General features: G+C 68.8%; 34 protein-coding genes and 1 tRNA gene. 19 read left to right on the top strand and 16 right to left on the bottom strand.

Annotated features, from left to right (window positions below):
- Positions 1 to 109 precede the first annotated feature (109 nt).
- From CAP_RS35910 to mutT, 5 genes are all read right to left on the bottom strand, one after another.
- Entirely contained in the window at positions 110 to 1,042 is a 933-nt protein-coding gene (locus CAP_RS35910) for a hypothetical protein (protein ID WP_044249287.1), read from the bottom strand.
- Positions 1,039 to 2,130, bottom strand: a complete 1,092-nt coding sequence (locus CAP_RS35915; protein WP_156041455.1) for a PEGA domain-containing protein — start codon at positions 2,128 to 2,130, stop codon at positions 1,039 to 1,041. Before CAP_RS35915 ends, CAP_RS35910 begins: the two co-directional genes overlap by 4 nt.
- A 2-nt stretch (positions 2,131 to 2,132) precedes the next feature.
- Positions 2,133 to 3,872 (bottom strand): serine/threonine-protein kinase, encoded by a 1,740-nt coding sequence (locus CAP_RS35920; RefSeq protein WP_044249292.1) that lies wholly within the window; start codon positions 3,870 to 3,872, stop codon positions 2,133 to 2,135.
- 87 nt (positions 3,873 to 3,959) lie between these two features.
- Positions 3,960 to 5,810: a fatty acyl-AMP ligase gene (locus tag CAP_RS35925; protein ID WP_052376589.1), complete on the bottom strand. Its 1,851-nt coding sequence runs from the start codon at positions 5,808 to 5,810 to the stop codon at positions 3,960 to 3,962.
- 104 nt (positions 5,811 to 5,914) lie between these two features.
- Entirely contained in the window at positions 5,915 to 6,313 is a 399-nt protein-coding gene (gene mutT / locus CAP_RS35930; protein WP_044249293.1) for an 8-oxo-dGTP diphosphatase MutT, read from the bottom strand.
- 256 nt (positions 6,314 to 6,569) lie between these two features.
- On the opposite strand from mutT, the gene purM reads away from it, so the two are divergent.
- Complete coding sequence (gene purM / locus CAP_RS35935; protein WP_044249362.1) at positions 6,570 to 7,622, top strand: phosphoribosylformylglycinamidine cyclo-ligase; 1,053 nt, start codon at positions 6,570 to 6,572, stop codon at positions 7,620 to 7,622.
- Here the strand turns inward: purM and CAP_RS35940 are convergent, their stop codons facing one another.
- From CAP_RS35940 to CAP_RS35950, 3 genes are all read right to left on the bottom strand, one after another.
- The gene (locus tag CAP_RS35940) at positions 7,623 to 8,549 is read right to left on the bottom strand and encodes a PhzF family phenazine biosynthesis protein (protein WP_044249295.1); all 927 of its coding nucleotides are present in this window, start codon (positions 8,547 to 8,549) and stop codon (positions 7,623 to 7,625) included.
- Positions 8,550 to 8,740: 191 nt separating this feature from the next.
- Positions 8,741 to 9,583, bottom strand: coding sequence for a PAS domain-containing protein (locus tag CAP_RS35945; protein ID WP_044249296.1), 843 nt, complete (start codon positions 9,581 to 9,583; stop codon positions 8,741 to 8,743).
- Positions 9,584 to 9,772: 189 nt separating this feature from the next.
- The gene (locus CAP_RS35950; protein WP_052376593.1) at positions 9,773 to 10,360 is read right to left on the bottom strand and encodes a hypothetical protein; all 588 of its coding nucleotides are present in this window, start codon (positions 10,358 to 10,360) and stop codon (positions 9,773 to 9,775) included.
- A 936-nt stretch (positions 10,361 to 11,296) separates the two neighbouring features.
- Here CAP_RS35950 and CAP_RS46285 point away from each other — a divergent pair.
- The 3 genes from CAP_RS46285 to CAP_RS46295 all read left to right on the top strand — a co-directional run bounded on the left by CAP_RS46285 (position 11,297) and on the right by CAP_RS46295 (position 18,157).
- The gene (locus CAP_RS46285) at positions 11,297 to 14,011 is read left to right on the top strand and encodes an FG-GAP repeat protein (RefSeq protein ID WP_231511898.1); all 2,715 of its coding nucleotides are present in this window, start codon (positions 11,297 to 11,299) and stop codon (positions 14,009 to 14,011) included.
- A 96-nt stretch (positions 14,012 to 14,107) separates the two neighbouring features.
- Positions 14,108 to 16,045: an FG-GAP repeat protein gene (locus tag CAP_RS46290; RefSeq protein ID WP_081865610.1), complete on the top strand. Its 1,938-nt coding sequence runs from the start codon at positions 14,108 to 14,110 to the stop codon at positions 16,043 to 16,045.
- 87 nt (positions 16,046 to 16,132) lie between these two features.
- Positions 16,133 to 18,157, top strand: a complete 2,025-nt coding sequence (locus CAP_RS46295; RefSeq protein ID WP_052376598.1) for an FG-GAP repeat protein — start codon at positions 16,133 to 16,135, stop codon at positions 18,155 to 18,157.
- 42 nt (positions 18,158 to 18,199) lie between these two features.
- Here CAP_RS46295 and CAP_RS35975 read toward each other — a convergent pair whose 3' ends face one another.
- Positions 18,200 to 21,445, bottom strand: a complete 3,246-nt coding sequence (locus CAP_RS35975) for a hypothetical protein (RefSeq protein ID WP_044249299.1) — start codon at positions 21,443 to 21,445, stop codon at positions 18,200 to 18,202.
- Positions 21,446 to 21,632: 187 nt separating this feature from the next.
- Between CAP_RS35975 and CAP_RS35980 the strand changes: the two genes are divergently transcribed.
- Positions 21,633 to 21,803 (top strand): hypothetical protein, encoded by a 171-nt coding sequence (locus CAP_RS35980; RefSeq protein WP_156041457.1) that lies wholly within the window; start codon positions 21,633 to 21,635, stop codon positions 21,801 to 21,803.
- Between the two features lie 5 nt (positions 21,804 to 21,808).
- Here the strand turns inward: CAP_RS35980 and CAP_RS35985 are convergent, their stop codons facing one another.
- The gene (locus CAP_RS35985; protein WP_044249303.1) at positions 21,809 to 23,056 is read right to left on the bottom strand and encodes a hypothetical protein; all 1,248 of its coding nucleotides are present in this window, start codon (positions 23,054 to 23,056) and stop codon (positions 21,809 to 21,811) included.
- Between the two features lie 188 nt (positions 23,057 to 23,244).
- Between CAP_RS35985 and CAP_RS35990 the strand changes: the two genes are divergently transcribed.
- Entirely contained in the window at positions 23,245 to 25,020 is a 1,776-nt protein-coding gene (locus tag CAP_RS35990) for an AMP-dependent synthetase/ligase (RefSeq protein ID WP_052376599.1), read from the top strand.
- A gap of 7 nt (positions 25,021 to 25,027) precedes the next feature.
- The gene (locus CAP_RS49190) at positions 25,028 to 25,825 is read left to right on the top strand and encodes an HAD family hydrolase (protein ID WP_044249306.1); all 798 of its coding nucleotides are present in this window, start codon (positions 25,028 to 25,030) and stop codon (positions 25,823 to 25,825) included.
- A gap of 151 nt (positions 25,826 to 25,976) precedes the next feature.
- Here the strand turns inward: CAP_RS49190 and CAP_RS51370 are convergent, their stop codons facing one another.
- Positions 25,977 to 26,300, bottom strand: coding sequence for a hypothetical protein (locus CAP_RS51370; protein WP_156041458.1), 324 nt, complete (start codon positions 26,298 to 26,300; stop codon positions 25,977 to 25,979).
- Positions 26,301 to 26,493: 193 nt separating this feature from the next.
- Between CAP_RS51370 and CAP_RS36000 the strand changes: the two genes are divergently transcribed.
- From CAP_RS36000 to CAP_RS36010, 3 genes are all read left to right on the top strand, one after another.
- Positions 26,494 to 28,446 (top strand): serine/threonine protein kinase, encoded by a 1,953-nt coding sequence (locus CAP_RS36000; protein WP_044249308.1) that lies wholly within the window; start codon positions 26,494 to 26,496, stop codon positions 28,444 to 28,446.
- Between the two features lie 232 nt (positions 28,447 to 28,678).
- Positions 28,679 to 28,849: a hypothetical protein gene (locus CAP_RS36005; protein ID WP_231511899.1), complete on the top strand. Its 171-nt coding sequence runs from the start codon at positions 28,679 to 28,681 to the stop codon at positions 28,847 to 28,849.
- A 15-nt stretch (positions 28,850 to 28,864) separates the two neighbouring features.
- Positions 28,865 to 29,182, top strand: a complete 318-nt coding sequence (locus CAP_RS36010; protein ID WP_044249311.1) for a hypothetical protein — start codon at positions 28,865 to 28,867, stop codon at positions 29,180 to 29,182.
- Between the two features lie 291 nt (positions 29,183 to 29,473).
- Here CAP_RS36010 and CAP_RS36015 read toward each other — a convergent pair whose 3' ends face one another.
- From CAP_RS36015 to CAP_RS36025, 3 genes are all read right to left on the bottom strand, one after another.
- Complete coding sequence (locus CAP_RS36015; RefSeq protein WP_231511900.1) at positions 29,474 to 29,884, bottom strand: hypothetical protein; 411 nt, start codon at positions 29,882 to 29,884, stop codon at positions 29,474 to 29,476.
- A 236-nt stretch (positions 29,885 to 30,120) separates the two neighbouring features.
- Positions 30,121 to 30,423 carry a YtxH domain-containing protein gene (locus tag CAP_RS36020; RefSeq protein ID WP_052376601.1) on the bottom strand — a complete coding sequence of 101 codons (303 nt, stop codon included), beginning with the start codon at positions 30,421 to 30,423 and terminating at the stop codon, positions 30,121 to 30,123.
- Positions 30,424 to 30,666: 243 nt separating this feature from the next.
- Positions 30,667 to 31,914 (bottom strand): hypothetical protein, encoded by a 1,248-nt coding sequence (locus CAP_RS36025; RefSeq protein ID WP_231511903.1) that lies wholly within the window; start codon positions 31,912 to 31,914, stop codon positions 30,667 to 30,669.
- A gap of 346 nt (positions 31,915 to 32,260) precedes the next feature.
- Here CAP_RS36025 and CAP_RS46300 point away from each other — a divergent pair, with 346 nt between their 5' ends.
- The 7 genes from CAP_RS46300 (at position 32,261) to CAP_RS36105 (ending at position 48,215) form a co-directional block, all read left to right on the top strand.
- The gene (locus CAP_RS46300) at positions 32,261 to 34,261 is read left to right on the top strand and encodes a zinc-ribbon domain-containing protein (protein ID WP_052376602.1); all 2,001 of its coding nucleotides are present in this window, start codon (positions 32,261 to 32,263) and stop codon (positions 34,259 to 34,261) included.
- A 367-nt stretch (positions 34,262 to 34,628) separates the two neighbouring features.
- Positions 34,629 to 36,188 (top strand): S49 family peptidase, encoded by a 1,560-nt coding sequence (locus CAP_RS36040; protein WP_231511901.1) that lies wholly within the window; start codon positions 34,629 to 34,631, stop codon positions 36,186 to 36,188.
- Between the two features lie 618 nt (positions 36,189 to 36,806).
- A complete protein-coding gene (locus CAP_RS51375; protein WP_156041459.1) occupies positions 36,807 to 44,192 on the top strand; it encodes a hypothetical protein in 7,386 nt (2,461 codons plus the stop codon).
- A 350-nt stretch (positions 44,193 to 44,542) separates the two neighbouring features.
- Positions 44,543 to 45,043, top strand: a complete 501-nt coding sequence (locus CAP_RS36090; protein ID WP_044249336.1) for a hypothetical protein — start codon at positions 44,543 to 44,545, stop codon at positions 45,041 to 45,043.
- A gap of 134 nt (positions 45,044 to 45,177) precedes the next feature.
- A complete protein-coding gene (locus CAP_RS46305) occupies positions 45,178 to 46,809 on the top strand; it encodes a carboxypeptidase regulatory-like domain-containing protein (protein ID WP_156041460.1) in 1,632 nt (543 codons plus the stop codon).
- Positions 46,810 to 46,988: 179 nt separating this feature from the next.
- Positions 46,989 to 48,065, top strand: coding sequence for an ATP-binding response regulator (locus CAP_RS49195; RefSeq protein ID WP_197041504.1), 1,077 nt, complete (start codon positions 46,989 to 46,991; stop codon positions 48,063 to 48,065).
- A gap of 66 nt (positions 48,066 to 48,131) precedes the next feature.
- A tRNA-Leu gene (locus CAP_RS36105) sits at positions 48,132 to 48,215 on the top strand.
- On the opposite strand, the gene CAP_RS49200 is transcribed toward CAP_RS36105, so the two are convergent.
- Positions 48,197 to 49,705, bottom strand: coding sequence for a helix-turn-helix domain-containing protein (locus CAP_RS49200; RefSeq protein WP_081865616.1), 1,509 nt, complete (start codon positions 49,703 to 49,705; stop codon positions 48,197 to 48,199). The two genes, CAP_RS36105 and CAP_RS49200, sit on opposite strands and share 19 nt — an antisense overlap.
- Before the next feature lie 289 nt (positions 49,706 to 49,994).
- On the opposite strand from CAP_RS49200, the gene aceB reads away from it, so the two are divergent.
- Together aceB and aceA are read left to right on the top strand one after the other, a co-directional pair.
- The gene (aceB, locus tag CAP_RS36110; RefSeq protein WP_044249389.1) at positions 49,995 to 51,593 is read left to right on the top strand and encodes a malate synthase A; all 1,599 of its coding nucleotides are present in this window, start codon (positions 49,995 to 49,997) and stop codon (positions 51,591 to 51,593) included.
- A gap of 84 nt (positions 51,594 to 51,677) precedes the next feature.
- Complete coding sequence (gene aceA, locus CAP_RS36115) at positions 51,678 to 53,000, top strand: isocitrate lyase (protein ID WP_044249339.1); 1,323 nt, start codon at positions 51,678 to 51,680, stop codon at positions 52,998 to 53,000.
- Here the strand turns inward: aceA and CAP_RS36120 are convergent.
- Positions 52,969 to 57,171, bottom strand: a complete 4,203-nt coding sequence (locus tag CAP_RS36120) for a serine/threonine-protein kinase (protein WP_044249343.1) — start codon at positions 57,169 to 57,171, stop codon at positions 52,969 to 52,971. The two genes, aceA and CAP_RS36120, sit on opposite strands and share 32 nt — an antisense overlap.
- Positions 57,172 to 57,671: the final 500 nt, after the last annotated feature.

Consider the following 57,671-nt stretch of genomic DNA (forward strand, 5'->3'; position numbering starts at 1 on the left):
TTGCTTGCGGCTTAACTGGTCAGGTCTCTAGGTACTGGGTACCCACCGTGACGTCGCTCGAATGCCGAGCCGAGGGCTCGGGACGAACCGAGGGTACGCAGGACGAGCGCTACTGCCCGCCCGACGCCGACCAGGGCCCGCAGGTCGGGAGCCCGAGCGTCTTCTGCGGGCAGCCTTCCCGGACGGGCACCGTCACCACCCCATCCACGCGCCCCGTCACGCCATCGGCCTGGTACTTGTCACACGCACCCGGGGGCAGCGTCACCTGCCCCGCGCCCTTCTGGAATCCCGTCTCCACCCCGGCGTCGAGCGCCACCAGGCACCCCACGCCGTCCACGCACATCCCATCTCCCTTGGCCCCCACGGGCGCCGTCCGCAGCGCGACGTTCACCTCGCCTTCCACGGCCACCGTGCACGTCGCCACGTCGACCACGGCTTCCGTCGCCCCGACGAAGCACGCGGCCACGTCGAAGCACTCCCCGTCCGACGTCGTCCCGCTCCCCCCGCCGTAGACCTCGGCGGCCACGTAGTCCGTGAGCACCGACGCATCCACCGTGCTCGGCGCGCACCTGCCTGCCACGCACGTCAGCCCCGGCCCGCACATCGCGTCCGCCGCGCCCGTCCCGTCCGTCACCCCCGAGCCATCGCACAGGTACTGCAGCGGCAGGTGCAGGGTCACCACCCGCTCGGAGGGCACGGTCGTCACTGCCTCGCGCAGGATGCGCACCGACCCCGTAACGCCCCCGGAGCGCGCGTAGGCGCGGATCCGGATCGGCACATCCGCCTCGTCGGACACGAGCCCCAGGGTGATCGGCAAGAGCGCCTGCGGGTTCTCTCCCCCGAGCTCGGTGAACGACCCCAGGAACTTCGTCGCGTTGCTCGCGTCGTTGAAGACCTCGATGGCGATGGTGTCGACGTCCTCGGGCATCGACAGATCGGTGTGCACCGCGATCATCACCTCGTTCGGGCTCGCGCACGCGCACACGCACGCGCAGAGGAGGCCGAGCGACAGCGTGGCCAGCAGACCTTGCGAGCGGCTCATCGGCTCCCTCCAAACGAGAACGTGAAGCCCCGCGCACGGGCCACGTCCACCGTGCCTGGCGACACGTTCCCCTGGGTCGGCTCCTCGGGCTGGAACAGCAGCACCCCCGCGATGATCCCGCCGGCCAGCACCGCCACACCTCCGCCGATCCACAGCCACGTCGCCAGGTGACTCTTCGGCGCGGGCTTGAGCTCCACCTCCCGCGTGCGCACCTGATCGTCCTGGATGACCACCTCGGCCTGGTACGTCTCCATGCCCGGCGCGCTCACCCGCAGCGTGTGCCCACCGCTCTGCACGAAGCCCTCCCACCGGCCCTTGCCGACCACCTTCCCATCGAGCGCGATCACGTCCTCCGGGCCTGCCTTCACAAGCAGCCGCCCCCGGTGGACCTCCTGCACCAGCGACACCGACAGGGACACCTCGTCGCCCCCGGCGATCTCCCGCGTCTCGACGTGCTCCTTGAACCCCGGCTTGCTCACCCGGATCTTCCGCTTGCCCACGTCGACGAGCACCGGCGCCGTGATCGGTGACACCCCGACCTCCACCCCGTCCACCTCGACCTTCGCCCCTGGCTCGTTCACGGCGATCTTCATCCGGCTCACGTACACCTGGATGGTCGCGATGAGCTCCTCGGCGTCCTTGCGGTCCTGCTCGGAGAGCTGCGGGCCGGCGTCGCGCTGGAGCTTCTCCACGGTCGCGAGCATGCGGGTGTAACGCTTCAGGTTCTTCTGGCAGAGCGCGATGTTCCAGAGCAGCCGCGGCTCGCGCGACAGCTCGTAAGCGCGCTCGTACTTGATGATCGCGTTCGAGAAGTCTCCGTCTCGGAAGAGGATGCGCGCCGCCTCGTACTCCGCCTTCGCCATCCCGGTGAGCACCTCGCTCAGCGGCGGTGGCGGCGCGGGCGCTGCGGGCGCGGCCTGTGCCGCCGGGGCTGCCGGAGCTGCCGGAGCTGCCGGAGCTGCCGGGGCCGCCGGAGCCTTCTGGGCCCACGCGACGGACGACACGCAGAGGAGCGCCACTGTGCAGGTGAGCGCCGCGAGCGGACGGTGGCGCGCGGAGCTGCGCGCCCGGAGAAGACGGGAAGTCACGGCTAGTCCTGGCCAATCCTGTTGTTGAGCCGCTGGAAAGGATCCTGCGTCGTCGTCGCTGCTGGCGTCGCCGAGGGCGCGGGCGTCGCGGGCTTCGTGGCCGTGGAGGCCAGGGGTTGCTTGCTCGAGGGCACGGCGGGTGCCGTCGTGGCCTTTGCGCTCGGCGCATGCGGCGCCACCGCGCTGGGGCCCGTCGAGGGCGTGGGCACGAGTTCCGCGTTCGTGGCCGTGACGTCGGGCGCCGCCGAAGGCGCAGGCGTGGGCTCGGGCGTCGGCGTGGGCGCAGGCGCCGGGGGCAGCGGCGTCGCCATCTCTGCGGGCGTGTTCGCAACTGCCGCTGGGCCCGACGAGCTCCCCATCCTGGTCACCGCCACGAACGACCCCACGCCCACCAGCAGCACCGCGGCTGCCACGAGCGCCGCCTTCCCGATCCCCGCAGACCGCGGCGCGCCCGGTCCACCCGCGGCCGTCCACCCCGCGGCTGTGGCCGCGTTGGGCACCGGCTCTCCCGCCGCCCCCATCCCGGTCACCGCGACGAGCCCCTCCGAGGTCCGCGCCACCGCAGGCGGCGGCACCGACGGCATCGCGCCTGCTCCTTGCGCCGTCTGCGCCGTGGGTGCGGTCACCCCCTGCGCGTGGGCACCCGGCTGCGTCATCGCCGGCGGCCCCGAGGGCGTCGTCGCCGCGTACGGCCCGACCACCCCCGACTGCGCGTAGGCAGGCGGCGCCGTCGACGGCGTGGACACGCCGGACAGCGACGGGCTCAGCGTCCGGTACGCGCCCGAGGCCGTGCTCACCGACCGCGCCAGCGAGCCGGCCATCCCCAGCGTCCGCAGGATGCGCGGCAGCGACCGCCCCGTCTCCTCTTCCGGGGCGAAGGGCGCCAGCGCCAGCGCCAGCTCTCCCATGTTCGTGAAGCGCTCCTGCACGTTCCGGCGCAGGCACCCCAGGATGGCTGCCTCCAGGCCCTCGGGCAGATCGGGCCGGTAGGCGCGTGGGGGCGGCGGATCCTGGGTGTTGATCATCAGGATCAGCTCCGCCAGCGACGTCGTGTTGAAGGGCACGGTCCCGGTCACGAGCTGGTAGAGCAGCGCGCCCATCGACCAGATGTCGGCGCGGTGGTCCACGGTCTTCGCCGACCGCATCTGCTCGGGCGACATGTAGAGCGGCGACCCCAGCATCATCTCCGTCTGGGTGAGCGACATCGCCGGCTCCGCGCCCGGCGCCGTGTCCGCGCCTGGGGCCCCCGCCGTGGAGATCCCGAAGTCCAGCACCTTCACCGTCTGGCTGCCGTCGGCCCCGGTGGTGAGGAACAGGTTCGCCGGCTTGATGTCGCGGTGGATGATCCCGATCGCGTGCGCCTCCGCGATGGCCTCGCACGCGTGCAGCACGTACGTCACGGCCTCCTCGATCGGCAGCGCCCCTCGCTGGCGGACCAGGTGCGACAGGTCCGTGCCGTCGAGGTACTCCATGACCATGTACGGCGTGCCGCCTTCGAGCTCGCCGACGTCGCTCACCCGCGCGACGTGCTCGCTCTTCAGCCGCACCGCCGCGCGCGCCTCGCGCAGGAAGCGCGCCGTCGCGTCGTGGCTCGCGCCGGGCAGCAGGAACTTGATCGCCACGCGCTGCTGGAGCTGCTGGTGCACGGCGGCGACCACCACCCCCATCCCGCCCTGGCCGAGGATCTGCTCGACCCGGTACTTTCCAGCTAGAACCTGTCCCTCGGCAACCGGCGCGCCCACATCGACTCCTCAGCCTGCGCCCGATGGCAGACCGGATCGACCGTAAGACATTGCCCGGGCGGCGTCCAATTGACAGTGAGCCCGCCCTCACCGCTGCATTGCCACCTGCCTCGACCCCGAGCGCGAGTCGTCGGCGGACCCGCGGCGACCACGGCCCACCGTCGCCACCCGCAGCGTGGTCTCTGCCCGGTCCACCTCACCGGCCAGAAACGCCTGACGGCACACCTGGCGCCGCAGCTTCCCGCTCCGCGTCTTCGGCACCGCCCCGACCGCCCCGAGGACCACGGTGTCGCACCGGATCCCGTGCGCTTCCAGCACCTCTCGCCGCACCGCCCGCACGACTTCCGCCTGCATGTCCGCGCCGATCTTCCTGTCTCGCACCTCCACCACCACCACGAGCTGCTCGACCCCCGCGTCCTCCGGCAGCACCGAGAACGCCACCACGCCCCCCCGGCGGATCGCGGCGTGGCACTCCCGCACCGTCTCCTCGATGTGCTCCGGGTACACCCCCTTGCCCTTCAGCAGCATCGTGTCCCGGTGCCTGCCGGCGACGAACAGCTCCCCGGCGTGGAAGAACCCCAGGTCACCGGTGCGCAGGTACTCCGTCGTGTCGTCACTCCCCGCGATCTTCGCGTGGAACACCTTCCGCGTCAGCGCCGCCTGCGCGTGATAGCCGAGCGCCTTCGTCGCCGAGCTCACCCAGATCTCCCCGACCACGGCGGGCCCGCACGGCCGCCGCGTCAGCGGGTCGACGATCCGCACCCGCGCGTGCTCCTTCGTGATCGGCCCGCACCCCACACAGGTGATCGCTGGCCGCCCCGTCTCCTCCTCGACGGGCACCACCCGCCCTTGTCCCAGGCTCTCCCGGTCGAGCCGCAGCGCCACCTTCCCCCCGACCGCCACGGTCAGGGTGTGCTCCGCGAGGGCGTACGCCGGGTTGAACGCCTCGGGCCGGAGCCCGCACCCTGCGAACGCCTCCAGGAAGCTGCGCACGGTCTCGAGCCGCACCGGCTCGCCGGCCGACACCACATGCCGCAGGCTGCTCAGGTCCCAACGCTTGCGCATCTCCGGCGTGGTCTTCCGCACCGCCAGATCGAACGCGAAGTCGGGCGCCGCAGTGTGCGTCGCGCGCACCGACGACAGGGTCTCGAACCACAGCGCTGGCCGCTGCGCGAAGCCCTGCGGCGAGATCAGGTACGTGTTCGCCGAGCTGCCGAACAGCGTGCCCATGATGAAGCCGATGAGCCCCGCGCTCTGGTGGTGGGGCAGCCACGACACCGCCGTCGTCCCCCAGCCGAGCCGCAGGTCCTTCGTGCTCGCGGCGACCTCGTGGTACAGGTTCCCGTGCGTCACCTGCACCCCGCGCGGCGCCCCGGTCGCGCCCGCCGTGTACAGGAGGAGCGCGGGCTCGTTCTGGCTCGCCGGCGTGTACCAGGGGATGGGCTCGGGCCCCGGCGTGAACCGCTGGTCGGTCCGGTGCCACGGGATCGCCGGCCACGCCACGGCGTCCCTGCAGAACAGGCTCGCCACGAGGCCCCGCGACCTCGCCTTCTCGTAGGCCCCGTTGGTCAGCACCCCCCGTGCTCCGGCGTCCGCCGCGAGGGCCGAGAACGCGGGCATGTCCCGCGCGAGCCGCGACGGATCCGGCGGGCACACCGGCACCGGGATGACCCCCGCCATGATGCACCCCACGAACGCCCGCACGAAGTCGAGCCCCGGCGGGTAAACGAGCAGCGCTCGGTCTCCTTTCTTCAGCCCCCAGTCCGGCAAGGACCGCGCGATGCCGTCCGCGGTCTTCACGAGCTGGCGCACGTTCAGCGCGTCCTCGCGGTGCCCCTTGTCGTCGATGAACGTGAACAGCGCCTTGTCCGGCGTGCGATCGTACATCTCACGAAGAACGGAGAGCGCCGCGCGCGCCGGCTGGATTGCCTTGAACATGGTCCTCCCCCCACCGTCGTCCCCGACTCCCCCGCGCCCCGGGCGCGGGCGGGATCACGACGTCCAGCGCGCCTTGCCTCTCGCCTCGCGATGGCGGCGGCGCGCTACCCCGCTCGGTCCGCGACGAGCGCGCGAACCTTGCTCAGCACTACGATGTCCGCGGGTGGGAATTCATCTTCCCGGAGATCTTCGTGCGCTGCCCACCGCACGTCCGCCACGTCGAGGGCCGCGGGCTCCGGTGAGCCAGCGCGCCTCTCCACCCGATAGAACAGGAGCAGCACCGCCTTCGCTGGATACCGGTGGAACGTCACCTCCACGACATCGCCCACGGCGGCCTCGATCCCGACCTCCTCCCGCAGCTCGCGCACGAGCGCGTCCCGCGGATCCTCGGAGGGCTCCACCTTGCCTCCCGGGAACTCCCAGGCCCCTTCGAGGTGCGCGCCCTTCTTCCGCTGCGTGAGCAGCACCCTGCCGTGCTCGATGAGGATCCCGGCCGCGACCATGACAGTCCCCGGCGCCTCTGGCCCTGACGGAGCCGGAGTCTGCAGGGAGGCGGTCGGCGGGGACGACGAACGCGGCGAGTGCGGCGGGGACGACATCGGCGCGCATGATGCGAGCCCACGCCTGGAACGCAAGCCTTCCGCCGTGCGCGTGCGCTCTCTCTCCGCGCCCCCACCAGTCTTCCTCCCCCCACCAGTCTTCCTCCCCCCCGGAACGCGCGCCTTCCCCCTCCTGCCGACCTGTGACATGCCTCCCCGCATGAGCGTCACCTACCGGGATGCAGGCGTGGACATCGACGCGGGTGACGCGCTCGTCGAGCGCATCAAGCGGCTCGCCGCCCCGACCCGCACCCCCCACGTCCTCCAGGGCATCGGCGGCTTCGCCGGCCTCTGCGCCCTCCCCGAGGGCATGCAGGACCCGGTGCTCGTCAGCGGCACCGACGGCGTGGGCACCAAGCTCAAGGTCGCCTTCGCCACCGGCGTCCACGACACGGTGGGCATCGACCTCGTCGCCATGTGCGTGAACGACGTCATCACCGTCGGCGCCCGCCCGCTCTTCTTCCTCGACTACTTCGCCACCGGCAAGCTCGAACTCGACGTGGGCGAGGCGGTGGTCCGCGGCATCGCCGAGGGCTGCCAGCGCGCCGGCTGCGCCCTGCTCGGCGGCGAGACTGCCGAGCTGCCCGGCCTGTACGCCGCCGGCGAGTACGACCTCGCGGGCTTCGCCGTGGGCGTCGTCGAGCGCGGCAAGATCCTCGACGGCAAGCGCGTCGCGCCAGGCGACGTGGTGATCGGCGTCGCCTCGAGCGGCCTGCACTCGAACGGCTACTCCCTCGCGCGCCGCGTCCTGGAGCGCGAGATGGGCCTCTCCATGACCGACCGCCTGGCCGACCTCGGGAGCACCGTGGGCGAAGCGCTGCTCACCCCCACCCGCATCTACGCCCGCGCCGTCGCCGACCTCCTCGACGCCCTCGGCGACGCGGTGCACGCCCTCTCGCACATCACCGGCGGAGGCCTGCCCGGCAACATCCCCCGCGTCCTCCCCGACGGCCTCGGCGTGCGCCTCGACGCCACGAGCTGGGAGCGCCCCCGCATCTTCCAGGTGATCGCCGCCGGCGGCCCCGTCGAGGAAGCGGAGATGCGCCGGACCTTCAACCTTGGCGTGGGCCTCGTGGTCATCGTCGCCCGCGACGCCGAAGACCGCGCCCTCGCCGCGCTCCGGGCCGCCGGAGAGCAGGCCTGGGTCGCTGGCGAGGTCATCGCCGTCGGCGACGTCCCCTTCGAGGACCGCGTGGTCTACAGCGCGCCCTGATCACAGCATGAGCGCGCCGCTCATCACCGGCACGCACTGCCCGCCGATCGCCACCTTCTGCACCACGCCGCCCGTTTTGCGCACGGCGACCTCGATGGTGCTCGGGCGACCCATCTCCACGCCCTGGGTGATGGTGAGGCGCGCCTCCACGTCGGCCTCCGGGCGCCGCGACGTGAGGAACGCGCCGAGCGCCCCCGACGCGCTCCCCGTCGCGGGGTCCTCCACGATGTTGCTCAGCGGCGCGAACATGCGCGCCCGCACCTGCTCCCCGTCGCCCGACCCGCGGGTGTCGCGGGTGTAGAGGAAGAGCGAGAGCCGATCGTCCGCCCGCGGATACCGCGCGTCCGCATCGGCGAAGGCCGCCGCGCTGGGACGGGCCGCGGCGAGCGCGGCGAGGTCCCGCACCTCGGCGAGCACGAACGACAGCCCCACCGAGGCGATGCAGGGCGCGTGGCGCTCCGTGACCACCGCCTCCAGAGGCAGGCACGCGCACGCCGCGATGGCCGCGGCGTCGACCGTGGGCCCCACCTCGAGCGCGCGCGGCGCCTCGATGCGCGCCCCGACCACCGCGTCACCTTCCCGCGCGAGCGCCACCTCCACGAGCCCCGCCCCCTCCTCGAAGCGCATCACGTTTCCGACCTCCCGCCCGAACAGCGCCCCTTGTCTGCCGAGCACGAAGGCCGTCCCCACGTTGGGGTGTCCGGCGAAGGGCAGCTCCCGCGTCGGGCTGAAGATGCGCACCTCGGCCGTGTGCGCCGGGTCCCGGGGCGGCAGCACGAAGGTGCTCTCGGAGTAGTTGAACTCGGCGGCGATGCGCTGCATCACCTCCGCGTCGAGCCCGCGCGCGTCGGGGATGACCGCGAGCGGGTTGCCCCCGAAGCGGCGGGAGGTGAACACGTCCACCGTGACGTAACGAAGCTCGGCCATGGGCCGCCAGCATACCTCCCGCGCCTCTCGACCATACGGCCTGGAACATCGTCCGCTTCCCGAGGCGACGGGCATCAGGCCCGAAGCGGCAGAACGCTTCGGAAACCGCGGGTGGATCGCGGAGTGGGAGTCCCCGACGAGCTTTGCTCGGCGGGGGGTGGGGGTGGGGGCGCGAGCCCCTGCCGTAGGAATCAACGCGACAGCCGCTCCTTCGCGTAGGCGAGCCCGCCCTGCAGCGTGCCCCGCGTCGCCACCCCCTCGATGTGGATGTTCAGGCTCACCAGCGTCCGCGCGATCTCCGGGCCGATGCCCACCAGCACGCACTCGCACCCGAGCAGCTCCGTGGCCTGCACCGTCCGAGCGAGGTAGCGCGCCACCTCGCCGTCGAACACGAGCACGCCGGTGAGGTCGAGGAGCGCGAACGCGGCGTGGTGCTGCACCACCGCGTCGAGCAGGTTCGTGAGCGCCGTCGCCGCCCGCCGCGCGTTGATCTCCCCGACCAGCGGCACGAGCAAGATCCCCTGCCACACCTGCAGCACCGGCACCGCCATCCGGTCGAGCAGCGCCGCCTGCGCCGCGATGGTCAACCGCTGCGCCGCGTTCTCGCGCTCGATCCGCTCCGCCTCCCCGAGCCGCTGCTTTATCTCGGTGATGTCGGTGATGATCGCGCACAGGCCGGTCACCTCACCCGCCGCGTTCTTGATCGGGAACTTGCGCGTCCAGATGGTGCGCGTCTGCCCGCCTTCGATGGTGTGGGTCTCCTCGTTGTCGTCCGGCTTCCCCGTTCTGAACACCAGGTCGTCGTGCGCCCAGAACTCCGCCGCTTGCTCTGCCGTCACGTACTCCGGGTCGCTGTGCCCGATGACCTTCTCGTACGGCTGCCCGAGCAGCTTGCAGAGGCCCGCGTTGCACGCGATCCACCGGTGCTGGAGGTCCTTGACGAAGATGGGATCGGGGATGGCATCGATGAGCTGCTGGAGCGCCCTGGAGGACGACCAGTCCATGGACGTGAGGAGCGAGAGGAGAGCGCTCATGACCCTTCTGTGTACCGCAGGCTGCACGCATGCGATGCCAGAACGAGCGCCCCCGAACGCGCACGTTTTTCGCCGGTGTCCGGACGCACGGTTCCGGGCCTCCTCGCAGCGGTAGACGGATCGCGTCGCGCAACCATTGCGCGCGCCTGTCCGCCTCGACATATGCCCGGGTCTGCCGCCCGGGTGCGGTCACCGCGCGCGTGCGCTCAGCGCCGCGATGCAGGCCTCCCGGACGTCCCAGACCCACGCCGCGTCGAGCCCTGCCGCGCGCGCCCAGCGCCCGAGGTGCTCCTGGTGCCAGGGGATCTTCACGCGCCCGAGCATCTCCGGCGCGACACGGTGCTCCTCCACGAACGCGAGGCTGCACGTGCCGTCGCTGCCCGGGAAGGTGAGGTCGAGCCGTCTCGCTCCGAGCTGCAAGAAACAGTGCGCCTCCGGCACGCACTGGAGCCCGGCCCGGGCGAGCACCTCCACCACGGCCGGCGTGTTCTCCCCGTCCATCAAGAACAGCCCGAGCCGCAGCTCGGCGTCGATGCCTGCCTCCGCCGCCAGGCGCGCGAGGAGCACGTGCTTGCTGCTGCAGGTCCCCCGCCCTTCGTCGAGGACCACGCGCACCTCGTCGCTGTGCGCATCGCCCCGTCCCTCACGGTGACCGTTGCGGCCATAGGGCAGCCCGTGCACGAAGCGAAACGCCTCCCCCATGTCCCGGCACCCGGCCGCTGCGAACGCTGCACCGAGGGGAGTCGCGGGCAGCGGTACATCGAGATCCAGCCCCATCGAGCCGTCCTACCAGATCGACGTGTCGGCCCTGGAGCCTGTCGCAAGAGGCACGAAAGCCTCTCTCAAGAGGTGGTGGTACCTGTCGCGAGAGGCTCGTCAGCCACCATGTCGACCTGGGTGGAGGTCGAGGTCCGCCTGGGTGGAGGTCGAGGTGGGCCTGGAGGGATGCCGACGTCAGCCTGGGCGGAGGTTGAGGTCAACCCGAGGGGAGGTCGAGGTCCGCCTGGGAGGGGGTCGAGGTGGACCTGGAGGGATGCTGACATCAGCCTGGATGGAGGTCGACGTCAGCCTGAACGGAGGCTGAGATCTGCCTGGAGGGATGCCGACGTCAGCCTGGACGGAGGCTGAGGTCAGCCTGGAGGGATGCCGAGGTCAGCCTGCCCGTGGGTGGACGTCGCGCGCTCTGGATGCCGACGTCGCGCGCTCTGGATGCCGACCAGGCACGAGGAAATCGCACGAAGTGTCTCGGGGCGTGACGAGGACATGCATGACGCACTGCCCTCGGGTCGTGGCTCGCTCAGGTTACCCGCGCTCGCCTCTCCGACGCTCGCCTCACCCGCGCTTCTCACGATGAGCGCGCCACCTTCGCATCCATCCAGGTGGCTGCCTTCGGTGTGCCATGTGCGCGCATGCACGGCGCGTGAGCGCAGCGCTTCCAGTGCCGAGGCGCTCCGTGAAGCGTCCGCACTCGGTGTCGCGTTCAGTGAAGCCGCGTTCAGTGGCACTGCGCGGCGCGCGGCACACGGCGCGGCGCGCAGCGCACGGCGCTTGGTGCGCGGCGCGCTGGTCGTGAGAAGCGTGGCGAAGGTGAGCGAGGGAGTAGCGTGGGGTGTGAACGGGTAGCACCTCGCCCTGCTCATCGACGATCTCTGCACGGCGCGTGGGCCGGCGGATTGTTGCAGAGCGAACAAGGTGCTGTTGTACTCGTTCGCCATGAACGGTTCGCAGCGACAAGAGCGCGGGTGGGTTTCGATGTGGGCACGAAGGGCGGGGTTCGGGGTCGGCCTTCTGGTCGCCTCGGCCTGTGGATCGAACGAGGGAGGAGGTGGGCTCGTCGAAGGCGAGGACGCCGTGCGGGACGAGGCTGCATCCGCTGCAGCATCGCTCGGTGCAGCAGCGGCGACGGCGCGCGGGGCAGGGTCGGGAGACGACGGCGCGGCGGCGCGGGTACCAGCGGCGCTGCGCGCGGCGTACATCGCCTCGGTGCAGGCAGGCGCCTCGGCGGCGTACGACGCGACGCGGTCGGGGGCAGGGCTCGCGGTGGAGAACGCGGCGCAGGGGCTCTCGGCGGAGCTGTCGCGGTCGGGGGTGCAGATCGCCCCGCGGCACGGCGACGCAGGGTGGCGCTTCGCGATGGCGCCGAGCGGGTGGGGGTGCGGCGGCACGTGGACCGAGGCCGGCAGCGCCGAGCCCGTGGCAGACGGCAACCGGGTCACGTACGCGCGCCAGGGAGTCGAGGAGTGGTACGTGAACGGTCCGCTGGGGATCGAGCAGGGGTTCACGCTCACGGCGCGACCCTGCGCGAACGCAGCGAGCGCGCCGAGCGCGGCAGGCACGGTGGGCGCAGGAGATGACGGGATCTCGATCGCGCTCAAGCTCGCGGGAGGGCTCACGCCGCGGCTCGCGGACGGTGGCGAGGCCGTGGTGCTCGCGGCGGCGTCGGGCGAGGCGGTGCTGCGCTACGGCGAGCTGCACGTGGTGGACGCGGCGGGCAAGGTGCTGCCGTCGCGGCTCTCGGTGGAGGACGGCACGATCGCGATCCGGGTGGACGACAGGGGCGCCGCGTACCCGGTCATGATCGATCCGCTGATCTGGGTGCAGCAGAGCAAGCTGCTCGCGGGTGGCGGGCTCCCCGCGGACTTCTTCGGCAGGGCGGTCGCCGTCTCGGGAGACACGGCCGTCGTGGGGGCCAACGGTGTCGACGATGGCGGCTCGCTGTCGGGCGCGGCGTACGTGTTCGTGCGGTCCGGGACGAGCTGGACCCAGCAGGCGAAGCTCGTGGCGAGCGACCCGGCAGCGTCTGACTTCTTCGGCTACTCGGTGGCGGTCTCCGGCGACACGGCCCTCGTGGGGGCTTACCAGGACGATGACGGTGGCCCGAGCTCGGGCTCGGCGTACGTGTTCTTGCGGACGGGGACCACCTGGGCGCAGCAGGCGAAGCTCGTCCCGGCCGACGCGGAGCCCAGTGACCAGTTCGGGTTCTCGGTGGCCATCTCCGGCGACACGGCCCTCGTGGGCTCGCACCTGGACGACGAGAACGGATCGAGTTCGGGCTCGGCCTACGTGTTCCAGCGAAGCGGAGGCACGTGGGCCGAGCAGACCAAGCTGCTCGCCACCGACGGCGCGACCGACGACTACTTCGGGTACGCGGTGGCGATCGCCGGCAACACGGCGCTCGTGGGCGCGCACCAGCACGACACGCCCACGTCGAACGCCGGCGCGGCCTACGTGTACGTGTACAACGGGACGTCCTGGGCCCCGCAGACCAAGCTCGTGGCCGCTGATGGCGCGGCTTCGGACGAGTTCGGGGCCTCGGTGGCCATCTCTGGCAACAGCGCCGTGGTGGGTGCACGCGGTGACGACGACGCAGGCACGGCCTCGGGCTCGGCCTACGTGTTCGTCCGCTCGGGCACGCAGTGGGCGCAGCAGCAGAAGCTCGTGGCCTCCGACGCGGCAGCGTCCGACGAGCTCGGGCAGTCGGTGGGGATCTCGGGCGACACGGTGATCGTCGGCGCGCACCTCCACGACGGCGGCGCGATGAACGCGGGGGCGGCGTACGTGTTCGCGCGCTCGGGCACGACCTGGTCCCAGCAGCACAAGCTCGTCGCCGGTGACCGCGCGGCGAGCGACTACTTCGGCAGGACCGTCGCCGTCGCGGGCGACACGGCCCTCGTGGGTGCCTACCAGGACGACGACAGCGGCACCGATTCGGGCTCGGCCTACGTGTTCGTGCTGAGGAACGAGAACGGCGACGCCTGCCAGACTGCCGCGCAGTGCGCGAGCGGCTACTGCGTCGACGGGGTCTGCTGCAACACGGCCTGCGACGCGGGGATGTGCGACGCCTGCTCGGTCACGGGCGGCGCCGCGGTCAACGGCACCTGCGCGCTGCTCACCGGGACGACCTGCGACGACGGCGACGGGTGCACGGAGGCCGACACCTGCGCGGCCGGGGTGTGCACGAGCGGAGCCCCGGTGACCTGCACCGCGCAAGACGACTGCCACGAGGTGGGGACGTGCGATAGCGCGACGGGCATGTGCTCGAACCCGACGAGCGCTGACGGGACGCCCTGCCAGGACGGGACCTGCTCCGCCGGGGAGTGCACGCCCAACACCGGCGTGGGCGGTGCTGGCGGTGCTGGCGGTGCTGGCGGTGCCGGCGTCGGCGGCACGGGTGAAGGCGGCGCCGGCGCGGGTACGGGTGAAGGCGGCGCCGGCGCGGGTACGGGTGAAGGCGGCGCCGGCGGTGTGGACGGCGGCGTCGGCGGCTCCGACGGTGGTGGGAGCGAGGCCGAAGGCGGGTGCTCCTGCACGGCCGCAGGTGCACCGCTGCAGAGCGGTCTCGGCGCAGGATGGCTGCTCCTCGGTCTGCTCGGATTGCGCCGGGCGAGCACCCGTTCCCGCCGCTCCATCCGCGGCACGGCTGCGTAGTCGGGCGTGACGCTGCGCTGCGTAGCGCGGTGCCGCGCTGCGCCGCGCTGCGTGGATTGTGGCCGCAGGCGGCGGGCAGTACCTTGCCCGGTCGGGATGCACGTACCGCAGCAGTGCCGGGTGATGACGAGGGTGGTGACCGGCTCTGCCGCCGGAGGAGCACACGCTCCCGGGGCCGCGGGAGCGGCGGCGGCCCCCGTGACGAGGCGGCGGTGGGCAGGCCTCGGGACCGTGCTGCGGCGCGCTGCGTGGTGCACGGCGCTGCTCTGGGGGGCCTCGTGCGGGTCGGAGGTGCCGGGAGGGGAAGGCGCAGGGAGCGCCGGGAGTCCCACGAGGACCAAGCGTGCCAGGCATACCAGCCACGCGGAGGTGAGCGCGCCGCTCGTCGGTGTGCAGCAAGGAAAGCTCGTGGCAGGCGACGGCGCGCCGGACGATCAGCTCGGGGTCTCCGTCGCCCTCAGCGGGGACACGGCGGTCGTGGGCGCGTACCGGGACGATGACAGCGGCTCGGCATCCGGCGCGGCGTACGTGTTCGTGCGGTCCGGAGGGAGCTGGACGCAGCAGGCGAAGCTCCTCGCTGCAGGGGGTGCGGCCGACGACTACTTCGGGATCTCGGTCGCGATCTCGGGGGACACGGTGGTGGTCGGGTCGTACGGGGACGACGACCACGGTCCGGAGTCGGGGTCTGCGTACGTGTTCGTGCGGTCCGGGGGGAGCTGGACGCAGCAGGCGAAGCTCCTCGCACCCGATGGCGCAGCGCTCGACTACTTCGGCACTTCGGTCGCGGTGAGCGGAGACACGGCGGTCGTGGGCGCGTACCTCGATGACGACAGCGAGTCGGGATCGGGGTCTGCGTACGTGTTCGTGCGGTCCGGGGGGAGCTGGACGCAGCAGGCGAAGCTCCTCGCGGCCGACGGGGAGGGGCTCGATTGCTTCGGGAGTTCGGTCGCGGTGAGCGGAGACACGGCGGTCGTCGGGGCGTTCCGGGAGGGTGAGAACGGTCCGCTCTCGGGCGCGGCGTACGTGTTTGCGCGCACCGGAAACCTCTGGGCGCAGCAGCAGAAGCTCGTCGCCGCCGACGGCGCGGCGAACGACTACTTCGGGGGCTCGGTCGCGGTGAGCGGAGACACGGCGATCGTAGGCGCGTACGGCGACGACGACAGCGGGGCGGACTCCGGGTCGGGTTACGTGTTCGCGCGCGCGGGAGGCACCTGGACACAGCAGCAGAAGCTCGTCGCCGCCGGCGGCGCTGCCCAGGACAGCTTCGGCAGCTCGGTCGCGGTGAGCGGAGACACGGCGGTCGTGGGCGCGTACCTGCACCGGAGCAGCGGTGTGCGCACGGGCGCGGCGTACATGTTCGCGCGGTCGGGAGGAAGCTTCACCCAGCACGACGAGCTCGTCGCCAGCGACGGGGCTGCCGACGACTTCTTCGGGAGCGCTGTCGCGGTGAGTGGAGATGCCGCCCTCGTGGGTGCCTACGGAGACGACGACGCCGGGACCTTCTCGGGCTCGGCGTATGCGTTCGCCCTGACGCCCGGCGCGGGGGGAGGAGGCGGGGGCGCGGGTGGCGCAGGGGGTGCTGGCGGTGATGCCTCCGGCACAGGCGGCGCAGGTGGCAGTGGCGCGGGCGCAGGTGGCAGCGGCGCGAGGGCAGGCGCAGGGGGCGCAGGCGGCAGTGGCGCAGGCGCAGGCGGCAGTGGCGCAGGCGGCAGTGGCGCGGGTACGGGCGCAGGCGGCAATGGTGCAGGTGGTGGTGCGGGCGGCACGGGCGGCGCTGGCGTGGGCGGCGCTGGCGGTGCAGGGGGCGTTGGCGGAGAGGCCTCGGGAGACGGCGGAACGGGCGGACTCTCCTCGGGGAACGGCGGGATGGGTGGTGTGTCGTCAGGTGCGGCTGGTGCTGCGTCGCACTCGGGCGGGTGTGGCTGTGGGGTGGCTGGCATGGCAGCCACTGAGGGACAGGAGGTGGTCTGGCTCCTGATGGCCTTCGCGGGGACGGGCGTCCGGGTGTCTCGACGCCGCAAGGGGCGGCGGTGATGCGCTGACCTGATCCATGCGGCCGGGGACACTGTCCGCCTGAGGATTGTCGCAAAAGGGGGCGCGGGACTGTGTTAGCCACTTCCGATGGACGTGGTGCGGCGGCAGTGGCGCGGTCGGGTGTCGGTGGGTGCTTTCTGGCTGGGGATCTCGGGCTTGCTGGTCGCCACGCCGGCAGGGGCGGCGCAGGCCGCGGTCGGGGATGCCGCGAGCGTCGTGCGCGCGGCCTACATCGCATCGGTGCAAGCGGGCGCGTCTCCGGCGTACGCCGTGGCAGCGACCGCGCAGGGCCTGGCTGCAGAGAACCCGGCGCAAGGGCTCACCGCGGCGCTGACGGTCGACGGGATCGAGATCGGACGGCGTGACGGGGAAGCCGGATGGCGGCTGGGGATGGCGCCGCTCGGGTGGGGATGTGGCGCGACCTGGACCGAGGCGGAGCGCGTGGCGCCCACGGCGGCGGGGAACCGCGTCACATATGCGCGGCAAGGCGTCGAGGAGTGGTACGTGAACGGGCCGCTGGGGATCGAGCAAGGGTTCACGCTGGCGGAGCGGCCCTGCGCCGAGGGGCGGGGTGAGGTGGTGGTGGCGCTGGGCCTCGCGGGAGGGCTCTCGGCGATGCTGTCGGAGGACGGAGACGCGGTGGCGCTGCGGGACGGGTCGGGCGCGGTGGTGCTGCGCTACGGGGAGCTGCACGTGGTGGACGCGACCGGGAAGGTGCTGCCGTCGCGGCTCGCCGTGGAAGAGGGGAGGATCGCGATCCGGGTGGACGACGCGGGAGCGGCATACCCGGTGGTGGTCGATCCGCTCATCGAGGTTGGCCAGGCGAAGATCCTGCCGAGCGACGGGGGCGCCGAGGACTACTTCGGATATGCGGTGGCGGTCGCGGGGGACACGGCGGTGGTGGGGGCCGTCCAGCGCGGCGATCTGGGGGCGCTGAGCGGCGCGGCGTACGTGTACGTGCGGTCCGGGGAGCGCTGGACCGAGCAGGCGAAGCTCCTCGCCGACGACGGGAGCGAGGGCGCTCGCTTCGGGGCTGCGGTGGCGATCGCAGGAGACACGGTGGTGGTGGGGTCGACGGGCGATGCGGACGCCCAGCAGCGCGGGGTGGCCTACGTGTTCGTGCGCTCCGGGGAGACCTGGACGCAGCAGGCGGCGCTCGTCGCTGGTACGGCAGGGGCGCTCGCGGATCACTTCGCGGAGTCGGTGGCGATCGCGGGGGACACGGTGGTGGTGGGGGCCTACGGGGACAGCGACCAGGCACCCTTCGCGGGCGCGGCGCACGTGTTCGTGCGCGCCGCTGGGGCGTGGGCCCCGCAAGCGAAGCTGGTCGGCTTGGAGGAAGCGGCGGATCACTTCGGGAGGGCTGTCGCCATCGACGGCGGGACGGTGGTGGTGGGAGCAACCGGGGACGACACCGCGGGCGCGGACGCCGGGGCGGCACACGTGTTCGTCCAGTCCGAGGCCGGGTGGGTCCCGCAGGCGACGCTGCTCCCCAGCGACGGGGCCCTGGGGGACGGCTTCGGGAGTTCGCTCGCGATCTCCGGGGGGACGGTGGTGGTCGGGGCGCGCGGGAACGACGCGCGCGGCACAGACGCGGGCGCGGCGTACGTGTACGTGCGGTCCGGGGCGAGCTGGTCGCAGCAGGCGAAGCTCGTGGCCAGCGATGGGGCCGCGGGGCACGCCTTCGGAGACGTGGCCGTGTGGGGAGACACGGTGGTGGTGGGGGCCTTCGGGGAGAGCAGCGCAGGGTCCGCCGCCGGCGCGGCGTACGTGTTCGGGCGCTCCGGCGGGAGCTGGTCGGAGCACACCAAGCTCGTGGCCAGCGACGGGGCCGCGGGGGACGGGTTCGGGGCGCCGGTGGCGGTGTCGGGAGACACGGTGATCGTGGGCGCCTACGCGGACGACGATCTCGGAGAGGCGTCGGGCTCGGCCTACGTGTTCCTGCTGGAGAACACGGACGTCGAGGAGGACGGGGGGTGCGGGTGCGTGGCGGTCGGCGCGGGCGGTGCGCACGGTGAAGGAGGGCTGCGGAGCCACGGCGCAGGGTGGCTCGCGCTCGGGCTGCTGGGACTGAGAGGCGTGGCGCGGGCGCGGCGGGCGCGGCGGGCGTGATGTGGGGGTGAGGGGCGCAGCGCGGCGGGCGCGGTGCGGCGGTCAGGGCGGGGGGGCTTCGATGGCGCGGCGGTAGCGTTCGCGGCGGTGGGTGTCGCGCAGGATGTCGTAGGCCTCGTCGAGGATGTCGACGATGAGCTGCACGTCGTCGAGCAGGTCGGCGGTGCCCGCGGTGAGCAGGCGTGAGGGCTCGAAGGCGCGTCGGAGGGCGAGGTAGGCGCGCTTGATCTCGTAGCTCGTGGCGTCGCGGGCGATGCCGAGGAGAGAGAAGTAGTCGCCGTCCTCCACGAGCTGGAGGCGGGCGCGCACGCGCTGACGGATGGCTTCTTCGTCGAGGGGGTCGTGCTCGGGCGCGCGGGGGGCCTCGGAGACGCTCTGCGGGATGAGGACGTCGAGGACTTCGAGGCACACCAGGGCGTAGAGCAGGGTGGCGGTCTCGGGCTCGGTGGCGTCGATGAGTTCGGAGACGGCGCGGCCACGGGCGACGCGGAAGAGATCCTCTTCCTCGGGGCGGAGGGCGCACTCGCCGAGGAGGTTGCGGCGCGCGCCCTCGTCGAGGCGTGCGGCGCCGCCGCCGAGGCGGCGCAGGGCGATGTCGGCAGGGACGACGCGGCGGATCGTCTCGACGAAGACCTCGGCGCCCGTCGCGCCACCGAAGACGTTGGGCTCCGCCTTGAGGCGCCCCGGGGCTTCCTCTTCGACCTCGCAGGTGCCGCCGTCGATGAGCACGAGGTGGCCAATGAGCCACTCGGCGTGGGCGCGGAGGACGGGCCAGAGGTCGTCCTGGCCGAGGTAGCCGTGGGCGATGAGGGCGGCGCCCGCGTGGCGGCCAGAGGCCGGGAGGCGGCCGGAGAGGCGGACGGCGAGGTCGCGGTCGAGGTCCCCGCGGGCGGCGAGGAAAGCGAGCAGGGTCTCGTCGGGGGCATCCGAGGCCGCCGTCACGATGTCGCCTTCGTGCAGGACGAGGCGGCGGGTGCCGGCATCGGTGGTGAGCGCCATGGAGCCGGAGGCGCGGCTGGCGACGGCGCGGGCGAGCGCGCGGGGAGCGTCGCCAGGGCCGAGGACGGTGACCGCCGGTGGGCTGTACGCGGAGGCGGCGTCTTCCGGCGCGAGGTGCTGCTGCGGCGCGGCCTGCGTGGCAGGGGAGGCGCTCAGAGGGAGCGCTTGCGCCTGCAGCGCAGGCGGGAGGGGCAGGGAGGCAGGAGCCGGCAGGGAATGCGCCCCCGTGGGGACAGGCAGGTGAGACGCATGGCCCTGCGGAGACGGTTGCAGCATGGAGCCGGTGGGAAGGTCAACCGCGTGCTGGCGAGGCGGGGCCTGGGGGTAGGAAGGCGCGTGCTGGTGCTGCCCTTGCGGGTGGGGGAGTGCGTACGCCTGAGCGTGTGCATGAACCTGGGGATGCGCAGGCGCGTGCTCCTGCGCGTGGGGATGCGCAGGCGCGTGCCCGTGGGGATAGAGGGGCGCGTGCGCGTCGTCCTGGAAGCGCTGGTGGCGTTCGGGAGCAGGCAAGGGGGCGCCGTGCGAGGGGTCGCTCGGGGAGTGGTTCGAGCCGGAGCGCTCGGCATGGACGACGCCGGGGGGCTCGGTGGGGGGACGCACGTAGGGGTGCTCGTCTGGCGTGATGAGGCCGTCGTCGATGGGGAAGTCGGAGATGGTGGCCTGGCGGGAGCGCGGCTCGACGCTTCCGGGGGACAGGTCGAGATCCTGGCGTCGCGGGTCGAGGACGGCTTCGGACAGGTTGCGCACCTGCACTTCGCGGGGAGGGCTGACGAGCGGCGCGATGGTGGGCGGGCGGGGGCCCGAGAAAGGAGGGACGCCGGCCCCCTCGGTGCGTGGACCCGTGAAGGTGGTGCTCTTGCCAGCCTCGGTGCGCGGGCCGGTGAAGGTGCCTTTGCCAGGATCGGTGCGGGGGCCGCTGAAGGTCGGGCCGTGGCCGAAGTCGGTGCGGGCGCCAGGAAAGGTGGCGCCACTCGGGGGCTCGCGCTGGGAGGCGGTCCAGAGGGAGGGCGGGGGGTCGGCTTGCTCGGCCGAGGTCGAGGTGAGGGAAGGATCCCAGCCATCTCCCTGGCGCGCGTGCTGCGCTTCCTGGATCTCCGCGCGGCGGGCGTCGGCTTCGTCGCGGGTGCCCGCTGCCCAGCGCTCTTCTTCGTAGGAGGTCTCGGTGGTGCGCCGGGGCGTGTCGACGGCCTCTCCCTGGGGCGGGTGCCGCATGCCGCGCGGAAGCTCCACGCCCGCGCGCGGGGTGAGCGCAGGTCCGACGTCACCGGTGAGGAAGCCGGTGGCGGCGGGATGAGGCGCGTGGAACTCGGCCGGGTCCCGGCGGCTCACGGGCGCGGGAGGAGGCGGGGGGTGAAGGAGGGCGCCGCCGAAGGGGGAGCCGGCTGCCCAGGCACCAGCGCCGCTGCTGGCGCCAAGGCTCACGGGCAAGCTGGAGGGGCCCACCATGTCGAGATAGCCGTGATGGGGCGCGGGATGCCCGTGCGTCGGGGTCGACGCGCCGGAGGCCGAGCCCGTGCGGGGGCCGTCGTCCTCGGGGTCGAGGGGCTCTTCGAGGACGCCGAGGATGTCGGCGCTGAGGATGAGGTCCGCCTCGTCGTCGACGGAGGGGATGCTCGAAGGGTGGGCGCTGCCCGTGACGCGCGCCTCGGCCGCGGCGAGGAGCTGTTCGAGCTCGGGGCTGATGCGGGCCGAGCTGAGGCGCGGGTTGCCGTCGTCGCCAGAGGCGGGAGGGAGGAGGGAGCCGACGTCGACAGGCTCGAGGTCGGGGGGAAAATCCGAGACGTCGAGGGGAGCGTCGCTGTCGCGCTGGGCAGGGCGGCCGCTCGGGTGGCGGGGGTAGCGGTGGGGTGAGGCAGGCGGCGGGTACGAGGGTGAGGGGAAGGGAGAGCCGCGCGAGCCGGGGCGGGGTTCGACGACGGAGGCGAGGTGCGCACTGAGTTCGGCGAGGTCGACAGGGCGCTCGAAGATCTGGGTGAAATGCTGGGGAGAGAGTTCGGCGGAGCGCACGGGGTCGCCGAGGAGCAGCACGGTGGTGGCAGCGCCGGAGGGGTGCTCGTGGATGCCCTCAAGAGCCGCGGCGGCGTCCGGGTGATCGATGTCCACGATCACCACGGCCGGAGCCTCGGCGAGGATGCAGGCGGGGAGGTCGGAGAGCGCGATGCAGGCCACGTCGAAGCCCTTGCCGCGGAGCGCCGCGCCGATCGCGTCGCCATCCTCGGCGCCTGCGATAAGGACCGTACGGCCCGGCGGGCGCGGAGAGAGGGGGGCGTGATCCTGGGGGTCGTGCATGACGCGGAGCCTTCGAAACGGTCCGAAGGCCGCTGGGGCGAGACTGTCGCGCCCGCTGCCGGGCTGTCAACGCACTCGGGCAGGGGCAAGGAAGACAGGTGCCCGCCAGCGCCTCGGGCAGCGGTCGGCAGCGTGCGCGGCGGGGCGACGGGCGTGCTATGGAAGCTGGGTGTTCGGTGGCGCCTCGTTGAATGAGCTCGGTCTGGTGGCCTTCCTGGTGGCACTGATCATGATCGCGCCGAAGGTGTCGCGGATCGGGGAGGTCGTCGGAGGCCTGTTCGAGCGATCAGGTGGGCCAGACGCGGGTGCTGGCAGCGATGAGGCCGGCGACGAGGCCAGCCACGATCAGGAAGGGTGAGCGGCTCAGGGGGCCTGGCGAGGCGCGGCGCTGGCGGCGCTGGTCGCGCTGGTTGCGGAGGAGCGCGGGGGGCGGAGGGTCTCCGAGGGAGGCGGCGCGGAGGGGGAAGCGCTGCCGGCCGTGGCAGGCGCAGCTCCAGGGACAGCGCTCCCGGGCGGGCGAGGCGCTGAAGAGGGCTGGTCGTGCGGGGGCGGCTCGGGGGGAAGAGCGTCGCGGGGAAGAGCATCGCGGGGAGGCGGCGCTGCCGTGCGCCGGGCGCGGAGCGTGAGGAGCTGTTCCACGATGAAGGCAACGCTGGAGGTGGGTGCCTGCAGCCGCAGGTGAAGGGTGTCTGCCTGGGCCTGGATGGTGGCGTTCCTGAGGACCGAGGCGAAGAGGCTGACGAGTGCGCCGCGATCGCTGGCGTGGGCGTCCCGTGCGCGCTCGATGAACTTGCCAATCGCCTCGCAGGGAGGTGCGCTCGCGCAGGTGAGCACGGCGTGGAAGCCGACGTTCTCGGCGAGCGCCACGCCGAGCGCCGCGGACTGGATGGAGGCGGCGGGGGCGCGCTGAGCGTCGGGGTCGCCGCCCGACGCGACCTCCTCGGCGATCTGACGGCGCTGCTCCGGGGTGAGCACCATGGTGATCCGCGCGGCCTGCCCTTCCACGCGGCGCGCGGCCTCGGTGTGAGAGGGGTTCTGGAGGACGGAGGGGGTGCGGCCGTCGGCGCTGTCGATCATGGTGCGCAGGTAGCTGCCGCTGGCGAGCAACACGGGGCCTCCGGGGCGGATGGCGAGCTCGATGCCGGACGGGGTGCTGGTGTCGCGCACGGTGCGGAAGCTGCCCATGGGGGTGACCACGGGCTGGCCGCCGCGGGCCTCGATGACGCGGGTGGCGCAGCGCACGAGGTCGTCGTCCTGGAGCTTGCCCGAGGCGACGAGGCCAAGCTCGCCACCTTCGTCGGAGGGAGGGACGCCGAAGGCGATCTCATCGATCTGGTCGAGCGGATCGAAGCCGCAAAGCTCGCGGATCTTGCCGACGCCATCGATCTCGCGTCCGTCGTGGAAGAAGGGGGCGCCGAGGGTGGATGCTCTGAGGGCGCGGAGGTCGGCGGTGCCCGCGATGAGGGCGTTGCCAGGGATGGCGTCGAGCGCGCTCACGGTGGTGTCGTGGAACGGCCAGCTCCGGGCGCGGTAGGCGAGGGCGCCGCCCAGCGCGGTGCCGAGCGAGAGGAGCGCCAGGACGCCGAGGAGGTTGCGGGTGCGCTTCTGCACGGGCGCAGCGTTACCACAGCGGGGCGAAGGGTGCGCGTGACGCATGGCGGCACGTGACCGTCGGGAGCACCGCTGGATGCGTGCGTGGGGGGTCGCGGTGAGGGGGCGCGTTCCTTGTGGAGCGGGACCGGAGGGTTTGGCATATGCTCCGTGCCCGCACGCACGTACGCACCTGAAGAGGGAAATTCATGCCGAGCGATACGATCCCGCGGCGTCTTTTCGCGCGGGCAAAAGAGCGGCCCGAGGCGCCCGCCTATCTGGTGAGGGAGAGCGGGTCCTGGAAGGCGACGCCGTGGCGGCAGTATGCGGCCGAGGTGATGCGCGCCGGGAAGGCACTGATGGCCATGGGCCTCGAGGTGGGCTCTACGGTGAGCATCCTCGGCTTCAACCGGCCCGAGTGGGTGATCCTCGACGTGGCGGCCATGGCGATCGGTGGGGCGCCGGCGGGCGTGTACAGCACATCGTCCGCCGAGGAGCTGAAGTACATCGTGCACCACGCGGAGTCGAAGGTGCTCCTCGTGGAGAACGCGCAGCAGCTCGGCAAGGCGCTCAAGGTGTGGGGAGAGCTGCCGCTGCTCGCGCACGTGGTGCTGATGCGCGGCACCGAGGCGAGCGGCGATCCGCGGGTGCTCACCTGGGACGATTTCCTCACCCGTGGCGCCGAGGTGACGGACGAGGCGTTCTTCGCGCGGCTCGACGCGGTGGAGCCAGGAGCGCTCGCGACCTTGATCTACACCTCGGGGACGACCGGTCCGCCCAAGGGGGTGATGCTCAGTCACCGGAACCTGACCTGGACGGCCGACGTGGCCCGGCGCCTGATCGACCTGACGCCGTGGGACTGCTCGCTCTCGTACCTGCCGCTGTCGCACATCGCCGAGCAGGTGTTCACGATCCACGGGCCGATCACGGCGGGGTCGTCGGTCTATTTCGCCGAGTCGATCGAGAAGATGGCGGAGAACCTGCGCGAGGTGCAGCCGACGATCTTCTTCGGGGTACCGCGGGTGTGGGAGAAGCTCCACGCGGGGGTTTCGGCGAAGCTCGGCGAGGCCAAGGGGCTGAAGCGCGCCATCGCAGCGCAGGCGATGGCCGCAGGGCGCGCGTACCACGACGTGCTCAACCGAGACGAGATTCCGAACCCGCTGCTCACGGTGAAGCACCGGCTCTTCGAGCGGCTCGTCTACGGCAAGGTGAAGCAAGCGGTGGGCTTCGGGCGCGCGCGGGTGTGCGTGAGCGGGGCGGCGCCCATCGGGGTGGAGGTGCTCGACTTCTTCGCGGGGCTCGATCTGCCCATCCGCGAGGTGTACGGGCAGTCCGAGGACACGGGGCCGACGTCCTTCAACCTGCCGGGGCGCAGCCGCTTCGGGTCGGTGGGGCCGGCGTTCCCCGGGCTGGACGTGCGGATTGCGGAGGACGGCGAGATCCAGGTGAAGGGGCCGAACGTGTTCCTCGGCTACTACAAGGACCCCGAGGGCACGGCCGAGACGCTCCTTGAGGGCTGGCTGTGCACCGGCGATCTCGGCAAGTTCGATCAGGATGGCTTCCTGCACATCACGGGGAGGAAGAAGGACATCATCATCACCGCGGGGGGCAAGAACATCACGCCGCAGAACATCGAGGTGGGGTTGAAGCGGCACCCGCTCGTGGCCGAGGCGGTGGTGATCGGTGACCGGCGCAGGTACCTGACGGCCATCATCGTGCTGAACCCGGAGGCGGCGCAGCAGCTCGCGACGGAGCGCGGCCTGTCGGGACCGCTGCACGAGAACCCCGAGATCCGTCGGGAGGTGCAGCGCGCGGTGGACGAGGTGAACGCGCAGTTCGCGCAGGTGGAGACCGTGAAGCGGTTCACGATCGCGAGCCGTTCGTTCGGGATCGACACCGGGGAGCTAACCCCGACGTTGAAGGTGAAGCGCCGCAACGTGGTGGAGAACTTCGCGCGCGAGATCGACGCGATGTACGCGGAGTGAGCGAGGGATGACACCTGCGACGGCGGTCTCGTTCGATTTCGGTCAAACCCTGGCGGAGCTCGACACGGCGATGCTCGCGAGGAGGCTGTCGGAGCAGGGGCTCTCGGTGCCCGTCGCGCGGCTGGAAAGCGCGGTTCCATCGGCGTGGGAGGCCTACAACGCGGCCATTCACCGGGGCGTGAGTGGTCACCCCTGGAAGACGTTGATGGCGCGGCTGCTCGAGGTCGCGGGCGTGGCAGCGGAGGGAGAGGGCGCGGAGGGAGAGCACGCGGAGGGAGAGGGCGCTGAAGAGGCTGAAGATGGTCGCGCGGGGAAGCCATCCACGGGTGGTGGGATCCAGGGCCGGCAGGCGGTGGTGGACTGGCTGTGGGACGAACAGCCAGCTCGGAACCTGTGGCGCCGCCCCATCACGGGGATGATCGAGCTCGTCGAGGATCTACGGGCGAGAGGCGTTCCGGTGGCCGTGCTTTCCAACTCCGAGGGGCGGTTGCGCGAGCTCGCCGAGGAGCTCGGGTGGGGGTCGCACTTCGTGGCCATCGCCGATTCGGGCAAGCTCGGTTTCGAGAAGCCCGGGCGCGAGATCTTCGCCTGGACGGCGGATGCGCTGGGGGTGGAGCTGGCGCAGGTGGTGCACATCGGAGATTCGCTGGCGGCCGATGTGGAAGGGGCGATCGCGGCGGGGATGCGGGCGGTGTGGTTCGGCGGGGATGCGGCGCGTGCAGCGGTGCTCGGTGACCGGGCCGTGGTGGCTGCGGATGCGGCCGGGGTGCGCGCGGCCCTGCGTGGGTTCGGTCTGGCGATCTAGATCTCCACCAGGGGGACTCGCGTCCCCTCGCCCCGCCGGGAGTGAATCTTGACGGGTCCCCACTCCCCGCGAACCGCTCTCGCCAGCCACCACGCTGTGCCCTGGGCAAGACGTCTCGCCGGGGGTTCCTCGGAGAGCCTCCCGGGACGGTTCACTTGGGTGGCGGGAAGGTGGGGAGGCCTGAGGGAAGCGGCGGCAACGTGCTCGGGAGCGCGGTGGGAAATCCTGAAGGCAAGGCGGTCGGGAGCGCCGTGGGCAGCGTCCATGGCTGCGCGGCGGTCGTGGGGGTGGGCTGCGGCTGCTGGGAGCTGGGCTGCGGCTGCTGGGCGTAGGGTTGGGACTGCGGGTAGGGTTGGGGCTGACCGTAGGGCTGCTGGCCGTAGGGTTGCTGTGGTCGGGGCGGATCGGAGGCACACCCGATGGCCAGGCCGAGCGCGGCGGTGAGGGTGGTACAGGTCAGGAGCAGGGGGCGCATGCGTGCATGCTACCGAACAGAGGTCTGGTGAGCGCGCGCCATCGGTGGATCAGGGGTGGGGAGGGCTGAACCGTGGCTTCCTGACATGGGGCTGGGAACGCGCCGGGACGCGAACGTGCCAGGCGGTACCCCAGGGCCTTCGAGACGTGCCACAATGCGCTCACCTGTGGGCCCCTTCGGCCCTACAAATTCTATGCGATCCAACGAGATCCATCCAGGCGACCTGATCGCAGGAAAGTACCGGGTGAGGGCCATCCTCGGCCGCACCCACGGGCTCCTGCTGGAGGCCTTCCACACCGAGTTCGACCAGCAGGTGATCATCAAGGTCCTGCCGTCGGGCTGGGGCGATGAAAAGGAGATCGAGCGCTTCCGGCGCGAGGCGCGCACGCTCGCCAAGCTCGAGTCGGAGCACGTCGCGCGGATCATCGACGTCGGCAGCCAGGACGATGGCTCGTTCTACCTGGTGCGCCAGTTCCTCGATGGCGTGGATCTCGGGACGTTCATGCGGCAGCGCTCGCAGCTCCCGCTCGAGGAGGCGGTGCTCCTCGTGCTGCAGGCCGCCGAGGCCGTGGCAGAGACGCACAGCCACGGGATCATCATCCGGGAGCTGCAGCCTGCGCACCTGTTCCTGACGCAGCGAGCGGGTGGCGCGCCGCTCCTCAAGGTCGTCGACTTCGGGACCGCGAAGCTGATGCGGGACGCGGTGGCGCCCACCGCCAGCGGCGAGCTCACGGCGACCGCGATGTTCGGCCTGTCGCCCTACACATCGCCGGAGCTGGTGCGCAAGGCGAAGAACGTCGATCAGCGCACGGACGTGTGGTCACTCGGAGCGCTGCTCTACGAGCTGGTCACGGGCCGGCCGCCGTTCAACGGTGACATGGCGGTGCTCATGCTGCAGATCGCGAAAGAGGAGCCCGTCCCGGCGACGCAGTACCGCCCCGATCTGCCGGTCGAGATCGATCAGATCCTCGGCTGGGCGATGGCGAAGGACCTCGACGGGCGCTTCCGCAACGTGCACGCCCTCGCGCACGCGCTGACCCCATTCGCGAACAGCGAAGGCCGGTTGCTCATCGAGCGGATCGGTCAGATCACCCACGCCGCGAAGAAGAAGAAGACCGTCTCCGTAGCTCCGCCGGCCGCACCGAGCGGCGGAGGCTACCTGCCGCCTCCCACGCCGCCGCCCGGGAGGCCTCGGCCCGAGGACTCCATCACGAGCGTGAAGTCGCAGCAGCAGGGCGGAATGGCCACCCAGAACCTGCCTGCGTACAACCCGGGGGGCGGTGGATCTCCGTCGGGTTTCCCGCCGCCCAGCGGGGCAGGGCCGCGGTCGTCACGTTCCGGGGCTGCGGGTCGCCCGGGTTCCACAGGAGGACGAGGGGAGCCCGTTCCGGCGATGGGGCCGTCGACAGTGCAGCCGGCCATGCTGAAAGCGACGCCAGTGCAGCCGCCGGTGAAGAGCCGCAAGCTCATCTACGGCGTGCTGGCGATAGCCGCAGTCCTCGTGCCGATCCTGGTGACCATCGTGGTGCTGAGGAAGCCGGGTGGTGGAGCCTCGGCGACCGACGATCCGAACAAGCCGATCGAGATCCCGGTGACGACCTCGGGGGCACCGAGCGCGAGCATGGGCGTCCCGGAGTCTGCCACGCCGCCCGTGCCTCCCTCCACGGCGGAGCCCACAGCGCCTGAGCCCTCAGCTTCTGCATCGGCAGCCAGCTCCGCGGAGCCTGTCGCGAGCGGAGCACCCACCGCTACCCCGGCGAGCTCCGGGGCAGTGGCGTACGTGCCTCCTTCGGGCACCCGTGGGTCGTCCTCGTCGTCGAACAGCGGCAGCAGCGGCAGCAGCAGCAGCAGCGGCGTGCGGACCAGCAGTGGGTCCAAGGAGACCAAGGAGACCGAGCCCTCGGGATCCAGCAGCAGCAGCAGCGGCGGCGGCGGCAACGGGACCATCGTCGCGGTGGCTTCGGGCGGAAGTTGCTCATTCACCGTCAACGGCGCATCCAAGGGATCCGGGACGTCGGTGCGGGTTTCGGTGTCGCCCGGAACCTATTCCGTGAGCTGCAAGCCCTCGGGCAGTGCAGCCAAGTCGAAGAGCGTCACCGTGAAGAGCGGGCAAACCGCGTTCGCGGCCTTCCGGCTCGGCAGCTAGAACTCTCCCCGGAGTCTCGGGCGGCGATCGTTACCGTCTGACACAGAGCCGGCGCGGCCAGGGGTCTCACCGGGAGCAGGGGACAACGGGAGCCCTCGGGGCGAAGACTGGAACCGTCTCCTCAGGCGGGGGATCGTGCACAGGCTGCACGGCCGCCTTGGTGCGCTCCTTGCTGAGTGCTGCTGGTACAATGGTAGGTCGAGCAGGCTACGCAAACGGTTCCGGAAAGGACGTGGGCCAGAAGTTGCTGGAGATGGCCCCGGTGGTCCCGCGCGCGATCGAAAAGGCTCGTCGCGCGGATGAAAAGCTTGTCGCGTTCGTGCAGGAGCGCCCTGTGACGTCGCTATGTGTGGCGGCGTTTGCTGGTTACCTGCTCGGCCGCGTCCTCACCCGTATTGGCTAGTCCGAGGGAGTCGTCATGCAAAAGGCAGAAACCAGGCATCGAGATGCCGAAGGCGGCAACATGGAAGACGACGCCCAGGGCGGGTTGAAAGAGTCCCTCCCCGAGATCGATCCCGGGCAGGTCCTCGAGACGGTGTCGACGTTCGCGCGGGAGAACCCGCACACGGCACTCGCCGTGGCAGCAGGCGTCGGCTTCGTGCTGGGCGGTGGTCTGACACCGCGTTTGCTCGGGGCAATCGGGCTGTTCGTGGCCCGGCAGTACATGCGCGAGACGATGAACGAGGCGCTCCAGGGGTCGCTCCTGGAACGGCTCGGCGTCAACGAGCAGAACTGAAGTTCGCTCACACAGAGGAGCCTGGCTCCGACCTGCGCGCACACAACGAAGCCCCTGGCGTGACCTGCGCCAGGGGCTTGCGTCATTTCAGGACGGACAGCGGCGGCGGGGCCTCCGCAGCAGTTCAGCAGGGAGGGCGGGGGCGGGGCGTTCGCAGGAGACAAGGCCTTCTCGTGCATGCTGTCTGCAGCACCGCACCCCAGCGATGAAGCGAAACCTCGCCAGCGTGCGAAGGGGGTACGGTGAAGGGGAAGGCTGGAGGTGAGGTGTGGCGAACCCGAGAGGGGCGGGTCACGGCTTGCGAGGACGGGTCTTCCGGATGCGGCATCCCCCGCTCTGGCTGAGCGCATCCTCGACGGACTGAGAGACGGACGCCGGACAGCGCACGGCGAGCAAGGCTCCGCCCGTGTCACTCGCATCTTCGAGATACCGCGCCTCGTATTCAGGGAGCTGCGCGCCCACGACGGCGCCGAGCAGCGTCCCGGCAGCTCCGGCAGCCCCGGCTCCCGCGAAGCCAGCCACCAGAGGTCCGGCGAAGAAGGCGTCGAGGCCAGGAATGATCAAGGCCCCTCCCGCGGCGAGCGCGGCGATCACCCCGCCGAGGAGCCCGCCCACGACGGCGCCGAGCGCTGCCCCTTCGGAGGCCTTGCTGCGGATGGTCAGGCCGATGTCGTCGAGCTGACAGGGCGGCTTGGGGATCATGCGAATGTCATCGGCCGCAACGCCCAGGGAGAGCAGTCGGCCGAGCGCACCGACGGCTTCCGATCGCCCGGGAAAGAATGCGGTGAGAACCCGGTAATACATAGGTAGCTGGGACTCTCACGAAGCACCGAGCGTGCCGGTCAGCGCTGGGCAGTTGGCGCTCGATACGAGAACGCCGCGCCTGGTCTGGACCGAGCGCGGCGCGTCGTCGTTCTGCCCCCTTCGAGGGCTTGGCTTCAACCGAAGCTGGTCGTGTCGTTCGTGAAGGTTCCTGCGACGTGGTTGTGCCCGATACCCGTCTTCTCGGACACGCGCTGGGCAGCTTCGACGGCGCGGTCCTTCACCTTGGTGGCACCCTCTGCCAGCTTCTGCCGGGTAACCCCGCCGGCATTCGGGGCGATGAGAACGCCGAGGCCGATCCCGGCAGCGACGCCGACCCCGAGACCGATGGAGGCAGGAACGATCCAGTCGACAGAACTCTTGCGCTGAAAGGGAAAGAGGCCGGTCAGCGTGTCGAGGAAGTACTTCGCCTTGATCATCGGTGGTGCTCCGTTCATGGGGTGGTCGCCGACCGGGACTGACTCCCTCTGCGCGCTGAGGCGCGAAGCAGTCCAGGTTTGCCTGGGCTTCGGCCCGATGAGGGCTTCAGCCCCGGTGTGGACTTCGGCCCGATGAGGGCTTCAGCCTGACGGGAGCCTTCAAGGCAGCGTGCATGCCAACGACGGATTGGGCAGGGGGGAGACAGGAGGGCGGGGATGACGAGCGCGCAGAGGGCGCGCAGGTCAGTTGCAGAAGCCGTCGATGCAGATCGAACCGGGCGCGCAGTCCAGCGTGGGGCCGCACTGGTCTCCGAGGTTCGTGCTGGATCCACAGACGCTGTACGTCCCTGAGCTCGTCGCCGCCGGCTTGCACTGATTGAAGGGCGGGGGCAGGCCGTTGCAAGCTGCCTGGTTGGGGGCGTCACACGAGATGTAGCAGCTGTGGTGCAGGCAGACCGAGCCGTTCGCGCAGACGTCCTGCTGGCCATCCACGGTGCAGATGAAGTTCGCCGACTGGGTGGGGATGCACCCGTTCTCGACCCAGACCGAGCCATTCGGGCAGGTGGCGCCGTCACTGCGGGGAACGCACGCACCGTCGACGCAGACGGCGTCGGGCCCGCCGCAATCGTTGGTGATCACGCACGGCTGTGCCGGTACGGAGCAGACACCCAGCACCACGTCGCACGTGTAGCTGGCGGGGCAGTCGGTATCGGCGGCGCAGGATGGCGTGCACTTCCCCTCAACACAGACGTCACCCGAGGGGCACTGCGTCTGGTCGAAACACTGGTCGGCGGGCGCGGTGCAGATGCCGCTGACGCAGAGGTAACCAGCGCCGAGGGGAGCACAGTCCGCGTCCTCACCGCAGGCCGCCGGGTTTTCGGGCTGGCAGGTGCCGTCGGTGGCGCAGACGTAGCCGTGGACGCAGCCCAGTGTATCGCCGCCGGTGTCCTGATCGCAGGGACCCGGCTGACACGTGCCATCGGGGGCACAGGTCTCGCCAGTGGCGCAGTCGTCCGGGTTACCGCAGTAGACGGAGTCATCTCCACCGCCGCCGGAGCCACCGGAGCCACCTTCACCGCCGGAGCCGCCGGAGCCGCCGGTGCCGGAGCCGCCGGTCCCCGAGCCCCCCGGCTGACAGCTCGCGGTGAGGTCGTCGTCGAGCACGCAGGAGTATCCGTCACTGCAGCCCCAGATGGTGCAGTCGCCGATGTGGCAGTAGCTGTCATCGCCGCACGTCTCGTTGACGCCGCAATCTTCGGGGCTCGAGCACCCCACGACAGGACCTGAGGGGCCGCATCCCTGAGGGCCGCAGCCTCCTGGTGGAGGGCTGTCGTCCCAGATTGGACAGCCCGCGAGCACCGTCGCCAGCATCCCTGCGAAGCCGAGTAGAGCAAGTCGCCTCATCGCCATCTCCGAAGCATCGAGCCGCACTTCATCGAGGAGGTGGCCTCGCGTGGCGGTCGCGACGGGATCCAGGGTAGCAAGCGACATGCCCCCGACAAGTCCTGTCTCGGCACGGGCATCGGCCGCGGCGCGGTGCTAGGCGTGAAGAACCGTTCACGGCCGCGTGTGGACCCGAAGAGGCCCAGGGCAGCTCGGGTGCGTCCTCAGCCCAGCGTTTCGTCCGGGAAGCTCGATCTTGAGGACGGGGTCGGCGCACGGGAGGGGAGAACCCTGAGCGTGCGGCACCCGTGGAAGGTCGTCACGGCACATGCGGGCCGTGGGGAGAGTCGCGCTCGACCCGTGCTACGTTCCGGCGTGCCCTGCTGGGGACGCGCTGGCGACGGTTCTCGTCGCTGGCCGCCGTTCCCGACGAAGGGGCGAGCTCGCCTAGCCGATGGATGTCACCTGCGACCGCTGCAGTACCGAGTACGAGTTCGATGATGCGCTCGTGTCGGGGCGCGGTACCAGCGTCAAATGCACGAACTGCGGTCACCAGTTCAAGGTGCGGCGCACCGACGGCGCCCTGCCGGAGCGCTGGGTCGTCCGCACCGCCGGTGGACAGGAGATCGAGTTCCGCATGCTGCGCGAGCTTCAGGCGGCGATCTCGCGGGCGGAGGTGTCGCGAGACGATCTGCTGTCGCGTGGTGGTGGACATCCACGACGGCTAGGAGCCATCGCCGAGCTGGAGCCATTCTTCCGGGGCATCGGTGGGATGATGAGCCCTGGCTCCGGGCCAGGGCGCGGGCCTTCAGGTCCTTCACGAGCACGCCACGTGACACCCGCGGGGCTCGGGGGGCCAGTCCCGACGGAGACCGAGGTGGGAGGGGCCAGCATTTCGCCCAGCGCGTCTCCAGCCGTGAACCGCGCCGACATGCCGCCGGTCGCCGGGCCGTTCAATCGCAGCCCTTCGGCGCCTCCTCCAGCGAGCGATCCGGAAACCATCGACCCTGCGACGCCACCGGTCGGGCGGTTGCCGATGATGCCACCGACGCCTGCGCCGCGAGCCGTGACGCTGGAGAGCAACGGGGAGGGGCCTGGCGTGGTGGCCCCGGACGATGCGCCGCCGCTGCCCGCAGAGCGCATGCGAGGAGGCGGTTCTCCGGAGGTCGAGCAGGGGTCGCGCGACGAGGTCGAGGCCGCGGCACCCGTCGAGCATGGGGCAGCGCCAGGCACGCCTGAGTCCATGCCGCCTTCCTCTGCCCCTGTCTCCGAGGTCCCGCGGCGCCGCCCTGTGCGAGAGGTGCGCGTGAGAGCGGCCCCGCTCACGCCGACGCCTTCAGACATCCGGTTCTCCATCAGCGACGATGCCTATGGAGAGCCGCGTTTCACGTCGGTGGTGCCTTCGCGTCGGGTGGGAGCGGCGCGCTGGATGGTGGGCCTCGTGGTGCTCGGGCTGGCCGTGCTGGCTGGGGTCATCCTCGTGCCCAGATACCTGAAGCCCGGAGCGCGGGCACCCGAGCCTGCGAGCGAGGGGAGGGCAGCTTCGCTGGTGGCCGAAGCCAACCGGGAGCTGCTCGAAGGCGACCTGGAAGGTGCGCGGGACAAGCTGCTCCAGGCGAGCGCGCTCGCGGAAGGTGATCTCAAGGTGGCGACGGACCTGGCGCGCCTGGAGACGGCGAGCGCCGATCTCCGGTGGCTGAGGCTCCGGCTTCTGGAAGACGGCTCCCCGGATCAGGCGATGGCGCGGCACGAGCTGGACACCGCGGTGGACAGAGCACGCAAGTCGGTGGAGCGCGCGGAGCAGGTCGCTCCTCAAGATGTGGGCGTGCAGCGTGTGCGGGTAGACCTGCTGCGCCTGCAGGGGGACGTTCGGCGGGCACGTGAGCTGGTGGGGACCCTTGCAGGAGGGGGTTCTCAACCGGAGACCGCACTGGCGCTGGCGTCGCTGGACATGGCCGAAGAGCAGCCGAACTGGCCTGTGGCAGTGGGGCGGCTGCGCACGGCAGCGTCTGGCGATCAGGGCCTGGGGCGTGCGCGTGCGTTTCTCATCTACGCCCTGGTGCGCGCCGGTGATTCTCCGGCTGCACGCGCAGAGTACGAGCGGCTCGTCGCGTCCTCCCGGCCACACCCGCTCGCCCCGGCGCTGCGGGCGTTCATCGAGCGTCTCGAACCGACAGGAAAGCCACTGGATCCACCCGTGCGTGCGGTCTCCGACGCGGGGGTGGGTGACGCGGCCGTTCCTGGATCTGCACCGACGACGGGTCGCCTCCAGCACCAGAGCCCGCAGGTGAACGAGGGTCGTGTGCCGGATGACTACGTAGCGCCAGACCAGAATTCACCTGCGGAGGCTGCTGATCTGCCCGGTGCGGCTCCTCCGCCGGCGGCTTCTGCCTCTCCGGGTGCAGCGCCGCCGACGGTCGACACTTCAGATCTCCCGGGGTTCAATCATGAGTGATCAGGGCGCCAGCCGAACCGGTCGACTCCACGCGATAGGGAGGACGAGGAAGCACGTCAGCCGCCGGAAAGGCCTGCGTGGCCTCAGCCTGGGGGCCGCCCTCGCGGCAGCGGTGCTTGCTTCATGTGCGGGCCGCGAGCGCAGCGTGGAGCCTGCACCCGCCAGGTCCTCATCCGCAGGTCAGCCAGAGCTTGCAGAGATCGACCTGTCGAAGGGTCTACCCGAGAGCGCGCCCAGCTCGCTCCTTGGAACGAGCAAGGGCCGCACACACGCCGATTTCGTGCGCTCGCTTCGGGCGCTCTCCTCGTCAGAAGCAACCAAAGGGGTACTCGTCAAACTGGGTACGACCCGGATTTCACTCGCTGGTGTGCACGAGGCAGGGAGGCTCCTCGGCCTCGTACGCAAGGCAGGCAAGCCGGTCGTGTGCCACGCCGACGAGTACAACAACGCCACGATGCTGCTGGCCGCGGTTGGATGCAGCAAAGTGTGGGTCAGCCCGGCGGGGCAAGTGGATACCGTCGGCCTTGCGGCTCAGCTTTTCTTCGCCAAGGGGTTGCTCGACAAGCTGAACATCAGCGCCGATTTTCTGCAGGTCGGGAAATTCAAGGGGGCAAGCGAGCCATTCACCCGAGAGAGCGCGAGCCCGGAAGCGCGTGAGTCGCTGAAGGGGGCACTCAGCGGAATCCGTGATGCGTGGATGGGATCCATCGTGGCCGGCCGGGACGGCGGCACCGATGGCAAGGCGCTCGAAGCTGCGCTGGAAGACGGTCCTTACTCGCCAGAAGAGGCGCGCTCGAAGCGACTCATCGACGAGATCGGCGACCTCGCGGAAGCTCGAAAGGACGCCGAGCAGCTCGCTGGTGTGAAGGACAGCGATAACCGCTCGGGGAGCTCGGAAGCACGAGAACCTGGCGTTCCACGCGGCCTGGTCTCTCTGTTTCGCTCGCTGGCGGGGTCGAGCGCGTCAGGCGAACCGCATGTCACGATCGTCCCTGCTTCGGGCAGCATCGCGATGAGCGCGGGTGGTTCGCCGCTCGGAGGGGGGGATGGAATCGGTGAGCGCGAGCTGGGACGCGTGCTGGCCCGGCTGACGGAGGACGCGTCGACGAAGGCGGTGGTGCTCCGGATCGACTCCCCCGGGGGGTCGGCGCTCGCCTCCGACCTGCTCTGGAAGCGTCTGATGAAGCTGCGCGAGGAGAAGCCCCTCGTGGTCTCCGTGGGAGGCATGGCTGCGAGCGGTGGCTACTATCTCGCCTGTGCAGGGACCAAGGTGCTGGCGGAGGAGACCAGCATCATCGGCTCCATCGGCGTGGTCGGTGGCAAGCTCGCCGTGGGCGATGCGCTCGCGATGGCAGGTATCAACGTGGAGACCGTGGCGGCAGCCTCCGATCCCGTGCGCGCGAACCGTGCCGCCTACATGTCTCTGTTGACCCCCTGGGATGAGCCGACCCGGGCGCGGGTCCAGTCCTCGATGCAGGCCATCTACGATCTGTTCCTCCGGAGGATCTCGACCGGCCGGGGCATGGACGTGGCTGCGGTCGCGCCAGCGGCCGAAGGGCGTCTCTTCAGCGGGCTGCAGGCGAAGCGGCTCGGGCTCATCGACCAGATGGGAGGACTCAGTGACGCCGTGGATCTGGCGCTCGAGCTGGCAAAGCTGCCCGAGGGGACTCCCGTGGAGATCGAGCGAGACGACGTCGACTTGCTGGACATGCTCGTGGGCGCTGAGGGAGCTGGCGCACGGTCCGCGGACGAGCACGCGCGGATCGAAGCGCTGGAGAACCGTTCACGGCGCGTAGCATCGGCCGCGTTCATGCCGGCGTGGTTGAAGCCACTGCCAGAGCTGGAGACGTTCGTGGGCTCGTTCGCGCCGCTCCTGGCCGGCGAGCGCACGCTCACCGCGCTTCCCTTCGCCGTGCTGGTGCAGTGAGGTGAGAGACGGCCCGGCGACCCCGCGGGCTGTGCGCGGCGGCGCGGCAGGCACCTGGTCGGCGAACGCTGCCCCTCCGTCTTTCGCTTCTCCGGAGGAGCCATCCCGTGAAAGTGGCTTTGTCTCCCCCTTCATCTGTTAGGCTTCTCGGGCGCGCGATGGCCGCGGTGGTGTCTGATGGGATCGACGCCGGATAGCGGGGACTCGTCCCCTTCGGGTAAGCGCAGTTCATCCTCGTTCGAGCCCCGGCACACCATGCCGCCGCCGGAGCTCATGCACCGCATGGCCCCTCTCTCTGCCGGGGAGCTGATGCTCGACGAGCTTCGGGCAGAGGCGCCTGTGTCGCGGCACAGCGGACCTCGTGCCGAGGCTGCATACTGGCGGGCTCGCCTCGAGGAGCGCCGCATCCGCGGTGACGAGCAAGGCGAGCGAGAGGCGGCGATCTCGCTGGCCAGGCTCCTTGCGTCGCGGGGAATCGAGCTGGACCTCGTGGCGACGCTTGCGCGGCGAGCGCTTGTTCTCGGGGACGATACGGCGCTCCGGACCGAGCTGGCGGGGTGGCTCGCAGGGCTCGGTGAGTCGGCTGCGGCGGCGTCGGTGCTGCGAGGCGTCTGCGACGTGCAGCGCCCGAGCGCTGGCGCGCGAACGCTGGTCCGGATTGCGGTGCTCCTGGCACGGGCGGGAGACGCCAGCGGCGCTGTCGATGCGCTGGTGGGTGCAGCCAGTCTTGAGCCCACGGATGCGATGGCCTCCGAGCTGCTGGGGACCGTCTCGGCATGGGCGTCCGACCTGGTGAGTGCCGAGGCCGCTGCCAAGGCTTACCTCGATGCGGCGGAGCGCCATGAGACCCTGAGGGAACGGGACGCTGCGTTCGAGGACCGTCTACGTGCGCTGGAGATCGCTCCGCATGATCTCGGGGCGGCGACCATCATGTCCGCGGCGCTGGCTGCACGAGGTCGTCTCGGGGCGGCAGACGAGGCGGTCCGAGCTCATGCGGTGGCGCTCACGAGGCGTGGGGAGATCGAGCGTGCGCTGGAGGTGCATGTTCGTCGCCTCGAAGCTGCGCTGAGCGACGGTGATGCCGCGCGTGCCGCTGGCTGTGCCTTCGATGCCGAGCTCGAAGCCGATGTCGACGCCGAGGACGTCGACGTGATTGATGAAGTGCTCGGGCAGGCCAGCCTTTACGAGCTGGTGGCCGCGCGCAAAGAGCTGCGCGCCGAACGGCTCGAGGGGACTCAGAGGGCTGCGGTGTTCGAGGTGCTGGCGCGGCTCTATGCAGGGCCCCTGGCAAGTCCCGATCGCGCCATCGAGTCGTGGATCGAAGCTGCGGTGAATGATCCGGGGGGGGCCTACGCATGGGTTGCGCTGCGTGATCACGCCGCCGCTCTCGAGGATTCATTGCCCTTGCTGGAGGCCCTCATCCGGGTTGCCGACAGCGGAGAGCGTGCATCGAACGATCCTCGAGACGTGCTCAACGCCCTGCGCGAGCTTGCTTCTCTCGCCGAAGACAAAGTGGACGACCCGGGCCTGGCATGCTGGGCCTTCGAGCGCATGCTCCGTGCGGACGCCGAAGAGGAGGTGGCTGCAGCAGGCCTGCAGCGGCTCGCGGAACGTGCGCGAGCCCAGGATGAAGCGCTGAGCGAAGCGCAAGCGACGCTCCGGAGTGCGCGCTCGTCAGAGATGCGTGTTCATGCGTTGCGCAAGCTGGTGACCATCTACCGTGGCCGCCCGGACGACCTGCCGTCGTACGAAGAGGCGCTCACGGCGCTCGCGCAGGAAGTTCCTTCAGACCATAGCTGCGTGCTGGCCCTCGACCGCCTGGCGCGTCGTGCTGGCACAGGAGGCGCGCTCGTTCACCTGCTGGAGGGACGCCTCGCCCAGGCGGAGCACCAGGCTCGGTCGAGCGGCGGTCGTGCTGGCGAGGTGCAGCCGCCAGGGATGACGCGCATCGAGCTGGTCCGCGCGCGGCTCATGCTCGCCGCAGTTCACCGGCGCGCAGGTGATGAGGACCGCGCGTTGAGCGTGGTCTTGCCGCTCCTCACCGAGGCGCCGGGGCACCGGGGAGCCGCGAGTGCAGCCTTGCTGTTCGCCACGAGGACGTGGCGGGTGAAGGAGCGGGCCGACGCTCTGGTGCAGCTCGCTGGCCCTGTGTGGCCCGCACTGCGCGCGGTGTTGCTCGCTTCGGCCGCGGAGCTGTACGTGGCCGTCGGCGAGTTGGGCCTCGCACGGAAGGCTTCCGAGCTGGCGTGTGAAGCCGACCCGACCAGTGCGCGGGCAGTCGCGACGCGCGCGCATGCCCTGATCGCCGGGCATGACGTGGAGAGCTCCGAGGCGACAGCTCGCTCCGCGACTCCCGCGGCGGTCCGGTCAGACCGGCTCGCAGCAGCCTCGGTTGAGCGAGCGATCACCACGGTGTTTCCGCGCGGTACGCTGTGTGACGGCCTGGCGCGAATGCTCGAGGGCATGGGTGAGCATGGGCTCGCCCTTGGCTGGACCCAGCGCTGGCTGGCGCTCCATCCGGGCTGCATCGATGCGACGCGCCATCTCATCCGCCGGGCCACATCGGGCCGTGACGCCGCGCGCCTGTCGGATGCCCTTGCATGGGTGCTGGCGCAGCCACGGCCCCTGGGAGAGATGGCCCCGGTGCTCGCTGCAGGGCTGAATGCATTGCAGGATCTCGACACGACGCGGGCGGCAGCGCTCGCGAGGCGCGCTCTCGATGTGTTCGGACCCGGTATCCCCTCCTTGCGCGAGGAGCTTCTCGAGCTCGCTGGTCGTGCCCGGGACTGGCAGCTCAAGGTGGCGGTGCTCGAACGCTCGCGTGCAGCGGACCACGAGAGTTCGCGGGCCCATGAAGCGCTCCTTCTGCTCGCCGACGGCCGCATCGATGCGGGTGATCCGAGCGGTGCGGCGCGGGATCTGGCGCGCGCGGCCGAGCGAGGGGCAAGCCCTGAGGAGGTGCTGGCGCGGATCGAGAGGCTGGACACGTGGTTGCAAGATGCAACGGTGCAGCTCGGCTCGGATGGCATCGTTTCCTTGACCGAGGCTCGCGCGAGGGCGCTGACGGTTGCCGGAGCAGCCGCGGAAGCAGCCGCGGCGTGGCGGGAGCTGGGCAGCCTGCTCTGGGATCTCGCCGATGACCGGCGTGGAGCCGAGGAGGCGTTCTATCGGGCCTGCGAGCTCGTGCCGCGTGGGGGCGAGGAGCGGTACGCGCGCGATCTTCGCGCGTTTGCGGGTATCGAACAGGCGATCGACATCCTCGTCGCGCGTGCGGGTGTGAATGTAGAGCCGCCGCCGACAGCAACTGGAGCGCCACACCCAGCGCTCACGGGCTCTCCGTCTCCGCGGAAGCACCGTGCGAGCCTGCTCGTGGAAGCAGCGTCGATGGCCGTGGAACATGGGCTGATGGCGCGGGCTCTCGCCGTGGCAGCAAGTGCGATCGAGATTGATCCGACGCGTGCTGACGCGGTGGCACTGGTGGAGCGCTGTGCCGAGGATGAGGAAGCTGTCGAGACCCTCCACCATGTCTATGGGTTGCTGGCGAATGCGGCGCTTGGTTGCTACGGGCGGCGTGCTGCCCATTACAGGGCAGCCAGGCAGCTCGAGCGTCGTGGGGCCATTCACCTGGCCTTCCTACATGCCGCTGCCTCCTTCGAATCCGTGCCCACCGAGGGGACCACGTATGTGCTTCTGGCCAGACTGGCCGAACGCGTCGACGATCCCGCCGAGGCTGTGCGTGTCATCGCCCGCGTTGCTGCTGAGGAGGAGCCTGACGTACGCAGCGTCTGGTTGAAGCGCGCTGCAACACTGGCCGGCTCGTCCGAGGAGGGGCTGCGGACCAGGATCGACCTCCTGCTGAGAGCACTGAATGTCCGGCCAGACTCGAGCACGGTCGAGGATGTCGGTCAGGCCCTTCGTGAACTCGTGGCGATGACAGGTGAGGTGCTTCCAGAAGCGTTGCGCTTTGATCGGGCGATCAAAGCGACCCTTCCAAAGCTGGACGGTCCTGATGGGGCACGAGCAGCGATTGCCATGGCGAAGGTGGCTGTGGAAGTGCTCGGCTCATCGGCCAGCGCCCTGGCTGCAATAGAGCGAGCCATGCGTGTCGATGGCGATGTCGAGGAATTCGATTCACTCGTCAATGCGATACCGCAGCTCGCGCTGGAGGCGGAGCGTGCACAGCATCTCATCGCAGCCATCTACGCTGCTGCCAAGAACGCTCATGTCAACGTGGGCCCACCACTGCTCCGGTGGGCGAGCCGGCTGGCAGACACGCTCAATGTGCCCGATGTCGCTGCTGCGCTGCTGGTCGAGGCAGCCAGGAGAGCCCCTGAGAACTCCGAACTCGCGTTTGAGGCCGATGTCTCGGTACAACTCGCGGGCGATGACACGCTGCTGCGTGCCCTCGACGAAGCCCTCCCGGTCGCGCGTCGGGTCGAATCTCTCCTGTACCTCGCTGATCAGCACGAGCGAGAAGGGAGGACCGATCGGGTTATTCTAGCGCTGGAGCGCGCGCTCGAAACGGGGGACCTCGAGGAAGCGACGCGTAGCAGTGTGGTCACGAGGCTGCGCCGGCTTCTGTCAGCATCTGGACGCATCCACGATCTCGAAGCACTGCTCCGGCAGGAACTCCGTCGAGACGATCTCTCACAGGATCTACTGCGGTCGCTCTCTGGCGAACTGACAGACCTGCTTGCCGCACGAGGTGCGTTCGAAGACGCGCTGCAGGCGCTGTGCGATGCCGCGCTCAGGCTTCCATTCAGCGTGACTCTACTGGACAGGGTGCGAGATCTCTCGAAGGAGACAGGAACGCTGCGTCCCTACGTGGACGTGCTCACTCGCTATACAACCCTCGTGGAGGACGTGAGCCACGAAGGTGAGGCTGGGGCGTCCGCTGCAGAACGCAATGCGCTGCACCTCTCCCTGCTTCGGGAACTCGCCCCCCTTGAGCAGATGCTGGGCGACCGCATGGCTGCGAGTGCCCACTATCAAGCGATCGTCCATCTCGACCCGAGGGACACTGAGGCGCTCGTGTTTCTCGAGGCCGAGGCGACTGACCGCAGTGATTACCGCTCACTTGGGGAGCTCCTCGCTCTTCGTATCTCTGCGGCCACGTCCGTCGAGGAAAGATGCGCGATGATGCTGCGGCGCGCAGCAATCCTCGAGCAACATCTCGGGCTGCTGCAAGAAGCTTGTGATGAGCTGAGAATGTTGCTCGCCTCCACACCAGGCGATGTCATTGCGCTCCGTTATCTCGGCAATCTCCACGAGCGTCTTGGCGAACCACTTCAGGCAGCACCACGGTGGGAACAGCTCAGCGATTACGCACAGACGGTTGAGGAGCAAGCAGAATACGTCCTGCGAGCGTGTCGAGCTTACCTCGACGGTGGCGAGATAGATGCTGCTGTCCGCTGCCTTGGTTCGACGAAGACGCAACTCTCCAGACGGTCAGAGCTGGAAGTCCGCGTGGAGATTGCCAGACGCAAGGGGGATGCTCTCGTTCTGGCTGACGTGATCGAGGAGCTTGCATCTGTCGAGGACTTCTCCGATGAACGTCGAGCCGAGCTGCTGGTCGAAGCAGCCCGGATGGCCTCTGGTGCAGGAAATGACCTCCTTGCCCTCGAGCGTGCCCGCCGGGCTTTGCAGCTCTCGTCAACCCTTCAAGCTGCCATCCTTGAGGCAAGACGGCTGGAGTACCGGTTGTGTGGGGCAGGTACGCCACGTGAAGCCCAAGCTGCGATCGAAGAACTGCAGCGCGTTGCTGCTGACATGGAGCCGGCGCAGGTCGAACTGTATGCATTTCTGCTCGCCGAGCATCTCGACGTGATTCAGGGACACGGGGCTGGCATGCGGGAGCTCGCCCGCCGTCACGCGGAGATCGGTCCTGCTCCACTGATCGCGCTAGGGATGGCAGAGCGTCTCGCCTTGAAGCGCAACTTCGTAGCTGCACTGCCGCTTTTCGAGCGTGCGCTCGGAGGTGAGTTGCAAGGGCTACGCTCGCGGGGCCGTGTTGCCTTGGCGGCGGCACAGGCTGCAGAGCGCGTGGGGGACCTGGATGCAGCGGCGAGGTTGCTCGAAGAGGCTGCCGCAGAACCGGATACGCGGGCTCTTGCCGTATGGCGGCAGCTCGAACTGACTGTCATGCGCGGGGAGCCTGGCTCCGCTGGTCGCGCGCTCGAGGAGCTTGCGAACCGTAGCTCTGGCCCAGAGCGGGCTCGCATGCTGACGCAGCTAGCAACGCTGCTCGTGGACACGGACGCGGAGCGTTCGCAGTCGCTTCTCTCGGAGGCAGAGCTTCTCGGGGCAGCGGATCGTTCTCTCAAGGGACGCATCGCTGACCTCAGGATAAAACTGGAGGCGGTCCGCAGCGAGCGGGCGCTGAAGGCCGAGCCTCACCCAGAGGGAGCCAGTCCACGTCCCGGCCCACCGCCGCTTCCCGTGGAGCAGCCGCAAGAGCTTGCGGCTGCTGCCGCCGAGGAACCGAAGTCGGACGGGATCTCCCCGAGTCGGTCACGCTCTCGTCCACGTGCATCGTCTCCGGTTCGTCTCGCGTTCGATCATGCCGAGATCAGAGTCCCGTTGACGCAACCGGCTGTGCAGGTCACCCCAGCCCCCGCAAGTTACGCGACTGAACCATCGCAGCCGTTGCAGGGGAGCGCGATTGAACAGAGCACGTTCAACGTGACCGGCGATGACGGTTCTCGTCAGATCACGCACACGACCCCGAACAGGAACGCTCTATCAATCACTCATGGTGCCATTTCAAGCACCTACCCGCCTCTGTCTGCGGGCCGCCTGCTGTCGATCGCTCCACCCGCCGCAGCCAGCGACGAGGAAGCAGCGTTCTTTCAGGACATTCTAGCTGGTGACTACGACGCGGGTGAGCACTTGATCGCGCTGTTCCAGGCATCCGGAGAACCGCGTACACGGGAAGTACTCGCGGTGCGCCGCATGCAGGCGGTCATCAGGCTCGGTGACCGTGACGTGCTTGAACGGCTCCATGCTGCTGCTCTCGACGACAAGAATCACGTTTACGCCAGGTCCGTGGAACACGTCCTGAGGGCGTTCGACGTGGTCAAAAGTGAGGGCTCGGGTGGGGCCTTGAGTAGAATCATCCCCCCACCGCTGTCGGCACAGCGAGATGCTCCAGAACTGGTGGGCGCGCTGCTCTTCCGTGACATCGATGCTTCTGTGAATGAAGCACTGGCGATCGTATGGGAGACTGGCCTGTTTCGCCGCGATGCCGGTCAGTTTGGTCTCACCGGCCTGGAGCGCGTTCAACCAGGCCTGGCCACCGTCCTTGGGGAAGTCTATGGCATGGTGGCAGAGCGTCTGGGATGCTTGCGCACACCGCTGTTCCACCAGCGCCAGGCAGCAGGTCGTACTTCGCTCATCGAGCCGCAAGTTCTTCCGTTGCTACCTCCAGCGGTGATGGTCCGCGGGGATATCCGTCAGGAGACGGCAGAGCTTCGCTACTTGCTCGGTGCACATCTCACAGGAGCGAAGTCTGAGCACGTACTGGCCTGCTCTCTATCCACCGAAGAGCTGCAAACGTTGCTCTCTGCGCTCGTGGCTGCTTTCGGACCCCTCAATGCTGAGGGCGTGCCACGCAAGGACCCAGCAGTCATCCAACTAGAGCAGAATCTATGGCAGCTGATCCCACCGCGTGGCGAGCGTCGGCTTCGCCAGATATGCTCTGATCAGGGCATCTCCCATGAGATTGCAATGCATGTAAGCCACCTGGCGATGCGCCGCGCTGGGCTTTATGCCGCGGGAGATCTCACTGTCGCGATCCACGCCACGATCAAGGAGTGCGGTATCAATCTGCCCATTCCGTTGAGCAGCCCCAATGGCCTTGCGGAGGCATGCAGTACACATCCAGAGATAGCGGATCTGGTTCGAATGGCCATCCGCATGGAATATGCTGAGGCGCGCTGGCAACCCGAACCTGTTACCAGCGTCCGGCGGACAGACAGCCTTCGCCCACGTTCGCGCACCGCATGACCAAGCTCCTGAACCCCCTGCCAACCATCCAGTCAGGGACAGACACGATACCTCAGGTCTATCTCGCGCAGTCCCCCAGTGTGATGACTCTTCCTCGTGGGTTTCTCGGCTCGGGCCTGCGTCGCCTCCGACGGTTGACGCACCCGCTCGAGAGGTTCGACGCGACACCAATGTCAGGGGGAGATCCAACTGGGGGTCGGGTGAGGGTCATGCCTGCAAGGGCATCAAGGGCTTTTCGTGCGATCTGTCTCTTGGCACGAGCATCGCTACTGTCATGGGTGGCCATGTCTGCAACTGCCTGCCTAGTGCTGTCACCGCCAGAGTACGACAAGCCTGCGCAGACTCCGCCGATGCTTGTGGCGGATGCCTCCTTCCCTGATCTGCGCCAGACTATCTATGTTTATGATCTCACCGAGTCGGTCGAGTTCGGCAGCGCGGTGATTTCAGAAGACGCGCAGGTGCCCGTCGAACTGGCAATCTACCTCGACTACGGCCAGATCGGTTCGGCGGGGCGGCCCTACCGGAGGGCGATCTACCCGTTCGAGCCGATTCCTCCGGGGACCCTGGCGGATGGCGCCAGGAGTTTCGCGGGGAACTACTGGTATCCAGGTGACGTCACCGTCGAACCCGGTTGTCACACCGTGACGCTCATGGCGAGCCATGCCTTCGACGCGGATGTCTGCCCTGTGGAATCGAACGACTCCAGCTACCTCGTGTGGCAGGTGATCCGCTGCCAGTCGAGCGTGAACTGTGACATCGCCTGTGAGCCGCCGACATGTGATGGCCCCCAGGCATGCCCTAAATGTCCTCGTCCGGCTTTGGATGCAAGCAGCCTCGGAGGGCAGCAATGACCCGAACCCTGATCACGATGCTGGCATTCTCTTGGGCCACTACAGGCTGCAGCATCCCACTTTTCGAGCCCGTGTCAGGGCCTGTGAACGAGTGCGCAACGACAGACGACTGTGCAGATAACGGCCTCTGCGCGATGGTTGGATCGAACCTGGCCTGTGTCTCGGTCGGCGCTGATCTTCCAGGACTGATGATGGAGGTCCGGCCAGCCATCAACAGCTCGGCGGCGGGCGTCTCGTATCTCGTGGACGTTGCAGCGGCAGGCTTGACGCTGCAAGGCGTGATGAGTTCCGGCCAGGTGCGCCAGTTCGACCCACCTCCGGCTGATCTCGCGTGGTTCACTGGCTCATTGCGTCTGCCAGAAGGCGCGCCGCGCTGCGGTGTGGAAGCGCCGCCCGACGGTTCATTTCCGGCACGCGCGATATTGAGGCGTGTCGATCGCATTTACGGTCTTCCTGCAGAAGAATACACGGCATCGATCCAGGTTGAGCAAGATGACCAGGGGGCGATAGCCCAATACGTCTTCCGTACGCAGCTGCCGCGTGGAGTCTATGACATTTACATCAACCCTGAGCTCCCTGCGGACTGTGATGGAGGTCCGCTGCCTGTCTTTTGGCCCGCTCAACAGGTCGACTCGCGGACGCTCAACTTCGAGGCGCGAACACTGGAGCGATTGAAGGGGCGCTTTACCGTGCCATCCACCATGAGTGTGGATGGTTGGTCGCTCGAGCTCGTGGAGCCTGAGCACGGCGATGTCATTTCCGAAACGCTGACACTCACTCAGGACGCAGGTGCGAACAAGGCAGAGTTCGATCTGGACTTCGATTGGACCGCAAAAGACCGATTCTCCCCGCTGCTCAAGCTCAGTCCTCCTGAAGGACAGGTGAAGCCCACCCTCCACTGGGATCTCTCGGCGATAGGTATCCTGGTCAGTCCGGAAGGTCTGGAGCTCTCTCTCGTGGAGCTGAATGCACCGCATCGTCACGTTGAGGGTCAAGTACTGGATGACGAAGGCAAGACAGTGGTCGCTGCGGTCGGTATTCAGAGCGCCGAGATCGCCGGCGATGCTAGCTCAGCCGCAAGGTACAGCTTCGAGGTCGAGACCAATGAATCGGGGGTCTTTGCTGTCGACCTGCCGCCAGGCCGTTACCGGGTCTCCGCTCGACCAGTGGACCAGCGTTACTCATTTGCGACGAAGGACATCGAGTTCTCCTCTGGTGAGGGTTGCTTCTGCGGACAGTCGATCGTCGTTCAGGAAGTGACCACCATCAACGGTCAGGTCTCTGCGCCAGGAGGTGAGCTGGTTGGAGCAGCTTCCGTCGTGGCGGCTCCGTCGACGATGACCACTCAGCGCTATTTCGATAGAGTCCTCACGCCGCAGCCCCTCCGGCCCCGTGAGGCACCTGCCCAGCTGGTGGGCGGTAGCTTCTCCTTGAAGGTTGAACCGGGCTATTTCGATTTCTCGGTTCGCCCCGATGGTGCCTCCGGGTACCCATGGTTGGTCCGTCCCAGGCTGTTCGTCCCGGAAGGTGATATCTCCACGGCGATGGACCTCGGAGACCTCACGGTTCCGTATCCGGCCGTGCTGCAGGGCGTCGTCCGGGATTCCTCGGGTGAGGTGCTTCCCGCAGCCATTGTTCGAGCGTGGCTTCCCGTAGGTGATGCTGGGGGCGAGGACAGGCCCTTGGGGGTCATCCAGATAGGAGAAACGGTCTCTCTTGGCGATGGTTCATACATCCTCTCGCTTCCACCGTCCCTGTCCAACTAACCGCGCCGGACACAAAACTGCGGTACCCGAGCGTCGCAGGCCGCGATAGGCTACGTGTCGTGGCGCATCCGACGCGCGGAGGCAAAGCAGAGCCCTCGCCCGGGGACAGCGCGTCCTCGGGAATGCCAGCTAGTGGTGTAGGTCCTGTCGTTCCCCTTGAGCAGGATCTACCGGGTGCATTGCATGAGGTATCCAACGCCCTCACGGTGATTCTTGGCTGGGTGGAGCGTGCCCGTGACGCGCAAGGTGACGAGCTCGGGCGTGCACTCGACCTCGTGGCGATGCGTGCCCGCGACGCCCGCCGCATCGTTCGCCGTGCCATCGGCGCCGCGCTGCCTGAGAGCGATGGGGGGGACTCGCCCCCCTCCATGCTTCGGCGTGAACCCCCAACGACGTTGCGTGAAGTCATCGACAATGTCGTTCTATCGATGGACCCGGAGGTATGCCGAGCGAACGCGAGACTCGCGGTGCAACTCGACCCCCATGTCGAAGCTCTTTTGGTGACTGGCAACGACGTACTGATTCAGATCCTCACCAATCTCCTGCTGAACGCCATAGCCATGTCACCTGCTGGAGGCACGGTCCGAGTTGCCGTGGAGCAGGAAGGCGGTGGCTTTGTCATCAGCGTCGCTGACGAGGGGCCAGGTGTTCCGCCGGAACGCCGAGCCTCTCTCCTTCGGGCCGGCGTGACGACCCGCAAGGGCGGTGCTGGGATCGGCTTGCGGCATTCAGCCGCACTCGCGGAGGCAGCTGGTGGGGTGCTCTCGTTGGCTCCCTCCGAGCGAGGAGCCAGGTTTGACCTCCGCTGGCCCAGCTCGATGGGCGAGTCACCCGAAGATCTGCCAGACGATGCCACGGTCACAGCAGAGAGGTCCACGTCTGGAAGAGGCGCGGTTCATTCTCCCGCTCTCGTCCTCAACGGCACCCGGATCCTGCTTGTGGAAGATGATGAGGCTGTCGTCGACCTGCTCGACACTGCGCTCTCTGCTCGGGGGGCGACGATCGTCAGTGTGCGCCATGCCGAGGAGCTTGCAGCGGCGCTTGCTACCGGACCCTTCCATGCTGCGCTCCTCGACATTTCCCCCATCGAGCAGGACATCGGGGGGGCCGTTTCTGCGGTTCAACTCGCCAGTCCGAGCGCCCGCCTGGTCGTCATGTCCGGAAGTGGTGGACTCGTGGATCTTCCACAAGGCTGCACGGCCTGGGTGCGAAAGCCGTTCGAGATTCGCGAGATCGTGGAAGTGCTGGTGCGCTGACAGCCAGGAACAATTATGTGCTTGACTTCCTCGCGGTTGAGGGTAAGTTCCGCGCCCTGTCCCTGAGCGAAGGTGGCGGAATTGGCAGACGCACTAGCTTGAGGTGCTAGCGGGGTAACTCTCGTGGGGGTTCAAGTCCCCCCCTTCGCACTGCTCGTTGTTTCTTTGTTTGTGTCCAGCATAGGTTGAGTGAGCGGCAGTCTCTGCCGCTCCTCGACGGGCGCATAGAACGACAGCCCTCGGACATTCTCATCGATGTGAAGCGGATGCTGAACTGGCGGAAACACACGCTGTTCACAGTCGAGTCGCTCACATAGCCGGCAGGTGACACCAACAGGAACCGCTGTGTCCAGAGTGTCGAGGTCGAAGCCGTCCGCATAGACAAGAGCCCGTGCGTGGCGGACCTCGCAACCCATGCCGATGGATTGCACCGTGTGCGGCATGTGGAAGCCGCCTCTGTCGCTGCGTACCGTTCGCGCGATGCAGAAATAGACAGACCCGTCAGGCATCCGCGAGAGCTGGGTTCGTATCATTCCGGGTGTCATCAGCGCTGCGTGAACGTTCCAGCGGGGGCAGGCGCCGCTGAATCGAGCAAAGCGGATCCCTGAGCCGCTGAAGCGCTTGGAGATATTCCCCGCGATATCGATCCTCAGTAGATGGAACGGTACTCCTTCCATACCACTACGACGTAGCGTGGTCAGGCGGTGGCAGACCTGCTCGAAGCTCGCTCCAAAGCGATGCGCGAGCAACTCGATATCATATCGTTCTGCACGCGCCGCTTCGTAGAAGGGCACATAAGGCATGAGCAGCGCCGCAGCAAAGTAGTTCGCCAGGGCGACGCGTGCGAGTGCCTGTGAGTCGGGTGTGGTGATCGCAGTATCGCTCAGCATCCGTTCAAACAGGTCGGCTTGGGTGAGAAGCGCGATTTGGTGGGCCACCTGAAATCGTCGGCTTCGTGGTGGTAGCACCTCGGAGATGCTGAGCGTTCTGGTCTCGGGATCGAAGCGACGCATCGCTCGCCGCTCTTCGGCAACGCGTACCACGCGCACCACGATCCCATGGGCTTCGCGCAGGTAGCGCAGGAGCCCTCGGTACACGTCATCGTCATCAAGATGCGCTCGGCGCCAGAGCGCTTCCGCAGCTTCCTCGAGTTCGGGGAAGTAGTTCATTCGGCGCTGGAGGAGGTCGCTGACCTCCTCGGAGGGTAGTCGCGATGCATCCAGGCCGGTGAAGCCACTGCCTGCGAGCTGCTCTCCGAGCGCTTCTGCCGATTGACGTGCGCTCACGTAGCCTTGATACAGCGCGAGCACGGCGCGAGCTACGTTCGGCGCGCTGGAGACAAGTTCACGCAAATCGTGATTGGTCAGAGGGTGACCCTCGAAGAGGGGGTCGCCAAATGCCTCAAGCAGATCTGCACGTAGCCGCGAGTCTTCTTCCGACGCTACGAAGGCATGCAGATCGAGCTGAAAGATCTGTGCCATTTTGAGCAGTACGGGAGCTGTCAGCGGCCTTCGATTGTTCTCGATCAGATTGAGGTAGCTCGGTGAAATCCCCAGCTGTGTAGCGAGTGCACTCTGGGTCATCTGGGCGCGGCATCGAAGCGCGCGTACTTTGGCACCGAGTAGCAATGCTTCATTCATCACCGCCTCCTTCGGCAATCCCAGCGTCTCGGCGGATGGCAATACATGGGCAATGGGGATTCGCCCGCGTGCACGCGCAGGTGATGTTGAGCCACACCTTGTTTACATTAATTTACACGTTGACAGTCTGTCAATTTCTTACGTCCACACCCACGACTGTAGGAATTCTTCGTTCAAGTTGACATGAGACAGGTATCTGTAAAAGTCTTGAGCTGTAACGACGCAAAGCGTCGTGCTCTCAGATGAGGGAGCACTCCCAGACGATCACAGGAGGGTCCTGTTGAGACCGATCGAACCGACCACCCTCTCCATCCGGGCTCCCCGTATCGAGGGTGACGAGATCATCCTCACCCCGGAAGCACGGCTATTTCTCGCGGAGCTGGGCCACGCATTCTCTCCGAAAGTGTCTGAGCTGCTCGAGCGACGACGCCGCATCCAGGAGAGGCTCGACAGCGGGGTTCTCTTCGACTTCCTTCCGGAGACCAAGGCCATCCGCGACGGAGAATGGACGGTTGCCGACGTCCCCCACTCCCTGCGGGATCGTCGCGTGGAGATCACAGGTCCTGTCGACCGAAAGATGATCATCAACGCCCTGAACTCGGGAGCAAACGTGTTCATGGCTGATTTTGAGGACTCCAGCGCGCCCACCTGGGCGAACCTCATCACCGGCCAGGTTGCGCTGTACGAGGCTGTTCGTGGAAGTCTGCGTCACGAGGACGCATCTAGCGGGAAGCACTACTCACTGAATGAACAGGTAGCGTCTCTGATGGTACGTCCTCGGGGCCTACATCTCCCTGAACGACACATCGAGTTGAATGGGAGACCGCTGCCGGCCGCTCTGGTCGATTTCGGGCTTTTCTTCTTTCATAACGCCCGTGTCCAGGTTGAGCGAGGCGTTGGACCGTGGTTTTACCTGCCCAAGCTGGAAAGCCACCTGGAAGCTCGGCTCTGGAACGACGTGTTTCTGTTTGCGCAACAAGCTCTGGGAATGCCTCCAGGAACCGTCAAGGCCACCGTGCTCATCGAAACGCTTCCAGCAGCGTTCGAGATGGACGAGATCCTTTATGAACTACGACAGCATTCCGCTGGGCTGAATTGCGGTCGCTGGGACTACATCTTCAGCTTCATCAAGAAGCTTCGAAGGGACCCCGCATGCGTGCTTCCCGATCGCGACCAGATCACCATGAAGCAGCATTTTCTGCGTTCCTACACGCAACTGCTGGTGAAGACCTGTCATCGGCGGAAAGCCCACGCCATGGGCGGGATGGCTGCGTTCATTCCCATCAAGAGCGACCCGGAGCAGAACCGCCTCGCTCTCGACAAGGTTCGTGCTGACAAGCAACGAGAAGTCGAGGATGGCCACGACGGTACATGGGTGGCACACCCAGGTCTGATCCAGGTCGCCCGCGAGATCTTCGATGCCCATATGCCTGGACCAAACCAGATCGAACGACAGCGCGATGATGTCTCGGTGTCGGCACCCGATTTGCTCCGAGTGCCTGAGGGCTCGCGTACGGAGGTGGGACTTCGCCACAACATCCGCGTGGGAGTTCAGTACATCGAAGCCTGGCTCAGAGGACTCGGCTGCGTTCCCCTCTACAATCTGATGGAAGACGCCGCTACGGCAGAGATCTCGCGCAGCCAGGTCTGGCAGTGGCTCCGGCATCGTGCGGTGCTGGATGACGGGCAGGTCCTCACGCCAGAGCGGTTCAGGCAGGTCCTCGACGAGGAGATGCATGCCCTCCGCGTCATGCTCGGAGCGGCATACGTCGACGGGCATCGTTTCAGCGAAGCTCGTGAGCTTTTCGAGCGCCTGTCCACCTCGGAAGCCTTCGAGGAATTCCTTACCTTGCCTGCCTATGACCTCCTGTTGAACCTCACGGAGTGATGAGGCGTCGGCGCCTGTCCGCGCGCTCTTCAAAATCAATCGGCGGCCTTATCCCGCCCTGCTCAATCTGACGAGGAGTTTGCCATGTCCGCTGTCTCTCCGATTGCCGCTTCAACAGTCCGTGATCCCTCGACCACCGAGCCCCTCAGCCATGATGCTCAGACGTCATCCGACGCATTCCAGGGACGTTGGGACGGCATCGTCCGCCCTTACAGCCAGGCTGACGTGGAGCGCCTTCGTGGCAGCGTGCGAATCCAGTTCACGCTCGCCGACATGGGCGCCCGTCGGCTCTGGCACCTGCTGCGCACCGAACCCTTCGTGCAGGCGCTGGGGGCGATGAGTGGGAATCAGGCCATGCAGCAGGTCAGGGCAGGTCTGAAAGCCATCTACCTCAGCGGATGGCAGGTCGCTGCTGACAACAACGAGGCAGGGACGATGTATCCGGACCAGAGCCTGTACCCCGCGAACAGCGTTCCCTCGCTGGTGCGCAGGATCAATCAAGCGCTCCTCCGAGCGGATCAGATCGAACATGCGGAGGGTAAAGGAGGGCGACACTGGATGGCGCCCATCCTCGCCGACGCGGAAGCCGGTTTCGGGGGTCCCCTCAATGCTTTCGAGCTGATGAAAGCAATGATCGAGGCAGGAGCCGCTGGCGTTCACTTCGAGGATCAACTCGCTTCCGAGAAGAAGTGCGGCCACATGGGCGGCAAGGTACTGATTCCTACCGGACAGTTCATTCGCACGCTGACAGCGGCACGCCTCGCTGCAGATGTGATGGGTGTCCCCACGCTCGTCGTCGCCCGGACAGATGCCGATAGCGCCAAGCTGCTGACCTCGGATGTGGACCCTCGCGATCGTCCCTTCCTCACAGGCGAGCGTACCCCGGAAGGGTTCTTCAGGTTCAAGAGCGGGATCGAAGCGGCCATCGCGCGAGGGTGCGCCTACGCACCTCATGCCGACATGATCTGGTGTGAAACTTCGACCCCAGACCTCAAGGAGGCACGTCAGTTTGCGGAAGGGGTGCACAAGCAGTTCCCCGGCAAGATGCTCGCTTACAACTGCTCCCCCTCGTTCAACTGGAAGAAGCACCTGGATGAGACGACGATCGCGCGCTTCCAGCACGAGCTTGCGGCAATGGGATACCGGTTCCAGTTCGTCACGCTCGCGGGCTTCCACACCCTGAACTACGCAATGTTCGACCTGGCCAGGCAGTACCTGCGTCGAGGCATGTCCGCCTATTCAGAGCTGCAACAGGCGGAGTTCGAGGCAGAGGGAGTTGGGTACACGGCAACCCGCCACCAGCGCGAGGTGGGCACCGGCTACTTCGACGAAGTGGCGCAAGTGATCGCGGGCGGGAATGCTTCCACGGTGGCGCTCAAAGAGTCCACGGAAGCCGCTCAGTTCTGATCGCTGCTCGGATTTCATCGCCACAACGCTGAAGCCGAGCACCCATCGCGTTCGGGATACGGCGTGCTACCTCCAGGGCCCGCGCATGCGCCCTCAGCGCATCTCCTGGCTTCCCTTTACGCAGTGCGGTCAGGGCCCGCCCTTCGAGCACCTCTACCCGCTCCTGCCCCACGGAGAACTGCTCCGAGCGCTCCTCTAGCGCTTCCCATCGAGCTTCGTCCATGAGCTCTCGGGTAGCCAGGTCAATCATTCTCAACAGTATCTCCTCGGAGGGCAGAAGGAGAGCATCCAACCTGCCTGCGAGCCGGGCGCCTTCCTGGTGAGATTGAATCTGCTCGAACCGGGCCAGGGCACCCCCGTGATCGCCTCCCCACAGGCGTACACGAGCATCGAGCAATGCGGCGATGGGCCGCGCCCCATCTCCGCTGCGGCGCTGTTCAATCTGCAGGGCGCGAGCCACGTGGGGGAAAGCAGCGTCGAGGTCGCCCATCAAATACAGGCACTCACCGAGGTTGTACTCCCCCACCAGCTCCAGCGCGCCCTGGCCGAGCTCACGGGCGATCCCCAGCACCCGACGCAAGTCCGCAATCATTCGCTCCTTGTCCCCGAGGCACGCTCGCAGGAGAGCGCGGTTGTTGATCGCCGGTGCGAGGTGAAGCATGTCGCGGTGTGCTTCACAGAGGGTCACTGCCCGGTCGAGGGCGGCTCCTGCCTCGTCGAGCCGTGCCAGCCCCTGGTAGATGAACCCCAGCATGAGCAACGAGATCACCAGCGTCTCGTAGCCATCTTGCCCCAGTTCGGCCGCGGCATCCGCTGCCTGCTCGAGCACCGCGGCTGCCTCCTCCTCACGGCTGAACCGGTGCAGTGAACGTCCCCTGCCGAGCAGCAAGCGCGAGCCGAGGAGGAGCGGCAGTGACGAGAGCTGTGCGCTGTGGTGCATCGCCTCGACGACCCTTGCCTCCGAGCTCCGGTGCTCCTCCATCCAGTCCAGGGTCATCGCCTCATCGAGCAGGATCCCGATCCTCTCCTCGATGTCCTCTGACGCCTCGGCCATCACCCGCGCGCTGCCGAGGTCTTCGAGCGCGTCATGGTACCTTCCCAGCCGACACCGCATCAGACCGCGGCCCCGGCGCGCCAGCGCACGGCGGCAAGGCAGCCGGCATGGCGTCGTACCTGACGGCGCGCAGCCCTCGGCAAACGTCACCTCGCACGCCTCGGGAGCCGCCGCGTGGAGCTGCTCCAGCGCACGGCTATAGAGCGCCTCCGCCTCCACGTAGGCATGCCTGTGACGCGCCTGGTCTGCGAGGGCGAGGAATGCGCCTCCAGCTTGCCCGTGCAGGCCAGCTTCGGCCGCGTGGTGCGCCAGCGCGCGCAGCCTCAGATCTCCGTCGTTGCGGGATGCCTGGTGGTGAGCGAGGGCCGCCAGATGGATCTGCCTCGCCATGAGTACGTCCGCAGAGCGCGCCACGGCCTCTCTCACGAGCGGGTGTCGGAACCCGATGTTCCCCGTGCGCCGATCCTGGACCAGCACGCCTGCAGCGAGCAGCCGCCGCGTCGCGATGCCCGGATCGAGAGGAAAAGCCTCACCCTGACCGGACCGATCCAGCCGTCTCAGCACCCCCAAGATCTCCGCGGGGGCCACCTCGGGGCCGAGCAGCGCGATGAGCCGCGCATGCTCCTGGAGCGCCTGCGGCAGTGCCTCGAGTTCCGCAAGCGCCAGCCACTCGATGAGGGGTGTCTCGGGCAGTTTATCGATCTCGTCGGTCGCGACGTACCACCCGCCTCCGCGAGGATGCCGGCGGACGATGCCGCCTCGCTTCAGACCGAGCACCAGCTCCACGAGGAGCAGCGGGGTGGCTTCTGCCCGCGCGATGAGCTGCTCCACTGCCGACTCGGGGACATCCTCCACGGGCGTCAGCAACCGCCTGCAGAGCGCCGCCGCGCTTGCGGGGTCGAGCGGCCCGAGGTGGTGGACCTCGCGATGCGCGGCCCGTTCACCCCATCCGGGACGCGCTTCCCCGAAGTTTGGACGTGCCAGGGCGCAAACCCAGATCGGAGCCCCCACTTCGGCCATGGTCGCGTATTCGAGCGCCCCCAGCGCCGCATCATCGGCAAGGTGCGCATCATCGAGCACCACGAAGACAGGACTCTCGGTGGCGCGGCGCCGCAGCGCTCCACCTACCGCCGTGCTCACGGCCGCCCGCAGTGCGCCAGGCGCGACCTCCATCGCGCGCAGCCCGGGATACTCCACGTCCGTGTGCGTGCCTCTGTCGATCGCGTCTCCTTCGATCCACCCGAGGGCGAGCGCCACTGCCGGCCCCAGCTCCCCGAGCCTCTCGCCGAGCCTCGCACAGAGCAGCGCTTTCCCCCTTTCCTCGGGAGGGCTCGCGGGCAGGTCGAGCGCGCGCTGCAGCAACTCCCGCGCCGTCGGATCGACCCCTCCTAGCAACGGCTCGCGCGCGCGCAGCTCGATCACCAGCGCCCCCGGCACCTGCTCCCGCAGCCTCCGGGCAACGAACGAGCCGACGTGGCTCTTGCCCAGCCCAGCGTCCCCGAGCACGCTCACGAGGGTCGGCCCCCCCGACGCCGCCGCGGCGAGGGCACCATCGAGCAGCGCCCGCACCAGCTCCGCGCGGCCGAAGAGCGGTTCACACGAGGGATCGCTGGGGGTCTCTTCATCCAGGGGCACCGGGATGGGACTTCCCATTTCCTTGGCGCCCACAGCTCCTGCGAACGCCGGCTGCTCGTGGAGCGGTTCCCCGCGCGAACTCGTCCCGCCCTCTCCACTCCGCGGGCTCGCCCAGGAAACCTCGGAGAGCGCGGCCGCTGCGTCGGGCGTCACGTACAGCAGGTGGCCGGTCACGCCGGTCACGCCGGTCACGCCGGTCACGCCGGTCACCGGGGAGCGACTCGCCGCCGGAAGCGATACCCTGGGCCGCACGAAAGCCGGGCTCAGGTAACGCCGCACGCCTCCCGCGCGACGCTGGACCACGACCGGCGCCAGATCCACGAGGCCTCTCGTGCACGCTCCGCGCCGCACCATCTCCCGGGCCGCCCGCAGTGCGCGCCTCACGGGACTCGCCCCCTGCTCATGATCGAACACGGCCACCATCCGCCCGCTGGAGGTATGGGCGACGTCTCCACCCAGCGCCGCCATCCGGCGCTGCAGCGTCACCAGATCCAGCTCGGTCTCCAGGAAGAGCAATCCCACCATCCGCCGCTGGTGTCTCGGCGCGCTGGTCGGCGGTGAGCTCCCTGGCGGTGCCTCCGCATCGCTTGGTGGTGCCGGTGGTGGCACGCTCTCGTCTGCAGCAACCACCGCGTGCGACAGCGCCTGTCTCAGCACTGCCGCGCAGCCGTAGCGCTCCACGCGATCCTTCGACAGACAGCGCAGCACCACCTCTTCCAGCGCCGCCGGCAGCCTCACGCCAGGCCGGAGCCGAGGGGGACGTCGGCTGCGGTGATCCTCGCGCACCATGGCAGGGGCACCCCAGAAAGGAGGTCGTCCCGAGAGCAACTCGTAAAGGATCACCCCGACGGCATACAGATCTGCGCGTGCGTCGAGGTCTGACCGCCCCTCGCACTGCTCGGGGGACATGTATTCAGAGGTCCCCAGCGCGACACCCTCGCTCGTGTGCGGCAGGCGACCGCCCGTCGTGGCCAGCCCGTAATCGATGATGGTGGCCTGAAGCGCGCCGTGGCGGTCCGCGATGAAGATGTTCTCCGGCTTCAGGTCTCGATGCACGTACCCACGCGCATGGACCACGTCGAGGGTGCGCAGCGCGGCAAGCACGAGCGCACAGGCATCTCCGAAGGGCATCCCACCCGGCGCGGCGAGCAGACGATCCGCGAGCGTCGCGCAGCTCAGGTACTCCATCACCACGTAAGGCGAACCATCGCCGAGCGACCCGCGTGCATACAAGGCGGGCGCGTGGGGAGGTCCGATCTCATCAAGGATCACCGCCTCGCGGACGAGGCGCGGCCCTGCATCGACCCGGTCGGCGCGGGCCACCTTGATGGCCACCTCCGGACCGCCTCCCTCCGGCACGGCCGCGTACACCACCCCGAACCCTCCCCCGCCGAGCCGCCGTACGGACTGGTAGCCCGCGAACGCTGGCAGCGACGCTCTGCGCTCCAGCAGCGCATCCGCCGCGCTGTCTTCCGCGTTCACCGGGGGCTGATCTCCGGCCGCCTCCTCCCACCCATGGCCCGCCTGCGCCCCTGCTGGCTCTACCGGACCGTGCCCCTGGCAGCGCAGTCCTCTCGTGATCCTGCGACCGCATGAACGGCAGCGGGCGATTGCTGTCCCACCCCGGCAATCGTGTTCGCGCGCATGCTCCATGGGGCCACCGTTATCCCGAGCAGACTGACATACCCGGACGGTCTGGGCTGCTCCGACCTCCGCTGCCAATCCCGAGGGAACCGGGTGATGGCCAGGGATCAATGAGCACTTCGACGCGTGCGCGAAACGATCGTCCCGAGCATGCGCGACAGACACCGCCGTCGTGGCCACGACGGATTCGACGCCGAAGGAACCGCACCCTCCTCGATTTCGAACGCCATTCACCGCATCGTCGCAGTCCGGCGCTCACGAAACACTGCCTCTCTCGGACGACAGCGCCTGCACGGAACGAGAAAGGGACTAGGATACTGGCGTCATCCCTGAAATGC

Source organism: Chondromyces apiculatus DSM 436 (assembly GCF_000601485.1).
Classification (GTDB): Bacteria; Myxococcota_A; Polyangia; order Polyangiales; family Polyangiaceae; genus Chondromyces; species Chondromyces apiculatus.

Bases quoted from the DNA above. Each gene is read 5' to 3' on its own strand.
- CAP_RS35910 (WP_044249287.1), bottom strand. From the start codon at position 1,042: ATGAGCCGCTCGCAAGGTCTGCTGGCCACGCTGTCGCTCGGCCTCCTC.
- CAP_RS35925 (WP_052376589.1), bottom strand. From the start codon at position 5,810: ATGTTCAAGGCAATCCAGCCGGCGCGCGCGGCGCTCTCCGTTCTTCGT.
- mutT (WP_044249293.1), bottom strand. From the start codon at position 6,313: ATGGTCGCGGCCGGGATCCTCATCGAGCACGGCAGGGTGCTGCTCACG.
- purM (WP_044249362.1), top strand. From the start codon at position 6,570: ATGAGCGTCACCTACCGGGATGCAGGCGTGGACATCGACGCGGGTGAC.
- CAP_RS35940 (WP_044249295.1), bottom strand. From the start codon at position 8,549: ATGGCCGAGCTTCGTTACGTCACGGTGGACGTGTTCACCTCCCGCCGC.
- CAP_RS35945 (WP_044249296.1), bottom strand. From the start codon at position 9,583: ATGAGCGCTCTCCTCTCGCTCCTCACGTCCATGGACTGGTCGTCCTCC.
- CAP_RS35950 (WP_052376593.1), bottom strand. From the start codon at position 10,360: ATGGGGCTGGATCTCGATGTACCGCTGCCCGCGACTCCCCTCGGTGCA.
- CAP_RS46285 (WP_231511898.1), top strand. From the start codon at position 11,297: ATGAACGGTTCGCAGCGACAAGAGCGCGGGTGGGTTTCGATGTGGGCA.
- CAP_RS46290 (WP_081865610.1), top strand. From the start codon at position 14,108: ATGCACGTACCGCAGCAGTGCCGGGTGATGACGAGGGTGGTGACCGGC.
- CAP_RS46295 (WP_052376598.1), top strand. From the start codon at position 16,133: ATGGACGTGGTGCGGCGGCAGTGGCGCGGTCGGGTGTCGGTGGGTGCT.
- CAP_RS35975 (WP_044249299.1), bottom strand. From the start codon at position 21,445: ATGCACGACCCCCAGGATCACGCCCCCCTCTCTCCGCGCCCGCCGGGC.
- CAP_RS35990 (WP_052376599.1), top strand. From the start codon at position 23,245: ATGCCGAGCGATACGATCCCGCGGCGTCTTTTCGCGCGGGCAAAAGAG.
- CAP_RS49190 (WP_044249306.1), top strand. From the start codon at position 25,028: ATGACACCTGCGACGGCGGTCTCGTTCGATTTCGGTCAAACCCTGGCG.
- CAP_RS51370 (WP_156041458.1), bottom strand. From the start codon at position 26,300: ATGCGCCCCCTGCTCCTGACCTGTACCACCCTCACCGCCGCGCTCGGC.
- CAP_RS36000 (WP_044249308.1), top strand. From the start codon at position 26,494: ATGCGATCCAACGAGATCCATCCAGGCGACCTGATCGCAGGAAAGTAC.
- CAP_RS36010 (WP_044249311.1), top strand. From the start codon at position 28,865: ATGCAAAAGGCAGAAACCAGGCATCGAGATGCCGAAGGCGGCAACATG.
- CAP_RS36015 (WP_231511900.1), bottom strand. From the start codon at position 29,884: ATGATCCCCAAGCCGCCCTGTCAGCTCGACGACATCGGCCTGACCATC.
- CAP_RS36020 (WP_052376601.1), bottom strand. From the start codon at position 30,423: ATGATCAAGGCGAAGTACTTCCTCGACACGCTGACCGGCCTCTTTCCC.
- CAP_RS36025 (WP_231511903.1), bottom strand. From the start codon at position 31,914: ATGTCGCTTGCTACCCTGGATCCCGTCGCGACCGCCACGCGAGGCCAC.
- CAP_RS46300 (WP_052376602.1), top strand. From the start codon at position 32,261: ATGGATGTCACCTGCGACCGCTGCAGTACCGAGTACGAGTTCGATGAT.
- CAP_RS36090 (WP_044249336.1), top strand. From the start codon at position 44,543: ATGCTTGTGGCGGATGCCTCCTTCCCTGATCTGCGCCAGACTATCTAT.
- CAP_RS46305 (WP_156041460.1), top strand. From the start codon at position 45,178: ATGGTTGGATCGAACCTGGCCTGTGTCTCGGTCGGCGCTGATCTTCCA.
- CAP_RS49200 (WP_081865616.1), bottom strand. From the start codon at position 49,705: ATGAATGAAGCATTGCTACTCGGTGCCAAAGTACGCGCGCTTCGATGC.
- aceA (WP_044249339.1), top strand. From the start codon at position 51,678: ATGTCCGCTGTCTCTCCGATTGCCGCTTCAACAGTCCGTGATCCCTCG.